45 protein-coding genes, 3 tRNA genes and 2 rRNA genes (1 of these 50 running past the window's edge) are annotated in these 56902 nt (G+C 68.2%); 23 read left to right on the top strand and 27 right to left on the bottom strand.

Going from position 1 to position 56902, the window contains the following annotated elements; translation table 11 throughout:
* Positions 1–309: 309 nt before the first annotated feature.
* From clpB to ASG59_RS12935, 3 genes are all read left to right on the top strand, one after another.
* Positions 310–2940, top strand: coding sequence for an ATP-dependent chaperone ClpB (gene clpB, locus ASG59_RS12945; protein WP_056409246.1), 2631 nt, complete (start codon positions 310–312; stop codon positions 2938–2940).
* 203 nt (positions 2941–3143) lie between these two features.
* Positions 3144–4589 (top strand): TIGR00366 family protein, encoded by a 1446-nt coding sequence (locus ASG59_RS12940; RefSeq protein WP_055887995.1) that lies wholly within the window; start codon positions 3144–3146, stop codon positions 4587–4589.
* Between the two features lie 63 nt (positions 4590–4652).
* Positions 4653–5264 (top strand): hypothetical protein, encoded by a 612-nt coding sequence (locus ASG59_RS12935; protein ID WP_055887997.1) that lies wholly within the window; start codon positions 4653–4655, stop codon positions 5262–5264.
* Between the two features lie 22 nt (positions 5265–5286).
* On the opposite strand, the gene ASG59_RS12930 is transcribed toward ASG59_RS12935, so the two are convergent.
* Genes ASG59_RS12930 through rpmH form a run of 5 tightly spaced genes read right to left on the bottom strand, consistent with a single transcriptional unit; the run spans position 5287 to position 8993 of the window.
* Positions 5287–5679: a DUF423 domain-containing protein gene (locus ASG59_RS12930; protein WP_055887999.1), complete on the bottom strand. Its 393-nt coding sequence runs from the start codon at positions 5677–5679 to the stop codon at positions 5287–5289.
* Positions 5676–6326, bottom strand: a complete 651-nt coding sequence (gene yihA / locus ASG59_RS12925; protein ID WP_055888002.1) for a ribosome biogenesis GTP-binding protein YihA/YsxC — start codon at positions 6324–6326, stop codon at positions 5676–5678. Before yihA ends, ASG59_RS12930 begins: the two co-directional genes overlap by 4 nt.
* A gap of 56 nt (positions 6327–6382) precedes the next feature.
* Positions 6383–8242 (bottom strand): membrane protein insertase YidC, encoded by a 1860-nt coding sequence (gene yidC / locus ASG59_RS12920; RefSeq protein ID WP_055888005.1) that lies wholly within the window; start codon positions 8240–8242, stop codon positions 6383–6385.
* Positions 8235–8819, bottom strand: coding sequence for a ribonuclease P protein component (rnpA, locus tag ASG59_RS12915; protein WP_244475702.1), 585 nt, complete (start codon positions 8817–8819; stop codon positions 8235–8237). Before rnpA ends, yidC begins: the two co-directional genes overlap by 8 nt.
* Before the next feature lie 39 nt (positions 8820–8858).
* Positions 8859–8993 carry a 50S ribosomal protein L34 gene (rpmH, locus tag ASG59_RS12910; RefSeq protein WP_055947927.1) on the bottom strand — a complete coding sequence of 45 codons (135 nt, stop codon included), beginning with the start codon at positions 8991–8993 and terminating at the stop codon, positions 8859–8861.
* A gap of 510 nt (positions 8994–9503) precedes the next feature.
* Between rpmH and ASG59_RS12905 the strand changes: the two genes are divergently transcribed.
* Positions 9504–10031, top strand: coding sequence for a DUF1465 family protein (locus ASG59_RS12905; RefSeq protein WP_055888008.1), 528 nt, complete (start codon positions 9504–9506; stop codon positions 10029–10031).
* 84 nt (positions 10032–10115) lie between these two features.
* On the opposite strand, the gene rpmE is transcribed toward ASG59_RS12905, so the two are convergent.
* Positions 10116–10370 carry a 50S ribosomal protein L31 gene (gene rpmE / locus ASG59_RS12900; RefSeq protein ID WP_055888117.1) on the bottom strand — a complete coding sequence of 85 codons (255 nt, stop codon included), beginning with the start codon at positions 10368–10370 and terminating at the stop codon, positions 10116–10118.
* A gap of 201 nt (positions 10371–10571) precedes the next feature.
* On the opposite strand from rpmE, the gene ASG59_RS12895 reads away from it, so the two are divergent.
* Positions 10572–12434: an ABC transporter transmembrane domain-containing protein gene (locus tag ASG59_RS12895; RefSeq protein ID WP_056409385.1), complete on the top strand. Its 1863-nt coding sequence runs from the start codon at positions 10572–10574 to the stop codon at positions 12432–12434.
* Positions 12435–12465: 31 nt separating this feature from the next.
* On the opposite strand, the gene ASG59_RS12890 is transcribed toward ASG59_RS12895, so the two are convergent.
* The 7 genes from ASG59_RS12890 to ASG59_RS12860 form a co-directional block, all read right to left on the bottom strand.
* Positions 12466–13473 (bottom strand): hypothetical protein, encoded by a 1008-nt coding sequence (locus tag ASG59_RS12890; protein WP_056409245.1) that lies wholly within the window; start codon positions 13471–13473, stop codon positions 12466–12468.
* A gap of 161 nt (positions 13474–13634) precedes the next feature.
* Entirely contained in the window at positions 13635–19547 is a 5913-nt protein-coding gene (locus tag ASG59_RS21450) for a M10 family metallopeptidase C-terminal domain-containing protein (RefSeq protein ID WP_056409243.1), read from the bottom strand.
* A gap of 204 nt (positions 19548–19751) precedes the next feature.
* Positions 19752–20915 (bottom strand): MFS transporter, encoded by a 1164-nt coding sequence (locus tag ASG59_RS12880; RefSeq protein ID WP_056409240.1) that lies wholly within the window; start codon positions 20913–20915, stop codon positions 19752–19754.
* Positions 20916–20925: 10 nt separating this feature from the next.
* Entirely contained in the window at positions 20926–22257 is a 1332-nt protein-coding gene (locus tag ASG59_RS12875) for an arsenic transporter (RefSeq protein WP_056282763.1), read from the bottom strand.
* A 36-nt stretch (positions 22258–22293) separates the two neighbouring features.
* A complete protein-coding gene (arsC, locus tag ASG59_RS12870; RefSeq protein WP_056409238.1) occupies positions 22294–22719 on the bottom strand; it encodes an arsenate reductase (glutaredoxin) in 426 nt (141 codons plus the stop codon).
* Positions 22719–23246, bottom strand: coding sequence for an arsenate reductase ArsC (locus ASG59_RS12865; protein ID WP_056409236.1), 528 nt, complete (start codon positions 23244–23246; stop codon positions 22719–22721). Before ASG59_RS12865 ends, arsC begins: the two co-directional genes overlap by 1 nt.
* Positions 23239–23601, bottom strand: coding sequence for a metalloregulator ArsR/SmtB family transcription factor (locus ASG59_RS12860; protein WP_055888031.1), 363 nt, complete (start codon positions 23599–23601; stop codon positions 23239–23241). Before ASG59_RS12860 ends, ASG59_RS12865 begins: the two co-directional genes overlap by 8 nt.
* Before the next feature lie 47 nt (positions 23602–23648).
* Here ASG59_RS12860 and arsH point away from each other — a divergent pair, with 47 nt between their 5' ends.
* From arsH to ASG59_RS12825, 8 genes are all read left to right on the top strand, one after another.
* Positions 23649–24410 (top strand): arsenical resistance protein ArsH, encoded by a 762-nt coding sequence (gene arsH, locus ASG59_RS12855; protein ID WP_056409234.1) that lies wholly within the window; start codon positions 23649–23651, stop codon positions 24408–24410.
* 306 nt (positions 24411–24716) lie between these two features.
* Positions 24717–24806: a K(+)-transporting ATPase subunit F gene (locus tag ASG59_RS12850; protein ID WP_036267122.1), complete on the top strand. Its 90-nt coding sequence runs from the start codon at positions 24717–24719 to the stop codon at positions 24804–24806.
* A gap of 27 nt (positions 24807–24833) precedes the next feature.
* The gene (gene kdpA / locus ASG59_RS12845; RefSeq protein WP_056409232.1) at positions 24834–26549 is read left to right on the top strand and encodes a potassium-transporting ATPase subunit KdpA; all 1716 of its coding nucleotides are present in this window, start codon (positions 24834–24836) and stop codon (positions 26547–26549) included.
* Position 26550: 1 nt separating this feature from the next.
* Positions 26551–26772 carry a hypothetical protein gene (locus tag ASG59_RS20605; RefSeq protein ID WP_156399233.1) on the top strand — a complete coding sequence of 74 codons (222 nt, stop codon included), beginning with the start codon at positions 26551–26553 and terminating at the stop codon, positions 26770–26772.
* Positions 26773–26894: 122 nt separating this feature from the next.
* Positions 26895–28988: a potassium-transporting ATPase subunit KdpB gene (kdpB, locus tag ASG59_RS12840; RefSeq protein WP_056409230.1), complete on the top strand. Its 2094-nt coding sequence runs from the start codon at positions 26895–26897 to the stop codon at positions 28986–28988.
* A gap of 35 nt (positions 28989–29023) precedes the next feature.
* Positions 29024–29629 (top strand): K(+)-transporting ATPase subunit C, encoded by a 606-nt coding sequence (locus ASG59_RS12835; protein ID WP_056282748.1) that lies wholly within the window; start codon positions 29024–29026, stop codon positions 29627–29629.
* A gap of 9 nt (positions 29630–29638) precedes the next feature.
* Entirely contained in the window at positions 29639–32371 is a 2733-nt protein-coding gene (locus ASG59_RS12830) for a sensor histidine kinase KdpD (protein ID WP_056409228.1), read from the top strand.
* Positions 32368–33063 carry a response regulator transcription factor gene (locus tag ASG59_RS12825; protein ID WP_055888043.1) on the top strand — a complete coding sequence of 232 codons (696 nt, stop codon included), beginning with the start codon at positions 32368–32370 and terminating at the stop codon, positions 33061–33063. The genes ASG59_RS12830 and ASG59_RS12825 overlap by 4 nt, the downstream gene beginning before the upstream one ends.
* Positions 33064–33296: 233 nt before the next feature.
* On the opposite strand, the gene ASG59_RS12820 is transcribed toward ASG59_RS12825, so the two are convergent.
* On the bottom strand, positions 33297–33824 hold the full coding sequence (locus ASG59_RS12820; RefSeq protein WP_055888045.1) for a cupin domain-containing protein: 528 nt from the start codon (positions 33822–33824) through the stop codon (positions 33297–33299).
* A 431-nt stretch (positions 33825–34255) separates the two neighbouring features.
* On the opposite strand from ASG59_RS12820, the gene ASG59_RS12815 reads away from it, so the two are divergent.
* Entirely contained in the window at positions 34256–34582 is a 327-nt protein-coding gene (locus ASG59_RS12815; protein ID WP_156399232.1) for a hypothetical protein, read from the top strand.
* A 143-nt stretch (positions 34583–34725) separates the two neighbouring features.
* Here ASG59_RS12815 and ASG59_RS12810 read toward each other — a convergent pair whose 3' ends face one another.
* Complete coding sequence (locus tag ASG59_RS12810; protein WP_055888047.1) at positions 34726–34998, bottom strand: YiaA/YiaB family inner membrane protein; 273 nt, start codon at positions 34996–34998, stop codon at positions 34726–34728.
* 54 nt (positions 34999–35052) lie between these two features.
* Complete coding sequence (locus tag ASG59_RS12805; RefSeq protein ID WP_055888049.1) at positions 35053–35739, bottom strand: PspA/IM30 family protein; 687 nt, start codon at positions 35737–35739, stop codon at positions 35053–35055.
* Between the two features lie 173 nt (positions 35740–35912).
* Here ASG59_RS12805 and ASG59_RS12800 point away from each other — a divergent pair.
* Positions 35913–35997 (top strand) — tRNA-Leu (locus ASG59_RS12800).
* Between the two features lie 82 nt (positions 35998–36079).
* Here ASG59_RS12800 and ASG59_RS12795 read toward each other — a convergent pair.
* Complete coding sequence (locus tag ASG59_RS12795; RefSeq protein WP_056409226.1) at positions 36080–36931, bottom strand: D-amino-acid transaminase; 852 nt, start codon at positions 36929–36931, stop codon at positions 36080–36082.
* 61 nt (positions 36932–36992) lie between these two features.
* Positions 36993–38300, bottom strand: a complete 1308-nt coding sequence (purB, locus tag ASG59_RS12790; protein WP_056409224.1) for an adenylosuccinate lyase — start codon at positions 38298–38300, stop codon at positions 36993–36995.
* Between the two features lie 274 nt (positions 38301–38574).
* On the opposite strand from purB, the gene ASG59_RS12785 reads away from it, so the two are divergent.
* Together ASG59_RS12785 and ASG59_RS12780 are read left to right on the top strand one after the other, a co-directional pair.
* On the top strand, positions 38575–38865 hold the full coding sequence (locus ASG59_RS12785; protein ID WP_055888055.1) for an acyl carrier protein: 291 nt from the start codon (positions 38575–38577) through the stop codon (positions 38863–38865).
* The gene (locus ASG59_RS12780; RefSeq protein WP_056409222.1) at positions 38862–40058 is read left to right on the top strand and encodes a beta-ketoacyl-[acyl-carrier-protein] synthase family protein; all 1197 of its coding nucleotides are present in this window, start codon (positions 38862–38864) and stop codon (positions 40056–40058) included. Before ASG59_RS12785 ends, ASG59_RS12780 begins: the two co-directional genes overlap by 4 nt.
* 6 nt (positions 40059–40064) lie before the next feature.
* Here the strand turns inward: ASG59_RS12780 and ASG59_RS12775 are convergent, their stop codons facing one another.
* On the bottom strand, positions 40065–40868 hold the full coding sequence (locus ASG59_RS12775) for an alpha/beta fold hydrolase (RefSeq protein ID WP_056409220.1): 804 nt from the start codon (positions 40866–40868) through the stop codon (positions 40065–40067).
* Between the two features lie 261 nt (positions 40869–41129).
* Here ASG59_RS12775 and ASG59_RS12770 point away from each other — a divergent pair, with 261 nt between their 5' ends.
* Positions 41130–42797: a TolC family protein gene (locus ASG59_RS12770; RefSeq protein ID WP_056409219.1), complete on the top strand. Its 1668-nt coding sequence runs from the start codon at positions 41130–41132 to the stop codon at positions 42795–42797.
* A 100-nt stretch (positions 42798–42897) separates the two neighbouring features.
* On the opposite strand, the gene ASG59_RS12765 is transcribed toward ASG59_RS12770, so the two are convergent.
* Positions 42898–43203 carry a hypothetical protein gene (locus ASG59_RS12765; RefSeq protein ID WP_056282721.1) on the bottom strand — a complete coding sequence of 102 codons (306 nt, stop codon included), beginning with the start codon at positions 43201–43203 and terminating at the stop codon, positions 42898–42900.
* A 138-nt stretch (positions 43204–43341) separates the two neighbouring features.
* On the opposite strand from ASG59_RS12765, the gene ASG59_RS12760 reads away from it, so the two are divergent.
* Positions 43342–44628: an ArgE/DapE family deacylase gene (locus ASG59_RS12760; protein WP_056409217.1), complete on the top strand. Its 1287-nt coding sequence runs from the start codon at positions 43342–43344 to the stop codon at positions 44626–44628.
* 293 nt (positions 44629–44921) lie between these two features.
* On the opposite strand, the gene ASG59_RS12755 is transcribed toward ASG59_RS12760, so the two are convergent.
* The 7 genes from ASG59_RS12755 to ASG59_RS12725 all read right to left on the bottom strand — a co-directional run bounded on the left by ASG59_RS12755 (position 44922) and on the right by ASG59_RS12725 (position 52632).
* Positions 44922–46613 (bottom strand): HAMP domain-containing methyl-accepting chemotaxis protein, encoded by a 1692-nt coding sequence (locus tag ASG59_RS12755; RefSeq protein ID WP_056409214.1) that lies wholly within the window; start codon positions 46611–46613, stop codon positions 44922–44924.
* Positions 46614–47758: 1145 nt separating this feature from the next.
* Complete coding sequence (locus ASG59_RS12750) at positions 47759–48835, bottom strand: HD domain-containing phosphohydrolase (RefSeq protein ID WP_244475701.1); 1077 nt, start codon at positions 48833–48835, stop codon at positions 47759–47761.
* Positions 48832–49017, bottom strand: a complete 186-nt coding sequence (locus tag ASG59_RS12745) for a hypothetical protein (protein WP_056409213.1) — start codon at positions 49015–49017, stop codon at positions 48832–48834. The genes ASG59_RS12750 and ASG59_RS12745 overlap by 4 nt, the downstream gene beginning before the upstream one ends.
* Before the next feature lie 423 nt (positions 49018–49440).
* A complete protein-coding gene (locus tag ASG59_RS12740) occupies positions 49441–50025 on the bottom strand; it encodes a GbsR/MarR family transcriptional regulator (RefSeq protein ID WP_055888122.1) in 585 nt (194 codons plus the stop codon).
* Between the two features lie 30 nt (positions 50026–50055).
* A complete protein-coding gene (locus ASG59_RS12735; RefSeq protein WP_055888071.1) occupies positions 50056–50187 on the bottom strand; it encodes a DUF2474 domain-containing protein in 132 nt (43 codons plus the stop codon).
* The gene (gene cydB, locus ASG59_RS12730; RefSeq protein ID WP_056409211.1) at positions 50187–51194 is read right to left on the bottom strand and encodes a cytochrome d ubiquinol oxidase subunit II; all 1008 of its coding nucleotides are present in this window, start codon (positions 51192–51194) and stop codon (positions 50187–50189) included. Before cydB ends, ASG59_RS12735 begins: the two co-directional genes overlap by 1 nt.
* 10 nt (positions 51195–51204) lie before the next feature.
* Positions 51205–52632, bottom strand: coding sequence for a cytochrome ubiquinol oxidase subunit I (locus tag ASG59_RS12725; protein WP_055888075.1), 1428 nt, complete (start codon positions 52630–52632; stop codon positions 51205–51207).
* A gap of 893 nt (positions 52633–53525) precedes the next feature.
* Between ASG59_RS12725 and ASG59_RS12720 the strand changes: the two genes are divergently transcribed.
* From ASG59_RS12720 to ASG59_RS12705, 4 genes are all read left to right on the top strand, one after another.
* Positions 53526–55010: ribosomal RNA gene (locus tag ASG59_RS12720) — 16S ribosomal RNA — on the top strand.
* A gap of 182 nt (positions 55011–55192) precedes the next feature.
* Positions 55193–55269: transfer RNA gene (locus ASG59_RS12715), tRNA-Ile, on the top strand.
* A gap of 37 nt (positions 55270–55306) precedes the next feature.
* A tRNA-Ala gene (locus ASG59_RS12710) sits at positions 55307–55382 on the top strand.
* A 308-nt stretch (positions 55383–55690) separates the two neighbouring features.
* Positions 55691–56902 (top strand): 23S ribosomal RNA (locus tag ASG59_RS12705) (it continues 1608 nt past the right edge of the window).
* Together the 16S and 23S rRNA genes with 2 tRNA genes alongside form the textbook arrangement of a ribosomal RNA operon.

Here is a 56902-nt window from a genome sequence, read left to right as displayed (position 1 = left end):
GGATCGGTGAGAAGGGCTGGCTGCTGTTGCACCATCGGTAGCAAGATCCGTGGCGATCCCCGCGGCCGTCGCTACGCCGGTTCGGCGGGCGTGCCCAGCGGTTTCGCGAGCCGACATCCGGCGCGATCCCGCCGCGCCTTTCCGCGCGGTCTCCTCTTGTGATGCGAATTTGCAACACCACATCCGGTGCACCGGCGGCCGATGGGGTGCCGGGGTCCCTCGCGGCGAAAAGCCGGAGGACGGGGTCGTGACGGGGCCGCGCTGCTGAGGCGGGCGAGCCTGACGTCCTTCATGACGGGGAACGATGGCATGAATGCCGAGATGTACACCGAACGCGCCCGCGGCTTCCTGCAGGCGGCGCAGACCATCGCCTTGCGCGAGGGCCACCCGCAGTTCCAGCCGGGCCACCTGCTCAAGGCGCTCCTCGACGATCCCGAGGGCCTGTGCGCGGGCCTGATCGACCGGGCCGGCGGCCAGTCCCGCGTCGCCCTGATGCAGACCGAGCAATGGCTCGCCAAGCAGCCGCAGGTGTCCGGCAACGCGTCCCAGCCGCAGGCGACGCGCGAGCTGATGCGCCTGTTCGACACCGCCGAGAAGGCGGCCCAGAAGGCCGGCGATTCCTATGTGACGGTGGAGCGCCTGCTCCTCGCCATCGCCGTCGAGAAGGACACCGAGGCCGGCCGCGCCCTGGCCGCCGCCGGCGTCACCGCCAATTCGCTCAACGCCGCCATCAATGCCCTGCGCAAGGGCCGCACCGCCGACAACGCCACCGCCGAGAACGCCTACGACGCGCTCAAGAAGTATACCCGGGACCTCACGGAAGCGGCGCGCGAGGGCAAGCTCGACCCGGTGATCGGCCGCGACGAGGAGATCCGCCGCACCATCCAGGTGCTGTCGCGGCGCACCAAGAACAACCCGGTGCTCATCGGCGAGCCGGGCGTCGGCAAGACCGCGATCATCGAGGGACTGGCGCTGCGCATCGTCAACGGCGACGTGCCCGAATCGCTCAAGGAGAAGAGCCTGCTCGCCCTCGACATGGGGTCGCTCATCGCCGGCGCGAAGTATCGCGGCGAGTTCGAGGAGCGTCTGAAGGCGGTCCTGGCCGAAGTCACCGCGGCGGCCGGCGGCATCATCCTGTTCATCGACGAGATGCACACCCTCGTGGGGGCCGGAAAGGCCGACGGGGCGATGGACGCCTCGAACCTGCTCAAGCCGGCGCTGGCGCGCGGCGAACTGCACTGCGTCGGCGCCACCACGCTGGACGAGTACCGCAAGCACGTCGAGAAGGACGCCGCCCTGGCGCGGCGTTTCCAGCCGGTGTTCGTCTCCGAGCCCACCGTCGAGGATACGGTCTCGATCCTGCGCGGCATCAAGGAGAAGTACGAGCAGCACCACGGCGTGCGCATCCAGGATGCGGCGCTGGTGGCGGCCGCGACCCTGTCGAACCGCTACATCACCGACCGCTTCCTGCCCGACAAGGCCATCGACCTGATGGACGAGGCCGGATCGCGCCTGCGCATGCAGGTGGATTCCAAGCCCGAGGAACTCGACAACGTCGACCGCGAGATCGTGCGCCGCAAGATCGAGGGCGAGGCGCTGAAGAAGGAGACGGATTCGGCCTCCCGCGACCGGCTCGCGCGGCTGGAGCGCGAACTCGCCGACCTCGAGGAGCAATCCTCCTCCATCACCGCCCGCTGGAAGGCGGAGAAGGACAAGCTCGGTGCCGCCGCCGACCTCAAGAAGCGCCTCGACGAGGCCCGCACCGAACTCGCCAGCGCCCAGCGCCAGGGCCAGTACCAGCGTGCGGGCGAGCTCGCCTACGGCGCGATTCCCGGGCTGGAGAAGCAGCTCGCCGAGATCGAGGCCAAGGCGGAGGCCGGCGCCGGCCGCGACGGCATGGTCGAGGAGGCGGTGACGCCGGCCCACATCGCGGGCGTCGTCTCGCGCTGGACCGGCGTGCCCGTCGACAAGATGCTGGAGGGCGAGCGCGAGAAGCTGCTGGCCATGGAAGAGGCCCTGGCCAAGCGCGTCGTCGGCCAGCGCGAGGCGGTGGAGGCGGTCTCCACGGCCGTGCGCCGGGCGCGCGCCGGCCTGCAGGACCCCAACCGGCCGACCGGCTCGTTCATGTTCCTCGGCCCGACCGGCGTCGGCAAGACCGAGCTGACCAAGGCGCTGGCCGGCTTCCTGTTCGACGACGAGACGGCGCTCCTGCGCATCGACATGTCGGAGTACATGGAGAAGCACTCGGTCGCCCGGCTCATCGGCGCGCCTCCCGGCTACGTCGGCTACGAGGAGGGCGGGGCACTGACGGAGGCGGTGCGCCGCCGGCCCTACCAGGTCGTGCTGTTCGACGAGATCGAGAAGGCGCATCCGGACGTGTTCAACGTCCTGCTGCAGGTCCTCGACGACGGTAGGCTCACGGACGGACAGGGGCGGACGGTGGACTTCCGCAACACGCTCCTCATCATGACCTCGAATCTCGGGGCCGAATACCTCGTGAACCATGCGGAGAACGAGGAGACGGAGGGCGTGCGCGAGGAGGTGATGGGGATGGTGCGCCGGCACTTCCGGCCGGAGTTCCTGAACCGGATCGACGAGATCATCCTGTTCCACCGCCTGCGCCGGTCGGAGATGGGGGCGATCGTCGAGATCCAGCTCGGCCGGCTGCAGACCCTGCTGGAGGATCGCAAGATCACCCTCACCGTGGCCCCGGACGCCCGCGACTGGCTCGCCGACAAGGGCTACGACCCCGCCTACGGCGCGCGGCCCCTGAAGCGCGTCATCCAGAAGGCGATCCAGGACCCGCTGGCGCAGCTGATCCTCGAAGGGGTCGTCCACGACGGCGAGGCCCTGACGATCGATCTGGGGCCGCTCGGCCTGATGATCGGCGACCGGGCCATCGGCGAGAAGAGGCGACCGGCCTCCGCGACGCTCAACTGAGGCTCGCTGGACCAAAAAGAGGCCGCCGACCCTGCACCGGGGTCGGCGGCCTTCTTTGTCCTGCGATCCATGTCCTGCGATCCATGACGATTGTGTCCGTTTGACGGGACCGATTCGCCAGCATGGGTTGAGCCCGCCCCTCGTTTTTGCGACACCGGCGCGTCGTCGGCAGCGTGTGACCGGCACGACACGAGGGGCCGCCCATGCCATCGCCAGACCCGAAGCGGACCGCCGCAGGTGCGGCCACCGACGGTGCCCTCGCCCAACTCGGCATCCGATTCACCGCCTGGGCCGAGCGCTGGTTTCCCGATGCCTTCGTCTTCGTGGCGATCGCGGTGGTGATCGTCGCGCTGGGAGCGGTGGCCAACGGCGCCCCGCCCATGGCGATCGCCAAGAGCTTCGGCGACGGCTTCTGGAGCCTGATCCCCTTCACCATGCAGATGGCCTTCGTGACCATCGGCGGCTACGTCGTGGCCACCGCGCCGCCGGTGCAGAGGTTGATCGACCGCCTCGCCCGCGTGCCCAACAGCGGTACCGCCGCCGTAGGCTTCGTGGCGGCTGCGACCATGCTGTCGTCGTTCCTGAGCTGGGGCCTGAGCCTGATCTTCGGCGGCCTGCTGGCCCGGGCGCTGGCCCGGCGCACCGAACTGCGGATGGACTACCGCGCCGCCGGGGCGGCGGCCTACCTCGGCCTCGGGGCGACCTGGGCCATGGGCCTCAGTTCGTCGGCCGCGCAGCTCCAGGCCAACCCGGCCAGCCTGCCGAAGTCCCTGCTGCCGATCACCGGCGTGATTCCCTTCAGCGAGACCATCTTCTTGTGGCAGTCGATGCTGGTGGCCGCGATCCTGTTCGTGATCTCGGTGGTGATCGCCATCGCCTCGGCGCCGGGCCGTGACACCGCCGTGACCGCGCAGGACCTGGGAATCGACGTCGCCCGCGAGGAAGAGACGATAGAGGCCCCCTCCCAGCCCGGCGAACGACTGGAGCATTGGCCGATCCTCAACATCCTGCTCGTGATCCTGGCGGCGGGCTGGATCTGGCAGGAGTTCGCGCGCCAATCCTGGATCACCGCGATCTCGAACCTGAACACCTACAACCTGATCTTCATCACCCTCGGCCTGCTGCTGCACTGGCGGCCGATCCGCTTCCTGCGTGCGGTCGCCAAATCGGTCCCGGCCACCGCCGGCATCCTGATCCAGTTCCCGCTCTACGCCGCCATCAGCGCCATGCTGACCGGGGCCAAGAACGCCGCCGGCACCTCGGTGTCGGACGTGATCACGCATGCCTTCGTGAGCCTGAACACCACCGGCAGCTTCCCGATCTCCATGGGCGTCTACTCGGCGGTGCTCGGCTTCTTCGTGCCGTCGGGCGGCGGCAAGTGGCTCTTGGAAGCGCCCTACGTGATGCAGGCGGCCAACGAGCTTCAGGTGCACCTCGGCTGGGCGGTGATGGTCTACAACGCGGCCGAAGCCCTGCCCAACCTCATCAACCCGTTCTGGATGCTGCCGCTTCTCGGCATCCTCGGCCTCAAGGCCCGCGATATCGTCGGCTTCAGCTTCCTGCAGCTCCTCGTCCACCTGCCGGTGGTGCTGTTCCTGCTCTGGGCGCTGGCCTTCACGCTGACCTATCACCCGCCGGTGATGCCGTAGCCCCCGATCGCCGCATCGAACCCCGTCAGCCACGCCGAAAGGTCACCGGACATGGTCTCCAGAATGCTGCTCGCGGGCGTCATGCTCCTGACCGGAGCGGGGGGCGTCATGGCTGAGGATCGCCTGCCCGAGATTCTGGCCGATCGACAGACGGAGGCGCAGAGGAAGGCGTCCGACGCCTTCCTGAGCGCGCGAAAGGTGCCGGTCTTCGGCCCGTTCGTACCGCTGCTGCGCAGCCCGGAGCTGATGACCAACGCCAGCAACATGGGCCTGCACCTGCGCTATCGCAGCGTCCTCCCGTTGCGCCTGAGCGAAATGGTGATCCTCATCACGGCGCGGGAGTGGACCCAGCAACTCGAATGGCACATTCACCAGCCGATTGCCCTCAAGGCCGGTCTCGACCCCGCCATCGTCACCGCGATCCAGGAAGGGCGCCGGCCCGACGCCATGGGCGAGGAGGAAGCGCTTACCTATGCCTTCTCGACGGAACTGCACCACAACAAGGCGGTGAGCGACGCTACCTACAAGCGCGTGGTCGCCGCGTTCGGGGAGCAGGGCGCGATCGAGATGGCCGGCATCAACGGCTATTACACCTTGCTCGCCATGACGATGAACACGGCGCAGACGGCCCTGCCGGACGGCGCGAGTCCGCAACTGCCACCGCTGATCAAGTAGAATGGCGGCCCGGGCAGTGTCCTCAGGGTCTTCCCGCCCGGGGGCCGGCGGGGACGAAAGCCGCCACGGCGGCGAGTCCCCAGCCGGCCATCAGGACGAGACCACCCGTCGGCGCCGCCATCGCAAACAGCGGGGTCCCGTAGAGCGCACGCAGGGCGAGATCGCCACAGAACAGCGCGAGCCCGAGCACGACGGCGACGGCCGCCGAGCGTGTGACGAGCCGATGGGTGGCCCCGCTCTGGCTCAGCGCCACGAGCCCGATCACGACGGGCGCATGGAACAGCAGGAACTGCGCCGCCGTCTTGAGGGATTCCGCGCCACCCGAATGGGCCGCCGCCGCGCTGGCGACGACCCCGAGCAGCCCCGCCAGCGCACCGAGTGCCAGCAGAATGCGGTCCGGCAGCGCGAGCCTCATGCGCCGCGCTCCGCGAGCAGGCGGGCCACGCTGGCGCGCAGCTCCGGCACGCCGCTGTCGTCGCGGCTCGAGGTGATCAGGATCTCGGGGTAGGCGGCCGGGCGCTTCGACAGCGCCTCTTGCACGCCCGCGATCCGTGCCGCGATCTCGGATTTCCTGAGGGCGTCGCCCTTGGTCAGGACGATCTGGTAGCTCACCGCGGCCTTGTCGAGGCCGTCGAGCACGTCGGTGTCGATGCTCTTCAGCCCGTGGCGCGAATCGATCAGCATGAAGACGCGGGCGAGGTTGGCCCGGCCCTTGAGGTAGTCGTGGATCAGGTCGGTCCAGGCCTCGACCTTGGCCTTCTCGACCTTGGCGTAGCCGTAGCCGGGCATGTCGACGAGGGTGAGCCGTCCGCCGATGTCGAAGAAGTTGAGCTGCTGGGTGCGGCCGGGCGTGTGCGAGGTCCGCGCCAGGGTGTTGCGGCCTGTCAGCGCATTGACGAGGCTCGACTTGCCGACGTTCGATCGCCCGGCGAAGGCGATCTCGACGCCCTTCATCGGCGGCAGCGCCGCGACGGTCGGCGCCGAGGACAGGAAGTCGGCCACGCCTGCGAACAGCAGGCGGCCCGATTCCAGGAGGGCCGCATCGTCGTTCTCTTGGGACATGGTGCGGCTCCGGCAGGTGGATGGATGAGGCTCGCCCCCTCCATCGACCGGAAAGGTCAGCTCTTGACGGTCGGGACCTTGTCGGCGGGCTTCTTCTTCACCATCCCGCTCAAGTTGTCCCACAGCTCCACCTTCACCCCGTTCTGGCGCATGATGACGTACTGCTGGATCACCGAGAGGGTGTTGTTCCAGGCCCAGTAGATCACCAGGCCGGCGGGGAAAGAGCCGAGCATGAAGGTGAACACGATCGGCATGAAGGTGAAGATCTGCGCCTGCACCGGGTCCGGCGGCGCGGGGTTCATCTTCATCTGGATGAACATCGTGATGCCCATGATGATGGGCCAGATGCCGAGGTGGACGAAGTCCGGTGCCGCGTAAGGCAGCAGGCCGAAGAGGTTGAGAAGGCTCGTCGGATCGGGCGCGGCCAGGTCCTGAATCCAGCCGAAGAACGGCGCGTGCCGCATCTCGATGGTGATGAACAAGACCTTGTAGAGCGCGAAGAACACCGGGATCTGGATCAGCACCGGCCAGCAGCCGGCGACCGGGTTGATCTTCTCCTTCTTGTACAGCTCCATCATCGCCTGTTGCTGCTTCATCTTGTCGTCGCCGTAGCGCTCGCGGATGGAGAGCATCTCGGGCTGCACGGCCTTCATCTTGGCCATGGACTTGTACGACTTGTTGGCGATGGGCAGGAACAGGATCTTGAGCAGGAGCGTCACGACCAGGATCGAGACGCCGAAGTTGCCGAACAGATGGAAGAAGAAGTCCAGAGCCCGGAACATCGGCTTGGTGATGAAGTGGAACCAGCCCCAGTCGATCATCAGATCGAACTGCTTGATGCCGAGATCCTTCTCGTAGGTGGTGATCGCGTTGACTTCCTTGGCGCCGGCGAACAGGCGCTGGGTCGCGCCCAGAGACGCGCCCGGTGCGATGGTGCGGCCGTCGCCGCGCACGCTGGCCTGGTAGACCTTGGTGGCTCCGTCGGTGCGCTCGGTGAAGGCGCCGGTGTAGGCCTCGGCCTGATCGGGGATGGCGGCGGCGGCCCAATACTTGTCGGTGATGCCGACGAAGCCGCCCGTCACGTTGGCCCAGGCCTTACCCTTGGTGCCGCCGTTGCCGTAGGGCGGCTCCTTGGCGACGTGGTCGTAGGTGTATTCCTGCAGTCCTTCGCCGCCGAGCACGCCGATCATGCCTTCGTGCAGGACGTAGAACCCCTGCGTCTGCGGCTTTCCCCAACGGGAGACGAGGCTGTAGGGGTAGAGCGTGACCGGGTTGGCGCTCTTGTTCTCGACCTCGTCGCGCACCGTGAACATGAACTTGTCGTCGACGGTCAGGACCCGCTTGAAGACGAGGCCGGCGCCGTTGTCGAAGGTCAGGGTCAGGGGCGTGCCGGGCGACAGCACGGTGCCGTCGGCGGTCCAGACGGTCTCGCCGGTGGGCAGAGGACCGGCATTCTGGCCGACCCAGCCGAACTCGGCGAAATAGGGGTTGGCGCTGCCGGTGGGCGACAGCAGCACGATGCGCGGGCTCTTGTCGTCGACGGTCTCGTGGTAGCCCTTGAGCAGGACGTCGTCGATGCGGCCGCCCTTGAGCGACACCGAGCCGGACAGGGCCGGCGTCTCGATGCGCACGCGCGGCGAGCGCGCCAGGGCGGCCTCGCGCGATTCGACCGTCTGTGTCGGGCTGCCGAGGGTGCCGGGGATCGGCGAAGAGGGCTGGCCCTCCTTGGGACTCGGAGTCGGGACACCGTCGACGCCGGCCTGTCCGGTCGCGGCCTGACCCTGGGCCGCCTTCTCGAGCAGCGCCGCCTGGCGCTGCTGCTCCACTCGCGGCGCGGCGATGAAGTAGTTCCAACCGAGCAGGACCGCCAGCGACAGGGCGATCGCGACGATCATGTTCGTCTTGTCATTACCCATCGGTCGATCCGTCACACAGGTTGGCGGGAGGGGAGGGCGGCAGCGGCGAGGAATCGACCGGCTTTGCCGAAAGATCGGATGGGGCGGTGCCCGTGGGCCGGCCGCGCGATCGGGATCCGCTCCGGGAAGGGCGGGCCGAGCCGGTGTCGGGCTGGATTGAGGACCGCGGTTTCGTCACGGCGCCTACAGCGCGGCGCAGTTCGTCGACGAGGACACCGAAGGGGGCGTGCAGGCTCGGACGGCGGGCCACGAGGACCACGTCGGCGGCAACGTCCGGCAGGTCGCGCGCAGCCTGCTCCACCACGCTGCGCAGGCGTCGCTTGATGCGATTGCGCTCGGTGGCGTGTCCGACCCGCTTGGTGACGGTGAAGCCGATTCTCAGACCGGCGGGATCGGGGTTGGGTCGCAGGATCCCCTTTGCCGTCATGCGGTCGGTATGAAACCTGCGCCCGCCGGCAGCGGAGAGAAAATCGGAGCGCTTCTTCAGGCGTTCGATCGTCGACACGGTTCGCTCGACCTCGGCCGCACACGCTCCGGCCCGGTCAAGCCCGAGCCGCCGATCCTGGACGCTGATCATCCTGCCGATGCGCCGTCGTCCAACGGCGCGACCGGTCGATCAGGCCGAAAGCTTCTTGCGGCCGTGAGCGCGGCGCGCGGCAATGACCTTGCGGCCGCCGGCGGTGGCCATGCGCGCACGAAAGCCGTGACGACGCTTCCGCACGAGCTTGCTGGGCTGGTAGGTTCTTTTCATCGCGCGATCTCCGACGGAACAGAGCCGGGACGGCGGACCCGGAAGGTCACGCGCGACATCCTGAGGCTCGCTCCAAGAATGTGTCTGCAAGCGCGAAGGGCGCCCACAAGGGGCGCGGCGTCGCGATGGCGCGGCTTATGGCGGAAGGGGGGGCTCAAGTCAATTCCGTTTCCCCGGCGGCGGACCCCTCGCAGGAACCTTCGGGCGAGCGCGCGGGCCGGGCCTTAACCCTCGGTTAACCATGCCGGTGGCAGGGTCAGGAGGTCCAGGGTTCTGGATGTGGAACGGGGTTTCCGGTCCGCTCGCGCGATGCCTCCTGACGACTCGACACATGCCGCCCACCCGAGGCGGCATTTTTTTGTCCGGCGCCCGCCCTGTCCCTTAACGTTAACACACGGTTAGCGACGCGCCGGGGCGCGTTCGGCGCTAGGTTTGCCACATGGGCTGCAGCGGCAGGGGTCGCGTTCCATTTCGGAACGGCAACGATCCGGCCTTGGCACAGGGGGCACCATGAACGGGTTCGACGTCACCTTCCGGGACGAGCGGGACTGGGTCGATTTCGGGACGACCTACCTGGCCTCCGAGGCGTTCAAGGGGCTGTTCCGCGAGGGCATGGCCATCGTCGAGGAAGCGGCGGCCTATCTCGACGGGCAGGGCCGCGAGGAATCGCGCCTGCTGTCGCGGGACGGCACCCTCGCCTACGCCAGCGAGAGCATGCGCCTCACCACCCGCCTGATGCAGATCGCCTCCTGGCTCCTCGTGCAGCGTGCCGTGGCCGAGGGCGAGATCAGCGCCTCCCAGGCGATGCAGGAAAAGACCCGCGTGCGGCTGACCACGCCCGACCTGCCGCGGGCCGATGCCGGGACGCTGCTGCCGACGCGCCTGCAGGACCTCATCGTGCGCACGCGCCGCCTGCATGCCCGCGTCCTGCACCTCGACGCGCTGATCTGCGACGACCGCCCGACGCCGGTCGCCCGCATCAGCCCGGTGGCGGCCCAGCACGACCTCCTGCGCACGACCTTCAACACCGCGCACTGACTTGGCGGCCGAACGAAAACAGGCGGTGCCCCGTGTCGGGCACCGCCTGTTTTCGCCGCCGGTCCCGCAGGAGCGGGAAAGGCCTTACTTCTTGCCGAACGAGAGGCTGCCGAAGCGCGAGTTGAAGCGCGAGACGCGACCGCCGCGATCGAGCATCTTCTGCTCGCCGCCGGTCCAGGCCGGGTGCGTGTTGGGATCGATGTCGAGGTTGAGGGTGTCGCCCTCCTTGCCGTAGGTCGACCGGGTCATGTAGTCCGACCCATCGGTCATCACGACCTTGATGAAGTGGTAGTCGGGATGCTCGGTACCCTTGGCCTTGTCGGCCGCACTCTTTGCCATGACGAAGTCCTTCAATAGCCACGCCGACCGGCCCGCCTGGCGGCCCGCGGCCATAGATCACGCGCAATCGGATGAAGCCGCGCCTATACCTCACCGCTCCGGAACGAACAAGCGGCCATCCGTGTCCGCTCGGCCGGGACGGCGGGATTTCGGTGTTCCGCGCCCGTCCCATGTCATATCCGTGGATCCTCCAGAGGCATGATGGCCCGTAAATCCGACCGCAGCTCCGGCCAGACCTCCGGCCAGGACAATCGTTCGAAGGCGCCCCTGGGGTCGTTGAAGCCGCTCGTTCCGTTCGCGGCGGTCTACCGCGGCCGGATCGTGGCGGCGTTCCTGGCGCTCCTCGTCGCCTCCGGTGCCACCCTGGTGGTGCCCATCGCCATGCGCCGGGTGATCGACCACGGCTTCTCGGCGGAGAACGCGCCCGTCATCGACGCCTATTTCGCCGGCCTCCTAGGCGTCGTGGCCGTGCTAGCGCTGTCGAGTGCCGCCCGCTACTACACGGTGGTGACGCTCGGGGAGCGTGTGGTGGCCGATCTGCGCAGCGCCGTCTTCCGCCGCCTGACGGTGCTGGACCCGGCCTTCTTCGACCGGTCGCAATCGGGCGAGATCATCTCGCGGCTGACCGCGGACGCGACGCAGGTCAAGTCGGTGTTCGGGATCTCGATCTCGATCCTCCTGCGCAACGCCTTCCTGTTCGTGGGCGCCGTCGTCATGATGGTGATCACCAGCCCGCGATTGTCGGTCCTCGTGCTCGTGGCGATCCCGCTCATCGTGTTTCCTCTGATCCTGTCGGGGCGCGGGGTGCGGCGCCGCTCGCGGGCCGCGCAGGACCGCCTCGCCGAGGCCTCGGCCTACGCCTCCGAGGCGGTGGGCTCGATCCGGACGATGCAGGCCTTCGGCATGGGCCGGACCACGGCCGGCCGCTTCGCGCAGGCCTCCGAGAACGCCTACGGGGCCGCCCGCGATTCGGTGCGGGCGCGCTCGCTCCTGACGGGGGTGGCGATCTTCCTCATCTCGTCGAGCGTCGTCGGGGTGATGTGGTACGGCGCGCAAGGGGTGCTGGCGGGCACCATGACCGCCGGCCAGCTCTCGCAGTTCGTGCTCTACGCCGTCTTCGGTGCCAGTGCCCTCGGCCAGCTCTCCGAGGTCTACGGGGAACTCGCCCAGGCGGCCGGTGCGGCCGAGCGGCTGGGCGAGATCCTGGCCGCCGAGCCGGTGATCCGCGCGCCCGACGCCCCCGTCGCGATGCCGTCGCCCTCGCGCGGCGAACTCGCCTTCGAGGCGGTGCGCTTCTCCTATCCGACCCGGCCCGAGCACGCGGCTCTCGACGGGATCGACTTTTCCGTGTCCCGCGGCGAGCGGGTCGCCCTCGTCGGCCCCTCGGGCGCCGGCAAGACCACGGTCCTGCAGCTCATCCTGCGGTTCTACGATCCGGTCTCGGGCTGCGTGCGCATCGACGGCGTCGACATCGCGAAGGCCGATCCGGACGCCCTGCGCCAGCGCCTGTCCCTGGTGCCGCAGGACCCGACGGTGTTCTCCGGCACGGTGTTCGAGAACATCGCCTACGGCCGGCCGAGCGCCACCGAGGCCGACGTCCGGCGGGCGGCCGAACTCGCCCATGCCGACGGCTTCGTCCAGGCCCTGCCGCAGGGCTACCACACCGTGGTGGGCGAGCGCGGCGTCACGCTCTCGGGCGGCCAGCGCCAGCGCGTCGCCATCGCCCGCGCGATCCTGAAGGATGCGCCGATCCTGCTCCTCGACGAGGCGACCTCGGCCCTGGACGCGGAAAGCGAGCGCGCGGTGCAGAGCGCCCTCGACACGCTGATGCGCGGGCGCACCACCATCGTCATCGCTCACCGCCTCGCCACGATCCGCTCGGCGGACCGCATCCTCGTCCTCGACGGCGGCCGCATCGTCGAATCGGGCACCCACGACAGCCTGCTGGCCGAGGGCGCCCTCTACGCACAGCTCGCCGCGCTCCAGTTCACCGATGCCCACGGCGACATCGCGCGAGGCCGGGCGGCGCAGGCTCTGCGCGCGGCGAGGCCGGCGGCGGAGTGAGGAGAGCCTAGCCGCGCAGTCGCGGGTCCCGTCAGTTCAGCCCGACCTGGCTCTTCGCGAAGACCACGTTGTTGAGGAACTGAACCGTGATGGCGCCGCTGGTACGGCGGTCGTCCCAGAGCATCACCTCGACCTTGCCGAGGTCGGCCGACATCGTGGTGGTGGTCAGCGTCCCCCGGCACCCGATCACCGCCTCGACGCGTTCGAGCGGCATCCCGCGCTGGACCTGGTCGAAGCCCTCCCGCGTCACCGCGCATTGGGTTCGGTCGACGATCGGCCGGGGCGCGAAGGCGAAGGCGTCGGCGGTCTTCTCCGGTGCGGATGCGATGGGACCAGCGGGCACGGGCCGGTCGGAGGGCGGGATCTGCGCGCGCAGGCGGTCGCGCTCCCGTTCGAGGGCGGTGCGGCGGGCATCCTGCAGGAGACCGGCCCGGATCTCGGACTGCCTCGTCCGTTCCGCCTCGCTGAGGTCGGTCGTCGGGTCCGGCAACCGTTCGCCCGGCTCGCCCTCGGCGGCGGCTGAGGGCCGGACCCCGTCGCGGTTCCAGCGATCGCCCGGAGGACCGTCGCGGTTCGGTCGGCGCTGGCCCGTCGCCTGGGCGCCGGTCTTGGCGGCCTCGCTGCGGCCGGCGGCGATGATCTCCCGCAGGCTCTCCTCGATCCGCGCCGCGCCGCGCGCGATCAGTACCTCGTAGTCCCTGCGCATCGATTCCCGATTCTTACGGTGCGTGGTCCCTTCGACATTGCGCAGGAAGAGTTGTTCCTCGCAGTAGCCGTAGGCCGCCAGGACCTCGCGGATGTCGGCCTCCGACCAGTCCGCCGCCGGCTTCCCGAACAGGTCGACGCTCGCACTGCGACCGGCCTTCTGGGACGAGGCGACGTCGAGCCGGAGTTCCTTCAGGCGCCCGTCGAGGATCTGCCGCTGGGCGTTGCAACCGCCGCGGTCGGACAGGTAGGTCGAGAACGAGTAACCGTCGGCGCCAAAGCAGGACAACGCCGACAAAAGGCAACCCAGGGTCGCCAGCATGACCTGTTTCATGACGCTTCGACCTTGCCGCCGGCCATGACGACATCATGCGTCGAAACGATCGATCGGGAAATACCGCCCGGTATCGGTTCGCCCATCTCCTGCATCGGGAGGCGATGACGCGCCCTCGCGTCGACCCCGCCGCCGCAGGGCGATCGGGGCGAGGCGGATCCTCATGCGAACAGGAGGTCCGACGCGGCGAGTTGCAGCGACGAGAGGCCGGCCAGCGTGATCGTGTCGTCGACCCCCGCGAACGAGATCAGGAGGTCGCCGCCGGAGGCCGCGAACGAGACATCCGCGACGGCATCGATGCCGGACCCGCGCAGGTCGATCCGGTCGGTCCCTGAGAGGAAGTCGAGGATGGTGTCGGCTCCGAAGTCGAAGGCGTCGTAGGTGAAGATGTCCCGGCCCAGCCCGCCGGTGAGACGGTCGTCTCCGCCGGCCCCCCGCAGGACGTCGTCGCCGGCCGCTCCCGACAGAGCGTTGACCGCGTCGTTGCCGAGGATCCGGTTGGCGAGGGCGTTGCCGGTGCCGTCGATGTCGGCGCTCCCGAGCAGGGTGAGGTTCTCGACGTTCGCCCCGAGGGTATGGGTGACGGCGCTGCGGACGCTATCGGTTCCGGCGCTGGCGCCTTCACTGACCACGTCCGACAGCGAATCGAGGACATAGGTGTCGTTGCCGGCTCCGCCGACCATCGTGTCGGCGCCCGCGCCGCCGTCGAGGACGTTGGCGGCGCCGTTGCCGGTGATGACATTGGCGAGCCCGTTGCCGGTGGCATCGGCCGCCAGGCTTCCGGTGAGCGTCAACGCCTCGACGTGGTCGGTCAGCGTGTAGCTGGACGCCGTCAGGACCGTATCGGTGCCCGATGCCGCCGCTTCGGTGACCACGTCCCCGGCGTTGTCGACCCGGTAGGTGTCGTTGCCGAGGCCGCCGGCCATCGAATCGGCTCCGAGGCCGCCGTCGAGGCTATTGGCGGCCCCATTGCCGAGGATGACGTTGGCCAGCGCGTTTCCGGTTCCGGCGATGGCGGCGGTGCCGACCAGGGTGAGGTTCTCCACGTTGAGGGCCAGGGTGACGCTGGCGGAGGACCGAACGGTGTCGGTTCCGCCGCCGGCCGCCTCGATCACCGCGTCGGCCGCCATGTCGACGAGATAGGTGTCGTCGCCGAGCCCACCGGCCATCCTGTCGCTGCCGGCGCCGCCGTCGAGGACGTTGGTGGCTGCGTTGCCGGTGATGATGTTGGCCAGCGCATTGCCGGTGCCGTCGATGGCGCCCAAGCCGGTGAGGGTGAGGTTTTCCACCTGCGCCGACAGCGTATGGCTCAGGCCGGTTTCGACGAGGTCGCTGCCGCCGCCGGCGAGTTCGACGACGACGTCGCCGCTGTCGTCGACCCGGTAGGTGTCGTTGCCCAGGCCGCCGGTCATGGTGTCCGCGCCCGCCCCTCCGTCGATGAGGTTGGCGCCGGCATTGCCGGTGAGGCGGTTGGCAAGGCCGTTGCCGGTGCCCGAGAGGGCCGTGACCCCGGTCAGGACCAGGTTCTCGACGAAGTCGGCCAGCACGAGGCTCAGTGCCGCCTCGACCGTGTCGATGCCACCTCCCGTCAGTTCCGTGACGACGTCGCCGCTATCGACGATGCGATAGGTGTCGTCGCCCAGCCCGCCCACCAGGGTGTCGGCACCGGCTCCGCCGTCGAGGGTATCGTTGCCGGCATCGCCCGCCAGGGTGTTGGCGGCTGCGTTGCCGGTGATGCGGTTCGAGAGCGCATTGCCGGTACCGTCGACGGCGCCGGTCCCGGTGAGGGTGAGGGTCTCGATCTCGCTCGCGAGGGTCCATGTGATGGCCGAGAGGACCGTATCGATGCCTCCGCCCGCCGCCTCGGTGATCACGTCGCCGGCACCGACGCGGTAACTGTCGTTGCCCAGCCCGCCGATCAGGGTGTCGGCCCCGGCGCCGCCCTCGAAGGTGTCGTCGCCGCCCGCGCCGTCGAGGACGTTGGCCGCATCGTTGCCGATGAGGAGGTTGGAGAGCGCGTTTCCGGTGCCGTCGATCGCAGCGCTGCCGGCGAGGGTCAGGGCCTCGACCTGTGCCGCGAGGGTCAGGCTGACCAGGGTCTCGACGGTGTCGGTGCCGCCCCCGGCGATTTCGGTGACCACGTCCCCGGCATCGTCGACCCGGTAGGTGTCGTTGCCGAGCCCGCCGGCCAGGGTATCGGCGCCCGCGCCGCCGTCGAGGAGGTTGGCGCCCGCGTTGCCGGTGACGAGGTTGGACAGGGCGTTGCCGGTGCCCGAGAGGGCGGCGGTGCCGCCGAGCGTCAGGTTCTCGACGTTGTCGCCCAGGGTGTATCCGGTCGACGCCAGGACCGTGTCGGTGCCCTCGCCGGCGAGTTCCGTGGTAACGTCGAGGGCGGAGTCGACCCGGTAGATGTCGTTGCCCGCCCCACCGACCATGGTGTCGGCGCCCGAGGCCCCGTCGAGGGTATTGGCGGCTCCGTTGCCGACGAGACGGTTGGCGAGGGTGTTGCCGGTTCCCGAAATCGCCAGGCTGCCGGTGAGCGTCAGGTTCTCGACGAAGGCGGAGAGGGTCGCGGAAATGCCGGCCTGCACCGTGTCGGTTCCGCCCGAGGCCGTCTCGGTGACGATGTCGCCGGCGTTGTCGACCCTGTAGACGTCGTCCCCGAGCCCTCCCGCCATGCGATCGGCGCCGGCGCCGCCGTCGATGAGGTTGGCCCCGGCGTTGCCGGTGATGGCGTTGGCAAGTGCGTTGCCGGTCCCGTTGACGGCGGCCGAGCCCAGAAGCTGCAGGTTCTCGAGGTTGGCCCCGAGCGTGACGTCGAAGGAGGCCTGTACGGTGTCGGTGCCCGCGGCCGCCGCCTCGATCACCACGTCCGCCACGGTGTCGATCCGGTAGGTGTCGTCGCCGAGCCCGCCCGCGAGGGTATCGCTGCCGGCGCCGCCGTCCAGGATGTTGGCGCCGATGTTGCCGGTGATGAGGTTGGCGAGCCCGTTGCCGGTGCCGTTGATCGCCGCCGACCCGGCCAGGGTCAGGGCTTCCACCTCGCCCGACAGGATGTATCCGACCGTCGCGATCACCGTGTCGGTGCCCTCGCCGGCGGCTTCGGTGACCACGTCGCCGGCCGCGTCGACCCTGAAGGTGTCGTCGCCGAGCCCGCCGACCAGCGTATCGGCGCCGGCGCCGCCGTCGAGGGTGTCGTTACCGGCGCCGCCGTCGATGCGATTGGCCGCCGTGTTACCGGCGATGGCGTTGGCCAGGACGTTGCCGGTGCCGGCGATGGCCGCGGCACCGACGAGGACGAGGCCCTCGATTGCGTCGCCGAGGGTGTAGGTCGCCGCCGCCTCGACCGTATCGGTGCCGCCACCGGCCGCCTCGGTGACAACGTCGCTCGCGCTGTCGATGCGATAGGTGTCGTTGCCCAGCCCCCCGACCAGGACGTCGTCGCCGGCGCCGCCGTCGAGGGTGTCGTCGCCGGCATCGCCCGTCAGCGTGTTGCCCGCACCGTTGCCGGTGATGCGATTGGCCAGCGCGTTTCCGGTCCCGCCGATGGCGGCGGAGCCCGTGAGCACGAGGTACTCGACCTGTGCGCCCAGGACGTAGCTGGCGGCGGCTTCGACGGTGTCGATCCCCCCCGCCGTGAGCTCGATGACGATGTCGCCGGCGCTGTCGACGCGGTAGGTGTCGTTGCCGAGGCCGCCGGCCATGGTGTCGTCGCCGGCCGCGCCGTCGACGAGGTTGGCGGCGCCGTTGCCGGTGATGAGGTTGGCGAGACCGTTGCCCGTGCCTGAGATGGCGCCGGTGCCGGTGAGCGTCAGGATCTCGACGTCGCCGCCGAGGGTGTGGCCGACGGATGCCTCGACCCGGTCGGTGCCGCCGTTGGACGCCTCCGTGACGACGTCGCCCAGGTTGTCGACCCGGTAGGTGTCGTCGCCGAGCCCGCCGGCCATGGTGTCGGCTCCGAGGCCGCCGTCGAGGCGGTTGGCCGCGGCGTTTCCGGTGAGGACGTTGGCCAGCATGTTGCCGGTGGCGTCGATGGCGGCGTTGCCGGTCAGGGTGAGGTTCTCGAGGTTGGCGAGCAGGACGTAGCCGACGGAGGCGGACACCGTATCGGTGCCGCCGTTGGCCAGTTCCGTCACCACGTCGCCGGTGGCGTCGACGCGATAGGTGTCGTCGCCCGCGCCTCCGGCCATGCGGTCGGCCCCGATGCCGCCGTCGAGGACGTTGGCGCCGGCGTTGCCGGTGAGCGTGTTGGCCAGGGCGTTGCCGGTGCCGTCGATGGCGGCGGTGCCGGTGAGCACCAGCACCTCGACCTCGCTGCCGAGGACGTGGCTTCCCGAGGACCGGACGGTGTCCGTCCCGCCGCTGGCGCCCTCGACGACGACGTCGTCGCCGTCGACGATGTAGGTGTCGTTGCCCGCGCCCCCCGCCAGGGTGTCGGCGCCGGTGATCCCGTCGAGGACGTTGGCGCCCGCGTTGCCGGTGAGCGCGTTGGCGAGCCCGTTGCCGGTCCCGGCGACGGAGGCGGTGCCGGTCAGCACCAGGTTTTCGAGGTTGAGGCCCAGCACGTAGGCGATACCGGCGCGCACGGTGTCCATGCCCGCCCCGGCCAGTTCCGTCACGGTGTCGCCCGTGGAATCGACGACGTAGACATCGTCGCCGAGCCCGCCGGTGAGCGCGTCGGCACCGGCGCCGCCGTCGAGGGTGTCGTTGCCCGCGCCGCCGTCGAGGACGTTGGCGGCGGCGTTTCCGGTGAGCAGGTTGGCCAGGGCGTTGCCGGTGGCGTTCACCGCCGCCGTGCCGGTGAGGGTGGCGTTCTCGATGTCGTCCGCGAGGGTGAGGCCGAAGGCGGCCAGCACCGTATCCGTGCCGCCGCCGGCTAGTTCCGTCACCACGTCACCGGCGTCGCCGAGCCGGTAGGTGTCGTCACCGGCGCCGCCGATCAGGGTGTCGTCGCCGATGCCGCCGTCGAGGGTGTCGTTGCCCGCGCCGCCTGACAGGGTGTTGGCCGCCTGGTTGCCGGTGATGAGGTCGTTGCCCGCGCCGCCGACGGCGTTCTCGATGAGGGACGCGACGTTCCCGGCGAACAGGAGGGCGTTGTAGAGGTTGGCGCGCGCGGACGGGCCGCCGAGATAGGCGATCTGGGCGGTCGACATCGTGCTGCCGGCCCCGGCGCCGAGGTCGATCGTCTGGTGGGTCGTGTAGTTGGAGAAGTCGTAGGTGTCGTTGCCGCCGCCGTCCCAGATGGTCCGGAACACGCGGTTGCCGGCCACCGCGTCCTGGGCGACCCCGTCGATGGACATGACGCCCGTGGTGGCGCTGAAGCTGTAGACCGTGTCGCCGGCCTGGGTGGTGTAGTCGGCGCCGTAGAGGGCCTGCAGGGCTGCGATGTCGAGCATCATCAGCGATTGGGCGTAGCCTATGGACTCGTTGCGATAGCCGGTGAGGGGCGCGCCGACGTAGGAGCGATAGGTCATCACCGAGTATTCCATCGCATCCATCGGGCGCGAGATCGCGCCGAACGAACCGGTGTCGTGGCCGTGCTTCAGGCCGAGGGCGTGCCCGATCTCGTGGAGGTAGGTGTGGTAGGCGTAGGTGCCCGCCACCGGCACGCTCCCGGCGATGTTGCCGAAGAAGACATCGCCCGACAGGCTCGACCCCGGCAGATAGGCGTAGGACGTCGAGGGCGCGCCCGAGTTCGCCAGCCGGATGTTGGCGTGGACGCTCGCGGTCTCGGCGATCTCCGTGAGGGCGAGATTGGAGACGGCGGCGACGTTGGCCAGCACCGCCCGCGCGGCCGTCTGTTGCGCGGCCGTCAGCACGGCCATGCGGCTCGCCGCGCCCTGATCGTAGTAGCCGGTCCCGTAATCGTCATAGACGTCGGGGAACGACACCGTGAGCGCGGTCCCGGCCCACTTCGTGCCGTACAGCAGGCCGTTGACGTCGACGTCGGCGGTGCGTGACACGGACGTGAACGTCGCCGTGCCGGACGCCTCCGACGCGGTGGCGGTGGTGCCGCTTCCCGATCCCAGGGCATAGGCGACCGTCGGGTGGGTCTGGCCGCAGAATACGCACATCGCAAGAAACCCGGAACCGTGGACGGTGCCGACGATGCGGATCGGGGTTTGACGAAGTGTTCCAAGCGGGCTTGCCGCCGCGAAAGGGTCGCGCCGGGCCCTCCTTAACGCGTCGTTACCCTATCGAAGTGTGAACCGCGCCAGCGCATCCTCGCGATCCGTTATCCACGAGCGGCCGACGGAGGCCGTGCCGGTCCTTCGGGGTCAGCGACACCGCCACAGGAGACCCACCAGCGCCACGTTCGCGACGGCCAGGGTCGTGAGCAGCACGAACACGCCTTCGGCGCCGCCGTGGGTCAGGACGAAGGCGCCGACGAGGGGGGCCGCCGCCTGGGCCATCAGCCCCGGCCGTGCCAGCAGCCCGATCAGGGGGGCGTAGCGCTCCGGGCCGAACAACACGAGCGGCACCGTTCCGCGGGCGATCGAATAGATGCCGTTGCCGGCGCCGTAGAGCACGAGGGCGAGGCCCACGAAGGGCACCTCCACCGCCAGCAGGGCGATGCCGACCGCGACGAGGCTCATGGCGGCGGTGAGCGTCCAGAGCGGATGGTGGCGGCCCCGGCCGGCCATCTCCATGAGCCGGGCACCGACCTGGGCCGGGCCGATCAGCGCGCCGAAAGCCACGGCCGAAGCCAGCGGCACCGCGCGCGCCTGGAGCAGGGTGAGGAGATGGACCGACACCATGGTCATCACCGTGCCGCCCAGGACCAGGATGCCGGCCATCACGACGAAGGCCCGGCGCTCGCGTTCCGCCAGGACCGGGACGGGCTTCTGCCGGACGTCGGGGCCCGGCGCCGGGGTGGCCGGCGGGGGGATCGTCCACAGGACCAGGGGCAGCGACACCGCCAGTTGCAGCCCGGCATAGGCGAGGCAGGTTCCCCGCCAGCCGATCGCCTCGACGAGGAGGGCGGATAGCGGCCAGCTCACCGTGCTGGCGAAGCCTCCCCACAGCGTGAGGGTCGCGATCGCGGGACGCGCCTGCGCACCGTAGAGGCGCCCGAGGGTGGCGAAGGCCGGGTCGTACAGGCCCATCCCCATGCCGAGGCCGAGGAACAGCCAGGCCAGGAGGAAGACGGTCAGGTTCGGGGCCAGCGCGAGCACGACGAGGCCGGTCGCCATCGCCACCGCCGCGGAGGCCAGCACCGGGCGCCCGCCATGGCGCGCGATGGTCCGGCCCACGGTCGGCGAAACCAGGCCGGCCACGAGCAGGCCCGCCGACAGGCCGCCCACGATCCAGGTCAGGGGCCAGCCGGTGTCGGCGGCGATCGGCGTCGCGAGCACCCCGAGGAGATAGAACGACGACCCCCAAGACAGGATCTGGACGATTCCGAGCGCGGAGATGACCGGCCAGCGTCGGCTACCGTCCATGAATGACCCGTTATTGCGGCCCCAGGATCGGCAGCCAGAGGGCGAGGGCCGCCAGGGTCACGAGCAGGACCGGCGGCGTGATGACGAGGCCGACCTTCATATACTGCCCCCAGGTGATGCGCTGCCCCTTGGTGGCCAGAACGTGCAGCCAGAGCAGGGTGGCGAGGCTCCCGATGGGGGTGAACTTCGGCCCGAGGTCGCAGCCGATGACGTTGGCATAGACCATCAGCTCTCGGGTGAGGGGCGCGAGGTCGGGGGCCTGCTGGATCGCCAGGGCGCCGACGAGGACGCTCGGCATGTTGTTCATCACCGAGGACAGGATCGCGGCGGCGAAACCGGTGCCGATGGTCGCCACCGTGTCGCCCTGGCCGGCGAGCCGCGCCAGGCCCTGGGCCAGGATGTCGGTGAGCCCGGCGTTCTTCAGCCCGTAGACGACGAGGTACATGCCGAGGCTGAACAGCACGATCTGCCAGGGGGCGCCGGACAGCACCTTGCCGATGGCGATGACGCCGCCGTTGCCCCCGGAGAACCAGCGCCCGGCCAGCGCCAGCATCAGGAGCGCCCCGGCTCCTGTGACGACGGAGACCGGTACTCCGAGCGGCGCCGTGACGACATAGGCCGCCAGCAGGACGGCCAGGAGCGGGAAGGCCGCCTTGAACACCAGCGGGTCGCGGATCGCCTCGCGCGGGGGCTCGAGGTCGGCGATCCGATAGGTGGCCGGCAGGTCGCGCCGGTAGAACAGCCACAGCACGACGAGGGTGGCCGCCAGGGAGACGAGGTTCACCGGCACCATCACCGCGGCGTAGCGGCTGAAGGAGATCGAGAAGAAGTTCGCGCTGACGATGTTGACGAGGTTCGAGATCACGAGGGGCAGGCTGGTGGAATCGGCCACGAACCCGCAGGCGACGATGAAGGCCAGCGCGGCGGCCGGCTTGAAGTCCAGCCGCAGCAGGATGGCCAGGACGATCGGGGTCAAGAGCAGGGCGGCCCCGTCGTTGGCGAAGACCGCCGCGATCGCCGCGCCGAGCAGGATGACGAGGGGGAACAGCAGCCGGCCGCGACCGCCGCCCCAGCGGGCGATGTGCAGCGCCGACCAGTGGAAGAACCCGGCCTCGTCGAGGAGCAGCGAGATCACGATCAACGCCACGAAGGTGAAGGTCGCGTCCCAGACGATGTCCCACACCACCGGCACGTCGGACAGGCCGATGACGCCGGTGGCCAGGGCGACGCCGGCCCCGGCCAGCGCGCTCCACCCGATGCCGAGACCGTTGGGCTGCCAGGCGAACCTGGGCTGCCAGATGACGAAGACGAGGGTCACGACGAAGATGGCGAGCGCGAGCATCGGGGCGGTTTCTTTGTCTTGTCCGGTCGTTGGCGATCAGGCGGTGGCGACGGTCCTGCCGTGCTCGTCGACGACGCGCTCGCCGTCCTCCTTGACGAACGCGCCCCGTTGCGGCGGCAGGAGGTCGAGGACCCGTTCGGAGGGGCGGCACAGGGCGACGCCCTTCGGGCTGACGACGAGGGGCCGATTCATCAGGATCGGGTGCTCGCCGATGGCATCCAGCAGCCGGTCGTCTCCGAGCCCCGGATCGGACAGGCCGAGCTCCGCAAAGGGCGTACCCTTCTCGCGCAGGAGATCGCGCACCGACATCCCGGCGCGATCGACGAGCTGGCGCAGCAGCGCCCGCGTCGGCGGGGTCTTCAGGTACTCGATCACATGCGGCTCGATACCGGCGTTGCGGATCATCGCCAGGGTGTTGCGCGAGGTGCCGCACGCCGGGTTGTGGTAGATGACGACGTCCATCACGCCACCTCCGGCCGGGTGGCGGTGGCGCCGGTCTGATGGCCGATCTCGCGGACCTTCGACGACAGGGCCACGGCGTCGAGGCTGGCGATCGGAAGGGCGAGGAAGGCGGAGATCCGGTTCTTGAGGTAGCGTTGGGCGGTGACGAAGGCGGCCTTCTTCTGGAGGTCGGTTCCCTCGGCGGCGGCGGGGTCCTCGATACCCCAATGGGCGGTCACCGGCTGGCCGGGCCAGACCGGGCAGGATTCGCCGGCGGCGCTGTCGCAGACCGTGAACACGAAATCCATCCTTGGCGCGTCGGGCGTCGCGAACACGTCCCAGGGCTTCGAGGCGAGCCCGTCGGTGGGATAATCGGTCTCGCGCAGCACCTGGAGGGCGATCGGGTTGACGACTCCCTTGGGCCGGCTGCCGGCTGAATAGGCCCTGAAGCGGCCCGCGCCGTCCTTGGCGAGCATGGCTTCCGCCAGGATCGAACGGGCGGTGTTGCCGGTGCAGAGGAACAGGACGTTGTAGACACGATCAGGCATGGACGATCTCCCCAGACGGTGTGCAGCAGGCGTCGAGTGCGGTGACGGCGGGCGCGCAGACCTCCGGCCGGCCCTGGCAGCAATCCCTCATCAGGAAGGCGATCAGGCCCGACAGGGCCGGATAGACGGCGCTGTAGATGATCGACCGGCCCTCGCGGCGGGATGCGATGAGGCCGGCGTGCTCCAGTTCCTTGAGGTGGAACGAGACGTTGGAGGAGGACACGCCGATCCCCTCGGCGATGAGGCCGGCCGCCAGCCCCTCCGGGCCGGCGGTGACCAGCGCCCGCACGATCCTCAGGCGGCTCTCCTGCGACAGGGCTGCGAAGGCGGTGAGGGCTTGCCGTTCCGCCATCATCGGTTCAATATCTCAATCATCATTGAACTATAAAAGAAAGCGACGCCGTGGACAAGCCCCGACCGACCTTCCCCCGACCGACCTCCGCCGACGGCCTGCCGAACCTCAGCGAGGCGCATTTCGCGGTGCCGACGCCCCAGACCCTTCGGGTCGATGCGCCCTTCACGCATGCGCCGCGGTTCCTGATCCTCTACGGCAGCCTGCGCGAGCGTTCGTTCAGCCGGTTCCTCGCCCACGAGGCGGCTCGCCTCCTCGAGCGGATGGGGGGCGAGGTGCGGATCTACGACGCGCACGGCCTGCCGCTGCCGGACGACGCGGCTGCCGACCATCCCAAGGTGCAGGAACTGCGTGCGCTCTCGATCTGGTCGGAGGGCCAGGTCTGGGTGAGCCCGGAGCGCCACGGAACCCTCACCGGCGTCATCAAGAGCCAGATCGACTGGCTGCCACTCAGCGAGGGCAGCGTGCGGCCGACGCAGGGGCGGACCCTGGCGGTGATGCAGGTCTCGGGCGGTTCGCAGAGCTTCAACGCGGTCAACGCCCTGCGCGTGCTCGGGCGCTGGATGCGGATGATCACCATCCCCAACCAATCCTCGGTGCCGATGGCCTACAAGGAGTTCGACGAGGCCGGTCGCATGAAGCCGGGCCCCCTCTACGAACGCGTCGTCGACGTCTGCGAGGAACTCATGAAGTTCACGCTGCTCACCCGCGAACGGGCCGACTACCTCGTCGACCGCTACAGCGAGCGCAAGGAACGCGAGCCCGAGCGACTGGCGGGGGTGGCGGCCGACGTCGGGTTCGTCAAACGATAGGGTGGACGATGCCCCGGCCGGGGCCCGGCGTCATGCCGGCGCCACCGTCGCGGTGGTGGTCCCCCCGCCCAGGACGACCGCCCCGCGATCCTGATGAGATCCTTATGGGATCGCCCTCGACTCCCTCTCGAACCCTCACGCGGTTCGCGTCCACATAGTCCGACGAGCGCGGCCGGTCATGGCACCGGCCCCCGACCGACAACGGACGCACCATGCCCGACATCGTCTTCATCGCCGCGGGGCTGGCCTTCTTCGGCCTGGCCGCCGCCTACGCGACCTTCTGCGAACGCCTGTGAGGGACGCGCCATGACGCTCGACCTGACGCTCGGCGCCCTCGTGACCCTGGGGCTGCTCGGATACCTCACCTACGCCCTCGTCCGCCCCGAGCGGTTCTGAAGGAACGGCTCCCAAGGAAGACTTGCCATGACAATCAACGGCTGGATCCAGATCGCGCTGTTCTGCGCGGTCGTGCTGGCGCTCGCCCGCCCCCTCGGCGGCTACATGACCCGCGTGTTCACGGGCGAGCGCACCTTCCTCTCGCCCGTGCTCGCCCCCGTCGAGCGCGGCCTCTACCGCGCCGCCGGCATCGACGCCGATCAGGAGCAGCACTGGCTGACCTACGCGCTGGCCATGCTCGCCTTCCACGCCCTCGGTTTCCTGAGCCTCTACGCGCTGCTGCGCGTCCAGGCGGCGCTGCCGTTCAACCCGGACGGGCAGTCGGCGGTCGCGCCCGACCTCGCCTTCAACACCGCGGCGAGCTTCGTCACCAACACCAACTGGCAGTCCTACGGCGGCGAGACGACGCTGTCGTACCTCGCGCAGATGCTGGGGCTGACCCACCAGAACTTCCTTTCGGCGGCCACCGGAATCGCGCTCGCCGTCGCCCTGGTCCGGGGCTTTTCGCGGGCGTCGGCCACGACGGTCGGGTCGTTCTGGGTCGATCTCACCCGCACCGTCCTCTACGTGCTGCTGCCGCTCTGCATTCTCTACACCCTGTTCCTCGTCTCCCAGGGCGTCCCGCAGACACTGGGCGGAGCCGTCGAGGTGACGACCCTCGAGGGCGCCAGGCAGACCATCGCGGTCGGGCCGGTGGCGAGCCAGGTCGCCATCAAGATGCTCGGCACCAACGGCGGCGGCTTCTTCAACGTCAATGCCGCCCATCCGTTCGAGAACCCGACGGCGCTTTCGAACTTCATCCAGATCGTGTCCATCTTCGCCATCGGCGCTGCGATGACGAACGTCTTCGGCCGCATGGTCGGCGACGAGCGCCAGGGCTGGGCGATCCTTGCCGCCATGGGTGTGCTGTTCCTGGCCGGTGTCAGCGTCGTCTACTGGGCCGAGAGCGCGGGCAGCCCCGTCCTCAACTCGTTCGGGCTCACCGGCGGCAACATGGAGGGCAAGGAGGTCCGTTTCGGCATCGTCGCCTCCGCCCTGTTCGCGGCGGTGACGACGGCGGCGTCCTGCGGCGCCGTCAACGCCATGCACGACTCGTTCACGGCGCTGGGCGGCATGATCCCTATGATCAACATGCAGCTCGGCGAGATCATCGTCGGCGGCGTCGGCGCCGGCCTCTACGGCATCCTGGTCTTCGTCGTCGTGACGATCTTCGTGGCCGGCCTGATGGTGGGGCGCACGCCGGAATACCTCGGCAAGAAGGTCGAGGGCCGCGAGGTCAAGATGGCCATGCTCGCCATCCTGTGCCTGCCCCTGATGATGCTCGGCTTCACCGCACTCGCCACCGTGGTCGCGGCCGGGCTCGCCGGCCCGGCCAATGCGGGTCCGCACGGCTTCTCGGAAATCCTCTACGCCTTCACCTCGGCGGCGGCCAACAACGGCTCGGCCTTCGGCGGGCTGAGCGCCAACACCACCTTCTACAACGCGACGCTCGGCCTCGGCATGCTGTTCGGACGGTTCTTCGTGATCGTGCCGGCGCTCGCCATGGCCGGGTCGCTCGCCGCCAAGACGACCGTGCCGGCCTCCGCGGGGACGTTCCCGACCCATGGCGGCCTGTTCGTCGGGCTGCTGGTCGGCGTGATCCTCATCGTCGGCGGGCTGACCTTCTTCCCGGCCCTGGCGCTCGGGCCCATCGTCGAGCACCTCGCCGGCGGCCTCGGCCAGACCTTCGCAGCCGGAGGCTGAGATGCGTCACGCCATGCCGCCTCGCCTCGTACAGCGGCGCGCAGCCCTGCGCAGGGGGCTCGGACCTCGCCGGCCGAGGACACCGATCGCGAGCCGGACCCCGCAGGACGGGGGCAAGACCCGGGTGTCCGACATCGTGTTCGGAATGCTCGCGGTGACCCTGCTCGGTGCGCTCGCCCTCCTGGCCTGCGCCGCCGTTGCCGGCCGCCTGCTGGCGCCCTGAACCCCAGGCCGCTTCGCGGTAGCGCCCCGACGCTCCCCGGGGGTGGCCGCTTTCGCCAGATCCGCTCGGGCCGGGCGCGTCGTGCGCCGGCTCCCCGCCGACCCTCATTCCGGACGTTCCCCATGGCCCGCCAGACTTCCACACGCCTGTTCAGCGCCGCCCTCGTCGGGCCGGCGCTCGTCGGCGCCCTCGCCAAGCTCGACCCGCGCATCATGATCGGCAACCCGGTCATGTTCGTGGTCGAGGTGGTGGCCGCGCTCACCACCGTCCTGTTTCTCCGCGACCTGCTGACCGGCGGCCCCGACCTCGCCTTCTCCGGCCAGATCGTCCTCTGGCTCTGGTTCACCGTGCTGTTCGCCAACTTCGCCGAGGCCATCGCCGAAGGGCGCGGCAAGGCCCAGGCCGACAGCCTGCGGCGCAGTCGCACCGAGACCATGGCCAAGCGCCTGAAGGGTGCCGGCCGGGAGTTCGAGACCGTCCCCGGCAACGACCTCAAGGTCGGCGACGTGGTTCTGGTCGAGGCCGGCGACATCATCCCGTCCGACGGCGAGGTGATCCAGGGCGTCGCTTCGGTCAACGAGGCCGCCATCACCGGCGAATCCGCCCCCGTCATCCGCGAGTCCGGCGGCGACCGCTCGGCGGTGACCGGCGGCACCCAGGTGCTCTCCGACGAGATCCGGGTGCGGATCACGGCGGCCGCCGGCTCGACCTTCGTCGACCGCATGATCGCGCTGGTCGAGGGCGCCTCGCGCCAGAAGACCCCGAACGAGATCGCCCTCAATATCCTGCTCGCCGGCCTCACCATCGTCTTCGTCTTCGCCGTGGCGTCGATCCCGAGCTTCGCTTCCTATGCCGGCGGCTCCATCCCGCTCATCGTGCTGGTGGCCCTGTTCGTCACCCTGATCCCCACCACCATCGGCGCGCTGCTGTCGGCCATCGGTATCGCCGGCATGGATCGGCTGGTGCGTTTCAACGTGCTCGCGATGTCGGGGCGCGCCGTCGAGGCGGCGGGCGACATCGACACCCTGCTGCTCGACAAGACCGGTACCATCACGCTGGGCAACCGCCAGGCCACCGAGTTCCGGCCCTTGAACGGCGTCTCCGAGCAGGATTTGGCCGACGCCGCCCAACTGGCCTCGCTGGCCGACGAGACCCCCGAGGGTCGCTCCATCGTCGTGCTGGCCAAGGACCGATACGGCATTCGCGCCCGCGACATGGCGAGCCTCAACGCCACCTTCGTGCCCTTCACCGCCCAGACCCGGATGAGCGGCGTCGACCTCGACGGTTCCTCCATCCGCAAGGGCGCGGTCGATTCGATCATCGCGTCCGTGAGCAAGCAGCCGATGGCCACGCGTGGATCGAGCGCGGCCCTGGCCTACAGCCCCGGTGTCGCCGATGAGACCGTGCGCGAGATCCAGGCCATTGCTGAGGATGTCGCCAAGGCCGGCGGCACGCCCCTGGCGGTCAGCCGCGACGGCCGTTTGCTCGGCGTCGTCTACCTCAAGGACATCGTGAAGGGCGGTATCCGCGAGCGCTTCGCCGAGCTCCGCCGGATGGGCATCCGCACCGTGATGATCACCGGCGACAACCCCATGACCGCAGCCGCCATCGCCGCCGAGGCCGGCGTCGACGATTTTCTGGCGCAAGCCACCCCGGAGGACAAGCTGGCGCTGATCCGCAAGGAGCAGGCGCAGGGCAAGCTCGTCGCCATGTGCGGCGACGGTACCAACGACGCGCCGGCGCTCGCCCAGGCGGATGTGGGAGTCGCCATGAACACCGGCACGGTGGCGGCCCGCGAGGCCGGCAACATGGTCGACCTCGATAGCGACCCGACCAAGCTCATCGAGATCGTGGGCATCGGCAAGCAGCTCCTGATGACCCGCGGCGCCCTGACGACGTTTTCCATCGCCAACGACGTGGCCAAGTATTTCGCCATCATCCCGGCGATGTTCCTGGGTCTCTATCCCCAGCTCCAGGCGCTCAACGTCATGGGGCTGGCCTCGTCGCAGAGTGCGATCCTCTCGGCCGTCGTCTTCAATGCGCTCATCATCGTCGTGCTGATCCCGCTGGCCCTGCGCGGCGTGGCCTACCGGGCGGTCGGGGCCGGGGCGCTGCTGCGCCGGAACCTCCTGATCTACGGGCTCGGCGGCATCCTGGTGCCCTTCATCGGCATCAAGGCCATCGATCTGGCCGTCACCGCCCTGCACCTCGTCTGATTCGCTTCGAACCGTCCCGCGAAAGAGTACCCGCCATGTCGAACCCGCTTCGCCCCGCCCTCGTCCTGCTGATCGCGCTGACCGCCATCACCGGGCTCGGCTATCCCCTCGCGATGACCGGCCTCGCCGGGGCCATCTTCCCGGCCGAGGCCGCGGGCAGCCTCGTCGAACGGGACGGCCGGTCCGTCGGCTCCGGCCTGATCGGCCAGTCCTTCACCAGCGACCGCTACTTCCAGGGCCGGCCCTCGGCCACCACCGCCGCCGACCCGTCCGATGCGACCAGAACCATACCCTCGCCCTACAACGCCGCGAGCTCCTCGGGCTCCAACCTCGGCCCCACCAGCGCCGCGCTCGCGGAGCGGGTGACGGGCGACCTCGCCGCGCGCCGATCCGAGAACCCGGGTCGTCCCGTCCCGGTCGACCTCGTCACGACGAGCGGGTCGGGCCTCGACCCCGACGTCTCGCCCGACGCCGCCCTGTTCCAGGTGCCCCGCGTCGCCAAGGCGCGTAACCTCGCCGAGGATCGGGTGCGCGGCCTCGTCGCGTCCCGGGTCCAGGGCCGGCTCCTGGGCGTCCTCGGCGAGCCACGGGTGAACGTCCTCGCCCTCAACCTCGCCCTCGACGAGCTGGAACGGAAGTAACCGCGCCGAATGAACCGCCCGCCGACCCCGCTCCCGCCGCGCGAGCCCGCCCGGCCGTCCCCCGACGCGCTGCTGGCGGCCGCGCGCCGGGAGGAGGGCGGGCGCGGCCGCCTCAAGATCTTCCTCGGGGCGGCCCCGGGGGTCGGCAAGACCTACGAGATGCTCACCATCGGTCGTGCCAGGCTCAAGGCGGGCACCGACGTCGTCGTCGGCGTGGTCGAGACCCATGGCCGGCCCGAGACCGCGGCCCTGGTCGACGGTTTCGAGATCGTGCCCCGCCGGGCGGTGCCGTATCACGCCGCGGTCCTCGAGGAGATGGATCTCGACGCGCTGCTCGCGCGCCGACCCGGCCTCGCCCTCGTCGACGAACTCGCCCACACCAACGCACCGGGCTCGCGCCATCCCAAGCGCTACCAGGACGTGGAGGAACTGCTCGACGCCGGCATCGACGTCTTCACCACCCTCAACATCCAGCACGTGGAAAGCCTCAACGACGTCGTCGCGCAGATCACCCGCATCCGGGTGCGCGAGACCGTTCCCGACGGCATCCTCGACCGGGCCGAGGACATCGAGGTGGTGGACCTCAACCCCGACGACCTGATCCAGCGCCTGCGCGACGGCAAGGTCTACGTGAAGGGCAACGCCGAGCGCGCCCTCAGGCACTACTTCTCGCGCGGCAACCTGACCGCCCTTCGTGAACTGGCGCTGCGCCGGACCGCCGACCGGGTCGACGACGAACTCCTGAGCCACATGCGGGCCAACGCCATCGCGGGCCCGTGGGGCGCCGGCGAACGGGTGCTGGTCTGCGTCAGCGAGGACCCGCGCTCGGCCGGCCTCGTGCGTCACGCCAAGCGCCTGGCCGACCGCCTGCACGCGCCCTGGACCGCCATCACCATCGAAGGCCCGCGAAGCCTCTCCCTCGACGAGGCCGCGCGCGACCGCATCGCCGACACCCTGCGCCTGGCCGACCGCCTCGGCGGCGACGCCGTGACCATTCCCGGCGGCCGGCGTATCGCCGACGACATCCTCGCCCATGCCCGCGCGACGAACGTCAACCACATCATCCTCGGCAAGGCCGAGCGCTCGGCCCTGTTCGAACTCGTCAACGGCTCGGTGGTGCACGACATCGTCCGGCGCTCGGGCGACATCAGCATCCACGTCATCGCCGGCGAGGCGGTGAGGGCCGATCCGATGCCGCCCAAGACGGTGGCCACCGCGCCCGCGCCGGCTTCCGTCGTGGCGCCCTACCTGTTCGGCCTCGCCGCGACGGCCGTGGCCCTCGCGCTCGCGCTGCTGACGCAGCCCGTCCTCGGCGTGGAGAACGCGGACCTGTTCCTCCTGACGGCGGTGGTCGCGGTCGCGGCGCGCCTCGGGCTGGGGCCTTCCCTCGTCGCGGTGGTCGCCGCCTCCCTGTCCTACAACTTCTTCTTCCTGCCTCCGGTCTATACCCTGACCATCGCGGACCCGACCAACGTGGCGGCGTTCCTGCTGTTCACCCTGGTGGCGGTCGTCGTCTCGAACCTCGCCTCGCGCTCCCGCCGCGAGGCCGTCGTCTCGCAGGGCAGGGCCCGCGCCACGGAACGGCTCTACGGCTTCAGCCGCACGCTCGCCGGCTGTGCCACCCTCGACGACGTGCTGTGGGCGACCTCGGCGCAGATCGCGGCCATGCTGAGGGTTCGCGTGGTCGTGCTGTTGCCCGAGGACGGAACGGTCTCGGTCAAGGCCGGCTTCCCGCCCGAGGACCGCCTCGAGGCGGCCGACCTCGGCGCGGCGACCTGGGCCTTCGACAACGAGAGGCCGGCCGGGCGCGGCGCCGACACCCTGCCCGGCGCCAGGCGCCTGTTCCTGCCGATGCGAACCGGCCGCGGCATCGTCGGTGTCGTCGGTCTCGACACGGACGGCACCGGCCCCATCCTCTCGCCCGAAAGCCGGCGCCTGTTCGATGCCCTGGCCGACATGGCGGCGCTCGCCATCGAGCGGGTCCGCCTGGTGGAAGAGCTCGACCGGGCCGAACGCGCCGCCGAAACCGACCGTTTGGCCCAGGCCCTGCTCACCTCGATCTCCCACGACCTGCGCACGCCGCTGGCCTCCGTGCTCGGGGCGGCCACCACCCTGCGCGACCTCGAAGGGGCCCTGTCCCCGGACGCCAAGGGCGAGCTCGTGACGACCATCGTCGCGGAGTCCGAGCGGTTGAACCGCTTCATCGCCAACCTCCTCGACATGACCCGGCTCGAAGCGGGCGCGGTGGCGGCGACCCTCACCCCGCAGGACGTGGCCGAGATCGTCGACACGGCCATCCGCCGGCTCGGTACGGTCCTGGCGCGCCATCGCGTCGTGGTCGCCGTGCCCGCGGCGCTGCCGGCCCTGCGCCTCGACCCGGTGCTGTTCGAGCAGGTGCTCGTCAACCTCCTCGACAACGCCGCCAAATACGCGCCGGACGGATCGGTCGTGACGGTCGAAGGGGCGGTTCATCGCGGTGCGGTCCGCCTGCGCGTCCTCGACGAGGGCGGTGGCCTGCCGCAAGCCGAGCTGGAACGGGTGTTCGACAAGTTCTATCGTGCCGCCAAGGGCGACAGCGTCCGGGCCGGGACGGGGCTCGGCCTCGCCATCGCGCGCGGTTTCGTCGAGGCGATGGGCGGAACGCTGACGGCCGGCAACCGCCGCGACCGCAGCGGCGCGGTCTTCACCATCCACCTGCCCATTCCCGCGGCGGGGAACGGTCGATCGGGGATCGCGGGATGAGCATAACCATCCTCGTCGTCGACGACGAGCCGCCGATCCGCAAGCTCCTGCGCATGGGCCTGGCCACGCAGGGCTACGCCGTCGTCGAGGCGCCCGACGCGCGCACCGCCCTCGCCATGCTGGCCAGGGAGGCGGTCGACCTGATCATCCTCGACCTCGGGCTGCCCGACATGCGCGGGCACGACCTGCTGCGCGTCGTCCGGGCGGATTTTCGCGACCTGCCGGTGGTGGTGCTCTCCAGCCGCGACGACGAGCCGGGCAAGGTCGAGGCCCTCGATCTCGGTGCCGACGACTACGTGACCAAGCCCTTCGGCATGGGCGAACTGCTGGCGCGCATTCGTGCCGCCCTGCGCCACCAGCTCGCCGTCCAGGGCGAGCGGGCCCTGTTCGAGGTCGACGGCCTGAGCGTCGACCTCGTGCGCCGCATCGTCCGGGTCCGCGGCGCCGAGGTGAAGCTGACGCCGCGCGAGTACGACTTCCTGCGCGTGCTGGTCCAGCATGCCGGCAAGGTGCTCACGCACGCCCAGCTCATGACCGCGGTCTCGACCTCGTCCGATCCGCAATACCTGCGGGTCTACATGCGCCAGCTCCGCCTCAAGCTGGAAGCCGATCCCGAGCGTCCGCGCATCCTCCTGACGGAGACCGGCGTCGGCTACCGGCTGCGCGCGCCGGACGACGAAGGGCGGCCATGACCGCCGCGATCTTCCTCGAAGACGGCCGTAGCCTCCCCGGTCGCGATCGACAGAACGCCGTTGCATCGCGGCCGTGCCGGCGCGCCACATCGCCGACGACACGGCGGCCGGCCGATCCCGTCGGCCGTTCGGGACGCCTCGTCGAGGCCGCCGCCCGGCGACAGGCTCGCGGCGACGGGGCACCGGACGCGGCATCGCAGGTGCCCGGGCTTCGGCGGGGGCGCCCGGTGTCCTCACGGGTGGGCGTGGATCGGGTCGACCCAATGGACGGTCTCTGGCCGTTCGACGGGTTCGACGTCGGTGATGTTGACCACCACCGCCTCGTTGTCGGAGCGCACCAGGACGCAGTGAAGCGGCTGGTCCGGGTCGGCGTTGATCTCCTGATGCGGCACGTAGGGCGGCACGAAGATGAAGTCGCCGGGTCCCGCCTCGGCGACGTATTCGAGCCTGTCGCCCCAGCGCATCCGGGCGCGGCCCGAAATGACGTAGATCACGCTCTCCAGCGCACCGTGGTGGTGGACGCCGGTCTTGGCGTCGGGAGCGATCGCCACTGTGCCGGCCCAGATCTTCTGGGCGCCGACGCGTGCGTGATTGATCGCGGCCTGGCGGAACATGCCCGGCGTCTGGGCGGTGTTGGAATCGAGGCTGTCGCCGGGAATGACGCGAACGCCGTCGTGCTTCCAGCGTTCGCGGGCCTCGCCGCCCGTCTCCGATCCGTGGTCGTGCGCATGGTCGTGGGGATGCGTCGTCTCGTCGTGCATCGGCGGCCTCCTGCGAGTGTCGGCTCATCGTAGCGCAGCGCCCGCTTCGACGCTCGTATCGTGAATGGCCCCGGTCCGCGGCATGCGCCTGCGGGACGTCGCGGGTCGGTCCCTTCGGGCATCGCCACCGGCGACGAGTGCTCGCGGAACGAGACCCGCTCGATGACGGAGATGGCTGCCCACCTGGGTCGGGACGGGCGACGTCGCGGTCTTCTCCGCATCGGGACCGCTTCGCGAGGTGCGATCTCCCAAGGGAGGGAACTTTGGAAGCACATTCCGACAAGGAAGAGGTAAATCTTTGACGTCGCCGAGCAACGGCGGTCCCGACCCGAGGTGAACGACAATGAAGGCGATACCGGACTCGTTCTTTCAGCGGCCAGAACCCTGTCGCCTTTCGAGGTGCGAGCAGGACGGATTTGGCACAGGATCGGATGGAGGCCACGGCCATGAGAGACGACGACAGGCGGAGTGACACGGCGCGCCCGCGACTCCTTGCGGCGGCGCTGCCGGGCCGGGAGAAGCACCGTATCCCGCGCCTCTACGGGCTTGCGGCCTCCGCCGCGGCCCTTGAGGACGGCTTTACGCCCGACGAAATCGGACAGGTCCTTGCCGGCCGCAGGATCGTCGATGCCTTTCCCGTCCTGGGCAACGAGAGCGTCGCCACCTACGCCCACCGCGCCGTCTGCGAGATGATGACGGCCTATGTCGCGCAGGACATCCCTGCCCGGAATATCCCTGTCCAGGGTATCGCGGCCTGAGATCCGGCGACCCGACACCGCGGTCGGGACATCGTGCGTCTCGATTGGGCGCCGTCGGGTCTGTCGCCGTCCGAGTACCCCACCGCGATCGCGGACACCCGTCGCGGAACACGCTCGGGTGGCCGCATCGCGGTCGAGCCGGATCAGTCCTTGCCCACCGACATGAGCAGCCGTTCCGTCTTGGCGTCCTCGATCCGGTTGACCATACGCCGGCCCTCGTGGACGTCGCGGATGGTCTTGGTGGCGGTGATGCAGGACTGGACCAGCATGACCACGCCCATGGTCAGGTAGCCCTTCACCCAGATGTCCATCGGCATGAACAGGATGCCGAGGGCGACCATGACGAGGGAGCCCAGGAACGAGGCGTAGGTGAAGGCGACCCAGGCGCCGGAATGCTGCGTGGTTTCGTTGTTCATGATCGATCTCCTGAAGCGTGACGAGGGAGGGGAATGGTGCCTGGGTGGGGTCGTTCAGGCGCCGGCCGGCTGCATGGTGGCCTTCTGGCGAAGGCGTTCGAGGACGTCTCCTGCCCGCGGCCGGCTCGCGGCTCCAAAGCCCTCGCGGGCGAGTTTTTCGGCGATGTCCTGGCCCGGTTCGACCTCGGCCCGCGCCTCGTCGAGGTCCGCGGCCTCGACCTGGTTGCGACGCAGGCGCTGGAGCGTCGCCTCCGCCTCGCGCAGGGTGGCGCGGTCGCTGCCGGCGGCGCTGGCGCCCAGGCGCCGGACGGCTTCGGCGGCAGCCGCGATGCGGCGCCCACGCTCCAGATCCGCCTGACGCCGGGTGGCGTCGGCCACGAGATGGCGCAGGCGACCGATCTCGGTGCCGAACCGCAACCGTGCCGCGGCAATGGCCGCGATCTCGCCTTCCAGGTCCGCGATGGTGTCGGCCGCTTCCGCCGCCAAATCTTCGCGACCGCCGCTCAGGGCCGCGACGGCCCGCGTCTCCAGGTCGTCGATCCTGGCGGCGACCTCCTCGCGCCGCCGTGCCTCGGCCCGGTCACCCGCCAGGGCTGTGGCCAACGCCAGCTTGCTGCGCTCGAGGGACACCCGCGTTTCCCGGATCTGCTGATCGAGGACCAGCAGGGCATGACGATCGAACAGATCCTCTTCGGCCTGGGCGGCGGCGCCGCGGGCGAGAATCCTGAAAAGCTTGAACATGGATGACCTCCGGACCCGTGAAGCGTGTTCACGGTTCTCATATGAGGTCTTTTGAACGGTGTGTAAGTGTGTTTCTGCACGCCGTTCAAAATAAAGACGCTCGTCGGCCCGACATGCCGGGACCTCGGCTCCCACTGGCAGAGCGCCGAAACTTGTGCCAAGAGGCGTGCGTTGCGGGCGTGGTGGAACTGGTAGACGCGCCGGACTCAAAATCCGGTTCCGCAAGGAGTGTCGGTTCGATTCCGACCGCCCGCACCATTTTTTCCCCGAGACGCCTTCTTCCCCGAGACGACGACACAGGCGGCCGGGCGAGCGTGGCCGTCCGGATATCGCCGTACCGCTAAGCGCGCGCCAGCTCCAGATAGAGGTCACGCAGGCGCCGCGCGCGGGGGCCGGGTTCGCCGGTGCCGACTGGCCGTCCGTCGATGGCGACGACCGGCATCACGAAGGCCGAGGCGCTGGTGTAGAACGCCTCGTCGGCGGCGACGGCCTCCTCGACGGTGAAGAGGCGCTCCTCGACGCGCAGGCCTTCGTCGCCGGCCAGCCGCATCACCGCGAGGCGGGTGATGCCGGGCAGCAGGGCCGTCGAAAGCGGACGCGTGACGATCGCGTTGCCGGCCACCATGAAGGCCGTGGAGGAGGAGCCTTCGGTCACGAAGCCGTCCTCCACCATCCAGGCCTCGGCGACGCCGGCCTTGGCCGCCTCCTGCTTGGCCAGCACCTGGGCGAGCAGGGCGACCGACTTGATGTCGCGCCGCTTCCAGCGGATGTCGGGCACGGTGACGACCTTGGCGCCGCGCTCGGCCAGCGGGTTGTTGGCCACGGTCTTGGCCTGCGTGAACATCATGACGGTGGGCGGCGTCTCGGCGGGCGGGAACGCGAAATCGCGCTCGAACGCCCCGCGCGTCACCTGCATGTAGACGAGGCCCTCCGTGAGCCCGTTGTGCCGTACCAGCTCCTCCTGGAGGCCGACCCAGCCCTCGATCGTGTGCGGATTGCGGATGCCGATCTCGCCGAGCGAAAGGTCGAGGCGGGCGAGATGGGCCGCGTTGTCGACGAGCCGGCCGTCCAGCACCGCCGAGACCTCGTAGATCCCGTCGGCGAACAGGAAGCCGCGATCCATCACCGAGACCTTGGCCTCGTCGAAGGGCAGGAACGCGCCGTTGAGATAGACGATGCGGGCTTCAGACACGTCGTGGTTCCTCGCGCGAACGGGTGCCGGTCATAGGGCCGAAAGCAGGATTCGTGCGCCCTCAGGGGGCGCCGAACACCCGCTCGAAGATCGTGTCCACATGCTTGAAATGGTAGCCGAGGTCGAAGCAATCCTCGATCTCGGCGGGGCCGAGGATGGCGGTCACCTCGGCGTCGGCCTTGAGCAGCGCCAGGAACTCGCCTTCGCCGCGCCAGACCGGCATCGCGTTGCGCTGGACGAGGCGGTAGGACTCCTCGCGCGAGAGGCCGCCCTGGGTCAGGGCCAGCAGCACGCGCTGCGAATGGACGAGGCCGCCGAGCTTGTCGAGGTTGCGCTGCATCTGCTCAGGATAGATCAGGAGCTTGTCGATCACGCCGGTCAGGCGGGCCAGGGCGAAGTCGAGGGTCACCGTCGCATCCGGCCCGATCATGCGCTCCACGGAGGAATGCGAGATGTCGCGCTCGTGCCAGAGCGCCACGTTCTCCATGGCCGGCAGGGCGAACGAGCGCACCATGCGGGCGAGCCCGGTCAGGTTCTCGGTGAGCACCGGGTTGCGCTTGTGCGGCATCGCCGAGGAGCCCTTCTGGCCCTCGGAGAAGAACTCCTCCGCCTCCAGCACCTCCGTGCGCTGCAGGTGGCGCACTTCGATCGACAGCCGCTCCACCGAACTCGCCACCACGCCCAGCGTCGCGAAGAACATCGCGTGGCGGTCGCGCGGGATCACCTGGGTCGAGACCGGCTCGGGGGTTAGCCCCATCGCCTGCGCCACATAGACTTCCACGCGCGGATCGATGTTGGCGAAGGTGCCGACGGCGCCCGAGATCGCGCAGGTGGCCACTTCCTCGCGTGCCGCCACGAGCCTGGCCCGGGCCCGCGCGAACTCGGCGTAGGCCTGGGCGAGCTTGAGGCCGAAGGTGACCGGCTCGGCGTGGATGCCGTGCGAGCGCCCGATGGTCGGGGTCAGCTTGTGCTCGTAGGCGCGGCGCTTGAGCGCCGCCAGCAGGGCGTCCACGTCGGCGATCAGGATGTCGGCGGCCCGCACGAGCTGCACGTTGAGGCAGGTGTCGAGCACGTCCGACGAGGTCATGCCCTGGTGGACGAAGCGCGCCTCCGGGCCGACGATCTCGGAGAGATGGGTGAGGAAGGCGATGACGTCGTGCTTGGTCACCGCCTCGATCGCGTCGATGCGCGCGACGTCGAACACCGCGTCGCGGCCCTTCTCCCAGATGACGTCCGCCGCCGCCTTGGGAACGACGCCGATCTCGGCCAGCGCCGAGGTCGCATGCGCCTCGATCTCGAACCAGATCCTGAAGCGGGTCTCGGGCGACCAGATCGCCGTCATCTCGGGGCGGCTGTAGCGGGGGATCATTGAAGACGGCTCCTGCGGACGGACCGCGATGGTCGCCGGATCGGCCTCCGGACTGATGACGGGATCGCTAGGTGATGAGGGTGCGGAAGGCAAGACGGGTCCGGCCTTGCAGAGGCCCTCTCCGGTTCCGAAGCGGGCGGTTTCGGTGGGCTGGTCATGGCCTGATCAGTGACGGCCCGATTAAGATTAATTTTGATCAGAAATTGCATGACTAACTTGAACGGATTAGCCTCTCTTCATCGGACATCGACAACTTATCGAGGGGGAGCGGACCATGAGCACACCGTCCAAGATCGAAGACGCCACGCACGATTCCGTCGTCGCGTTCCTCATCGAGACCCTGCAGCCCTACCGTACGGAAGCGGGCGAGCCGCTTTCCGCTGCCACCACGATCGAGGCGGTGGGCATCGATTCCTTCGACTTCGTCGAGATCCTGTTCAAGATCGAGGACCATTACGGCATCGACCTCGATTTCAACGCCAACCTGAAGTTCACCGACCTGAAGACCATCGGCGACCTGGCCGGTGAGATCGCCAGCTTCAAGACCCGGAAGATCGCCGCGTGACCACGGTCGTCGTCTCGGGCGTCGGGGTCGTCGCCCCCAACGGCCTTTGCGCCGAGACGTTCTGGGCGAGCCTCGTGGCCGCCGCGCCGGTGCTCGGCGACGCCGTCGGGCTGCCGGGATCGGGGGTGACGGTGGCGCAGATCACCGACGCCGCGATCCTGAAGGACCCCGGCATCGCGACTTCCGCCTGCGACCGCAGCGCCCTCTTCGCCCTGGCGGCCACCCGCCAGGCCATGGCCGACGCCGGGTTGGCGGACGGCCTGCCCGATCCGACGCGGGTCGCGGTCATCCTCGGCAACGGGGCCGGCGGTCAGTGCAGCATGGACGACCAATACGTCCGGCTCTACGGCCAGAACAACAAGCGGCTGCATCCGATGACCGTGGCGAAAGCCATGGTGAGTTCGTCGGCGAGCTGGGTCTCCATCGCCACGGGCGCGCGCGGTCCCTGCTTCGTCACGTCGAGCGCCTGCGCTTCGGCGACCCACGCCATCGGGCTCGCCCTGCAGTTCCTGCGCGGGGGGCTCGCCGACATCGTCATCACCGGCGGCTGCGAGGCGCCGTTGTCGGTGGGCACGATCCGGGCCTGGGAATCGATGCGGATCATGTCGAAGACCGCCTGCCGGCCGTTCGCGGCCGGGCGTGACGGTCTCATCCTCTCGGAGGGGGCCGGCATCCTGATTCTGGAGACGGCCGAACACGCCGCCCGCCGCGGCCACCGGTCCGGCATCGCGGTCGCGGGCTTCGGCTCCAACGCCGATGCGGCCGACATTGTGGCGCCCAACATCGAGGGCATGGCCGGGGCCATGCGCCTCGCCCTGGCCGACGCCGGCCTCTCGCCGTCGGACGTGGCCTACGTCAACGCCCACGGCACCGGCACCACCGCCAACGACCGCAGCGAGACCGCCGCCATGAAGGCGGTGTTCGGCGCGGCCACCTGCCCGCCGGCCTCCTCGACGAAGGGCGTGACCGGCCACGCCCTGGGCGCGGCCGGCGCCCTCGAGGCCATCGCCACGGTGCTGGCCATGCAGCACGGCATCGCTCCGCCGACCGCCAACTTCGACGGGGTCGATCCCGATTGCGACCTCGACTACATCCCCAACCAAGCCCGAACGATGCCGATCCCGGTGGCGATGTCGAACTCCTTCGCCTTCGGCGGGCTCAACGCCTCGCTAGTCTTCACCAGCCTGTCCTGACCGGCGTCAGGATCTGGCACGCATCGCGAACAGGCGCTCGGTGAGCCCGAGAAGACTGGCCGGTTCCACCGGGTGGGCGAGACCCGTCGCGATGTCGAGTTCACGGCGGGACTGCGCCCGTGTGCCGGCGAGACGGACCGCGTCGGAGGCGGGGACGACCTCGTCCGCCTCGCCGTGCGCGATGAGCCACGGCGCCGTGACGCGCGAGGCCGACGCCAGCGCGTCGAAGCGGTCGCGCAGGAACGGGCGGGCCAGGACCGGGACGAGGTCCGACAGCCGGGCGACGGCACCGATGGTCAGGAGCCCGGCGATCGGAGCGTCTTCCGCCACCAGGACGGCGAGCGCCCCTCCGAGGGAGTGGCCGATCAGCAGGAGCGGGCGCCCCTCGGCGATGACGTGGCCCCTGGCGAGGAACGCGTCCGCATCGGCGACGAGCCCGCTTTGGGAGGGCGAGCCGGGGTTGCCGCCGTAGCCCGCGTAATCGGCGATGACGAGATCGTAGCCGACGGTGGCCAGGATCGCCGCGTCGTGGGCGCCGGTGAGGGCACTGCCGCCGTTGCCGTGGAGATAGACCACCACGGCCTTGCCCGGCCGGGAGCCCGTCGCCTGCAGCCCCGTCACGGTGGTGCCGTCGGCCCGGGTCAGGGTGAGGGGCGAGAAGGCGACGCCGTCGCGGGTCACCGCCGTGATCGGGCCCGGATCGGGCTGGAACACCTGACTGCGCAGGTAGCGGACGGCACCTTCGTAGGCCAGGGCCACCGCGAAGGTGCCCGCCGCGAACAGGGCCGCGTAACCTGCCGGACGCATCATCGCTCGCCTCGCCTCGATCCGCTGTCCGCCCAGGCTATCGGCTGGATGTCTGGACATGCGGTGCGCCGTCTGGTCGACCATTGTCGACAGTCTATCGTCCGTCGAACCTCCGCAAACTACGCCTTAGTCGTAAACAAACCGGATGGGACGGCGCGCTCCACCAATGCTTAAGGGAATTTTAGCGGCACGCTAACCATAAGGGGGCGGCGGGGCCGAGGGGCGGTCGCCTTCGATCGCGTGAACCTGAGGAGTACGGGTCCGGTGCAGTGGCGCGCAGGCGAGAAACGCGGCACCGGCCGCCGGGCGAGAGGCGGCCTCGCCGCCCTGTCCGTCGCGTGGGCGCTCGCCCCGCTCGCGCCGGTCGCGGCCCAGCAGTTGGAAGCGGCGCAGAACTTCGCCTTCGACCAGAGCTACGTGCTGCGCTCCGACAAGGCGCGCCAGGACGGAGCCGAGGCCCGCCTGCGCGGCACCATCGACGCGTTCCTCCCCAGCATCGCGCTGGTCGGCTCCAAGCCCCTCGACAGCAAGATCAAGTACCATCCCGACCTGCCGATCTTCGATGCGGGGGTCGATTCGACGCCGCGCTACCGCCCCAACCAATATGGCATCACCGTCGACCTGCCGCTGTTCGACGGTTTCCAGCGCTGGAACTCGCTGCTGTCGGCGCGGACCCTGGCGGAGGCCGGGCGCCTGATCACCCACGACGTCCGCCAGCAACTGCTGTTCGAGACCGCGGCCGCCTATCTGGCGGTGATCCGCGACCGCAAGGTCCTCGGCCATCGCCAGCGCCAGCTCCAGAGCATCGAGACGATCCGGCGCGGGGTCGAGGCGCAGGTGGCGGTCAACGATGCCACCCTCACCGACAGTGCCCTGGCCGATTCCCGCGTCGCCGACGCCAGCGCCGGGGTCGAACTCGCCATCGCCGACCTCAAGGCGTCCGAGATCGATTTCACCCGCATCACCGGCATCCCCGCCACGCGGCTGTCGCCACCGCGCCTGCCGCCGCTGCCGCGCAGCGAGGCCGAGCTCGCCGACATCGTGCGCGCCGAGAGTCCGCGCCTGGCCGCAGCCCGCCTCGAGACCCAGGCGGCCGGCCAGCTCGCCGATGCGGCCAAGGGTGCGCTGCTGCCGCAGCTCTCCCTGCAATTCACCCACGGCCGGCAAACCGACATCACGCCGACCCTGCGCAGCATCCGCGAGACCACGACGCAGGTCCAGGCCAGGATCCCGCTCCACGAGCCCGGCGCCTATCCGCGGATCGCCGAGGCCTCCGCCTTCGCCCAGCAGAAGTTCTACGACACCGAGGACGCGATCCTCCGCACCGTGACCAGCGCCAGGACGGTGTTCCAGCGCCGCGCCGCCTACCAGGCGCAGGTCGCCACCCTCGCCCGGCGCGTCGCGGCCCTGCGCGGGGCGGTGCACGGTTACGAGATCGAGCGCGGCGCGGGTTTCCGGACCGTCATCGACGAGCTCAACAGCCGCTCCGAACTGGCGATCGCCGAGATCCTGCTCGCCACCGGCGAAGCCGAGCGCGACCGCCTCGCCTTCGCCCTGGCCGCCGCCATGGGGCGCCTCGGGTCGCCCGCTCCGGGACTGGTGGCGGGACCGATCGCGCTGCTCGCCCCGCCGCCCGGCGATCCGTTCACCACGGGAAGCCTCGCGCCCGCCATCACCGGCAAGCCGACGGCGCGGGACACGACGGGGAAAGGGGCCGCGCTGCCGCGACGGCCCTCGGGCGAACGCCCGGCGCTCTCGCTGCCCCCATCGATGGGTGGCCCCGTCCGCGCAGATGTCGGCAAGCCCGGTCCGGCCACGATGGCCACCGCCAAATCCGTTCCCGAAAAGCCGGCGCCCGCCAAATCCGGCGTCGTGCGTGGCGGCAGGGCAGAACCGATCGGGCTGCGCACCGACGCCCGCGACAAGGGGTAGGTCGGCCCGGCCCAGCCTCGGATCGTCGTTTCACATGAAAAAGGCCGGGCTTGAGCCCGGCCTTCCCGTTGTCGTGGATGCGTCGTGAGGAGCGCTGGCCTCAGCGGTTGATGCCGCCCGGACCGCCGGCGGTGCCGCCGGTGCCCGGGGGCATGCCGGTTCCTGCCGGGCCAGCGCCGGGAGGAACCATCGCCGGGTTCGTCCGGGTCGATCCGGTGGCGGTGTCGGGCAGTCCGGTGGCCGATCCGGTGCTGCGCTCCATCGCCTTCTCGCCGTTGCTCTTCACGCTGCCGGGGTTGTTGAGGTTACCCTCGGCGCTGCCGCCGCCGGCGGGCGTCTGGGCGAAGGCACCGCCGCCGAGGGCGAGGGCGAGCGAGGCGGCGAGGGCGAAAGTGGTGCTGCGCATGGTATGACTCCGAAGGATCCGAAAGCGATCTCTGCAGGGCCAACCGCGGCAGGCCGGGTTCTGTTCAATCGCGTCGGCCATGGCGGGCTCGGCACCCGATGGAGACCGTGATCGAACCCCCTTTCGAAAGGCGTTGCGATGACAGGAACCGCTCCCTCCGACGACGACATCGCCGCCGCGGTCGCCGAAGGATTCGCCGGGCAGATCGCGCACACCCGTGCCCTCGTCGGGTTCGCCTCGACGCGGGGACGCGAGCACGCGGTCCAGGCCTGGACGGCGCGGGCCTTCGCCGGGCGCGGCTACGAGGTGGCGGAACTCGCCCTCGACCCCGTGGCCATCGCCGCCCATCCCGGCGGCGCGCCCGTCATGGCTGAACATTCGGATGCGCCCATCGTGATCGGCCGGCATCGCCCGCGCCGAACGGCCGGCCGGTCCTTGATCCTCCAGGCCCATGTCGACGTGGTCCCGGCCGGGCCGGGCGATCTCTGGACGCATTCCCCGTTCGAGCCGGCGATCGTCGGCGACTGGCTCTACGGGCGCGGTGCGGCCGACATGAAGGCGGGCCACGCCGCCAACCTGTTCGCCCTCGACGCGCTGCGCCGCCTCGGCCACCAGCCGGCCGCGGAGGTGATCCTGCAATCGGTGGTCGAGGAGGAATCCACCGGCAACGGCGCCCTGATGACCCACCTGGCCGGCTACCGCGCCGAGGCGGTGCTCATCCCCGAACCCATGGACGAGCGGCTGGTGCGGGCCAACGTGGGCGTCCTCTGGTTCACGGTCGAGGTCCGGGGTCGGCCGGTCCATGTCCGCGAGATGGGGGAGGGCGCCAACGCCATCGACGCGGTCTACCGCGTGATCGCGGCCCTGCGCGGTCTCGAGGCGGCCTGGAACGCACAGAAGGACCGGCACCCGCATTTCGCGGCGCTCGCCCATCCCATCAACCTCAACCTCGGCCGGATCGAGGGGGGCGACTGGGCCTCGTCGGTCCCGGCCTGGTGCCGCGCCTCGTGCCGGATCGCCCTCTATCCGGGCATGGCGGCCGACGCGGCCGCTCGGGCGATCGAGGCGTGTGTCGCCGATGTCGCCGCCACCGATCCTTTCCTATGCCGCACGCCGCCGCGGGTGACCTTCGACGGCTTCTTCGCGCAAGGCTATGTCCTCGACGAAGGGTCGGACGCCGAAGCGGTCCTGGCCGACGCCCACCGGGCCGCCACGGGCGATGCCATGCGGAGCGTGACGATGCCCTGCTATCTCGATGCCCGCGTGCATGCCCTCTACGACCGGGTGCCGGCCCTCTGCTACGGCCCGGTCGGCGAGAACATCCACGGCTTCGACGAGCGCGTGAGCCTGTCGTCGCTGCAGCGGGTCACTACGGCGATGGCTCTGTTCATCGCGCGCTGGTGCGGGACCGAGCCGGTCGCCTGATACGGGGCCCGGCTGATTGACCCCGGCGGGATTCCCGCTGACCTGACGCGGGATTCGCCTTCGCATCTCCTCGCGAAGGGGATCATGGCTTCCATCGCCTGCCATCTGAGCGTCGAGGAACTGGGCCGGCGGGCGGGCACGAGAGAGGGCGCGGGCGCGGCGCGGCCAGTCCTCAGGTACAGGACATGGTTATGAGAAGGCCGTCGCCCCATCGTCTGGTCGTTGTCGCCCCGATCGGGAACGACGAGGGCGGCCTCCGGACCTGAAGGCCGCCATGCTTGTCCTATGCTGAATCAGGCCGCCTTCACGCCTGACAGGAAGCGTTTCACCTCTTCACCGAGGCTTTCGGAGTAGCGCGACAGCTCCCGTGCCGCGCCGAGCACCTGGGTGGCGGCCGCACTGGTGGTTCCGGCGCCGATGCGAATGTGCTCGATGTTGCTCGTCACGTTCTGGGTGCCCTGGGCGGCTTCCTGCACGTTGCGGGCGATCTCCTGGGTCGCGGCGCCCTGCTGCTCCATCGCCGCGGCGATGCCGGACGAGAAGCCGGACATGTCGGCGATGGTCTTGCCGATGCGGGCGATGTCGCTCACCACCTCGCCCGTCGCGCCCTGGATCTCGCCGATCTTCACGCGGATGTCTTCGGTGGCCCGTGCCGTCTGCCCCGCGAGTTCCTTCACCTCCGTCGCGACCACGGCGAATCCCCGTCCGGCCTCGCCGGCGCGCGCCGCCTCGATGGTGGCGTTGAGCGCCAGCAGGTTGGTTTGGCCCGCGATGGTCTGGATCATGGCGACCACGTCGGTGATGCTGTCGGCGACGACGGCGAGCCGCTGCACGGTGGCCTCCGTCCGGCGCGTATCCGCCACGGCCTGGTCCGCGTAAGTCGAGGATTGGCTCACCTGACCGACGATCTCCTGGATCGAGGCCGACATCTCCTCGCTGGCCGCGGCCACGGTCTGCACGTTGGCGGAGGTCTGCTCGGCCGCACCCGCCACCGATACCGCCTGCTGGATCGCCTGCTCGGCGGTGGCGGACATCGACTGAGCGGTGGCCTCCATCTCCGTGGCCGCACCCGCCAGGCCATCGGTCAGGACCGAGATGTCGGATTCGAAGCGCTTGGTCAGACCCTCCAGGATCTCGGCGCGGCGCATCTTGCCGGCGTTCTCGACCTCCTGCTCGGCCGCGAGGCGCCGGGCCGTCACGGCGTTGTCCTTGAACACGGCGAGGGAGCGCGCCAGCAGGCCGATCTCGTCCTTCCGTTCCACGCCCTCGACGGCAATGTCCAGATCGCCCCGGGCGAGCTGGCCCATGGCGGTGGTCATGCGGCCGATGGGGCGCGACACGCCCAGCACGACGATGGCGGCGGCGAGCCCCAGGGCGGCCGAGAGGCCGAGGCCGGCCGATACCATCAGCAGGGTGGTCGACGAGGCCGCGAGGCGCTCCGCGTCGCCGGACGCGACCTTGAGTTCCTGCTCCAGGAGCGCGGTGCGAGCTCCGATTTCCTCCCGAATCTTCGCGCGCCGCGGTGCCGCCTCTTCCTGGGCAAGCTGCATTCCGGAGCTGGCGTCACCCTTCATGCCGAGGGCGGTCGAGCGTTGGAGAACCTCGGTGTAGGATTCCAGTCTCGCCCGCAGGGTTTGGTTCGCCGTCTTTCGCTGCTCGGTGTCCGCGAGCTGGACGAGGCGATCCATGGCGTCGTAGCCCGTCTTGATGGAGGCGAGCTGCCGGGTGTAATAGCCTTGCCGCTTCGCGGAATCCGTCTCGATCAGGATGTTCCGGTTCTGGATCGTCGCTTCCGTGACTGCGATCTGGACGGTCAGGATCTGAGCCTGCCGCGCCGCCTGGACCTGCGCGATCTGGTTGGTCTGCTCCGCGAGGGTGACGAGGGCCGATCGGGCATAGGCGACGAGGCCCGCCGCCAAGAGCGCTGTGATCGCCAGGGGAAGGTCGATCTTCGTCAGCAGGCTGAGGTTACCGAAAAATTTCATTGGTCGGGCCTTCTGGAAAATCATCTGGTTCAGTTATAACAATGGCAAGTCTACCGTTAAAAATTGATTAAATCGTCTGTCTATTCAGTAAGCAGCCGTAGTTATATTATCCTTATTACAAAATTTGAATTCAATATTATTACATGTAAAAGATCGATGCAAAGGACTATTATTTTTTAATTGATAATATAAGAATATTTATGTGAATGCAAAAATCAACATCCATATTTTTATGGATAACATAAATATGAATATAATTATATTGATTCAAGATTGAATTATAAACTTTGGTCAGAAAGAAAGGCATATACGCGGGTCGAGGTTCCGCAAAAGAAACATCGCTCGGCGTTCGAGATTGAAGGGCGGGTCGTTTTAATAAAATTCGTTATCAAATCTTCATTTAGGTTTCTTACAAAATTAAATAATCAGTTTATTTAATTGGCAATATTAAATAACGTCTTTTATTCGAAAGTATCAGAAGCAATGGCCGCTGTTGGGGTCGAGGCCTGACCCATTTGTACGAGCCACGCTTCGGTCCGCCGCGGCGATAGGCCGGGGTTCGCGTTTGCATATGCTCACCCGCTCCACTGCCGACCCGACGACGCAGGTCGCCACTCGATGCGAGGGACAACCGATCGCCGTGATCGAGTTCCTGGGATCGAAATCCGTGGCATCAGCGTAGCCGCTGGCACATCGTGCAAAGGCGATAAAACCTTGAGGGGCATCGCTTTTATAGATCGTCATGACACCGCCGACCTGCATCGGCTCACACGAGCGCGCATCGATGTTTGCAAAAGCGCGAAGGCCTGTCGCAGATTCTTCTCTGTGACGCGATCGGGGTGACGTCGCAACGAATCCGATAGGACCGGAAAAGCAGACGGGGGGTCCGCTCGCTTCAAGCGGGCCCCGCATCATCGAGCCCGCGCGGCGCCCGAGCATGACCGCAATCGGCCTGCGAGGGCATCGGATCGACCTCGCCCCAGCCGTCCGCGCACATGAAGGAGCCTCCGTGGTGATCGCGAACCGGGAGGCCACGGACCATGCATCGCGCGCCGCGATGCGGACGGCGGTCCTACTGGTGCGGCCGGAGGGGACGTTGAGAAAACCCTGCCGGCCTCATGGCGGGAGCGGGGAGAGCCGCGGGGTCAGGGGGAGAAGGCGTCGGCGATGGGCGCGAACGCCCGCACCAGCACGGGGTCCAGGCGCTCCTCCATTGCCGTCAGGATCGCGTAGGCCTGCGCCGACGGCATCGGCGGCTTGTAGGAACGCCGTTCGATCAGCGCCCCGTAGATGTCGCAGACCGTGACGAGGCGCACCAGATCCGGAATCTCCGCCTCCTTCAGCCCATCCGGGTAGCCCGAACCGTCCAACATCTCGTGGTGCGAGCGCACCACGGTCAGCAGCTCGGTCGAAAAGCCCTGGTCGGCGAGCATGGCATGTCCCCGCGCCGGGTGGAGTCGCATCACCGCCATCTCGGCGTCGTCGAGGCGCCCTGGCTTGTTGAGGATCGCGGTTGGGACGTGGATCTTGCCGACATCGTGCACGAGCGCGGCCTTGGTCAGGCGGTGCCGGTCGAGGGCGCCGAGCCCGAGATGCGTGGCGAACGCCGCCGCGATGCCGGCGACGAGCAAGCAGTGTTGATGCGTGGCATCGTCGAAGCGGTGTATCGCCCCGATCCAGTCCCGGATGCCGGTTTCCCGGATCGCGCGCTCGATCAGCTCCGTCCCGTTGTCGATCACGGTCGGCGTGATCGGGCGATCGGCCACGAACACGTCGGTATAGAAGGCACTGACCCGTGCCGCCTGTGCGGCGACATGCGGGGCGAGCGGCCGTGGCGGTGCATCTTCCTGTACCCCGAGGGCGGACCGGATGCGCTGCACGTCGACGGGGCCCGACAGGATGTGCGTCGCGCCAAGCTTGATGGCCTGGAGGCGGGTGCGGCGGCTTTCCCGCGCCTGGATGACGATCAGCGGCCCCTTGATCCGCGACGACTCGCGTAAGGCGTGCAGGCGGACCATGGCGCCGTCGTCGAGATGAGCGACGTCGCAGATCACCGTCGCACACGGTTCCGCCGGGGCGGTATCGCCGGACAAATCGTGCATCCGGCAGTCCACCGCCGGGGCGACCTGAAGGATCAGCGCCGCGTTGCGGCCCGGATCGTCCGTGACCCAGAGGACGCGCTTCGCACGAGCGCGCGGCGCCGTGCCCTCGCCCGCAATCACGACGACGACCAGGCCGGGTTCCCGGCGATTGATGGGGCGTCCGCGAGGCTTGCGGCGCGCCCGGCCCGGTCGACCGAGCAGACGTCGTCCATGCGGATGATCTTCGATGTGAGCCCGTCGGGACGTTCGCTGTAGGCAGGCATGCCGATGCTGGCGCCCGTCTCGAAGACGTCTTGCGCCATGCTGTGCGTCTCGGCCCCATTCGGGATCCGGATCAGGACGATCCAATTCGTCTTGTTCCGAGGCGCTCGCTTTTGCCTCGTCGAGGCGTCGATATCTTCAAACAATGATTCGGTTCTGATTTATAAAAAGGGAATTGGAGAGCCTTCGAGAAAGAGGCATAGCCATCAATCGCGGCGCAATATTTATGGAGGGAGGGCCTTTATCAAATCAATGGTCAAAAGCGTCACATCCCGATCGGGATGCGGCTGGACTGTCCATGCCCCGGTGCCGAGGCCATCGGCCGGCTCGTCGCAATCGTCGAGGGTCTACGGCCCGCGAGGTCGAAAGCCCGCCCAGGTTGCGCACATCGCCGTCAGGCCTTTCCAGGCCGCAGACGCGTGTCCACACAGCCTCGGCCCGTCGGGGACGGGCCGAGGATCCGGTCATACTTCGGTGTCCTGCGCTTTCGATCTCCGCAGGCGCGCGGGCAGTCCCATCACCCGGTCCTTGGCCTCGAGGACCTTCTGGACCTTCGAGCCGAGGGTCAGGAGTTGCAGGAGGCGCTCGGTCTCGAGTTTCTGGACATCGGAGTACCATCCCGTGAGGAGTTCCAGCAGGTCGTGCATCTCCCGCAGACGCCCCTGGGCATAGCCGTCCTCGCCGGTCTGGGCGTCCTGCATCAGGTTCTCGCGCAGCATCGTCAGCGTCGGGTCGATCTCGCGCTTCTTGCGCTCCTCCGCGAGGGTGCGAACGATCTGCCAGATGTCGTCTGGGGTCGAGAAGTGGTCGCGACGGTCGCCGGGGCGGTGCTGCAGGCGCACGAGGTTCCAGGCCTGCAGTTCCTTGAGGCCCATGCTGACGTTCGAACGCGACAGCCCGAGACGGTCGACGATCTCGTCGGCGGTCAGCGGGCGCTCCGAGACGAACAACAGGGCGTAGATCTGCCCGACGGTGCGGTTGATGCCCCAGCGCGACCCCATCTCGCCGAAATGCAGCACGAAGGTCTGGACGAGGGGCGAGAGCGGCAGGGCGACTTTACGGTCTGGCACGAGACGTTCTCACGCGGCCTTGAGCCAGGTCTTGAGGATGAAACCGACGACACCGAGGGCGAGGATGCTGGCGGCCCAGATGACGGCGAACCAGGCGAGGCGCCGCCAGAGCGGCCCCGGCCCGACCGATGGCCCTGCCATCAATGGTACCCCGAGGAATCGACCTTCCCCCGGAACACCCAATAGGAATACGCGGTGTAGGTGAGGATGAGGGGAATCAGCACCGCGGCGCCCACCAGGATGAAGACCTGGCTGGCATGGGGGGCTGCCGCCTGCCAGATCGTGACCCGACCCGGCACGATGTCGGGGAAGATGCTGATGCCCAGGCCGATGAAGGACAGGAGGAACAGGCCGAGGGCGATCAGGAACGGGGCGCGGTCGGCGCCGCGTGTCAGGGTCCGGAAGAACAGGAACCCGGCCACGCCCACGAGCAGCGGCACCTGCGTGGTGAGGAGGACGTTGGGCATCGAGAACCAGCGTTCCCAATACTGACCCTCGAGGAAGGGCGTCGCCGCGCTGACGCCGCCGATCGCGACCAGGGTGGCGCCTCCGAGCCAGAGCGAAAGCGACCGGGCCCTGTCGCGCAAGGGCCCCTCGGTCCGCATCACGAGCCAGGTGGCGCCGAGCAGTGCGTAGCCGAACAGCAGCCCGATGCCGACGAGCGCGGTGAACGGCGAGAGCCAGTCCCACCAGCCGCCGGCATAGGCCCGGCCCTCGACCTTGATGCCCTGGAGGAGGGCGCCGAGCGCGATGCCCTGGGACAGGGTCGCCACCACCGAGCCGCCGGTGAAGGCGATATCCCAGAACGCCCGGTGGTCGGGATCGCGCCAGCGGAACTCGAAGGCGACGCCTCGGAACACCAGCCCCAGCAGCATCGCGATGATCGGCGCGTAGAGGGCGGGCATGATGATGGCGTAGGCGAGCGGGAAAACCGCGAACAGGCCGCCACCGCCCAGGACCAGCCAGGTCTCGTTGCCGTCCCAGACGGGGGCGACGGAGTTCATGGCGGTGTCGCGCTCCGCCCCCGGCCGGAAGGCCGGGAACAGGATGCCGATGCCCAGGTCGAAGCCGTCCATCACGATGTAGGCGAACACCGCGAAGGCGATGATGAAGGCCCAGATCACCGTCAGGTCGAGGGTATCGATCATGGTGGCGTCCTCACTCGGCCGGTTGCGGGTAAGCGTGGGCGGGGGCCGGGGTGATGCCGGCGGTGCGGGTCGGGACGTTGGCCTCGACGCCGTGCTCTCCGGGCATCGGCGGCTTGGCCATCAGGCGCAGGATGTAGAGGACGCCCATTGAGAACACCGCGAAGTAGATGACGACGAAGGCGGTGAGCGAGGCCGCGACCGCGGGCGCCGAGAGCGGAGAGGCGGAATCCGCCGTGCGCAGCAGGCCGTAGACCGTGAAGGGCTGGCGCCCGACCTCGGTGGTGATCCAGCCGGCGAGGACCGCGACGAAGCCGGCCGGGCCCATGGCCAATGCGAAGCGATGCAGGGGCGTCCACTCGTAGAGCCGACCCTTGAACCGCGCCCACAGGCTGAGCACGCCCAGGAGCAGCATCAGCATGCCCATCGCCACCATCACGCGGAACGACCAGAACACCACCGGCACCGGCGGCCAGTTCTTGCGGTCGACGGTGTCGAGGCCGGCCAGCGGCGCGTCGAGGCTGTGCTTGAGCACGAGGGAGGAGAGCTTCGGGATCTGGACGGCATAATCGACCCGCCCGGCGTCCTGGTTGGGAAGGCCGAACAGGATCAGGGGTGCGCCGTCGGGATGGCTCTGGAAATGCCCCTCCATCGCCATGACTTTGGCCGGCTGGTGTTCGAGGGTGTTGATGCCGTGAAGGTCGCCGGCGAAGATCTGGATCGGCGCGACGACGGCCGCCATCCACATCGCCATCGAGAACATCACCTTGGCGCCCTCGCTCGTCCGGCTCAGGGTCGCCCTGCGGTCCTTGATGAGATGCCAGGCCCCGACGGCACCGACCACCAGGGCGGTAGTGAGGTAGGCGGCCAGCACCATGTGGACGAGGCGGTAGGGGAACGAGGGATTGAAGACGATCGCCCACCAGTCGAGGGGGATGAACTGCCCGGCTTCGTTGACCCCGTGGCCCTGCGGCGTCTGCATCCACGAGTTCACGGATAGGATCCAGAAGGCGGAGAAGAAGGTCCCGGCCGCCACCATCAGGGTCGCCAGGAAATGCAGGCGTGGCCCGACCTTCGTCATGCCGAACAGCATCACGCCGAGGAACCCCGCCTCCAGAAAGAAAGCCGAGAGCACCTCGTAGGCCATCAGGGGGCCTAGCACCGGACCGGTCTTGTCGGAGAATACCGACCAGTTCGTGCCGAACTGGTAGGACATCACGAGGCCGGAGACGACGCCCATGGCGAAGGCGACGGCGAAGATTTTGATCCAGTATTTGAACAGGTCCATGAAGACCTGACGCTTGGTGACGAGCCAAAGGCCTTCGAGGACGGCGAGATAGCTCGCCAGCCCGATCGAGAAGGCCGGGAAGATGATGTGGAAGGCGACGGTGAACCCGAACTGGATCCGGGCGAGCAGCAGGGCATCGAACGTCGAGAGCATGGGAACCTCGTGAGCGATCCTCGGGAGAGCGCTGGGCCGGTTCCTTATCGTCCTTTCAGGAATGTCTGAAAAGACCAAACATTCTGAACTGCAGCGATGTCGCGCCTCGCAGCGCCAGCGTTGACCGGGAAAGCTCGCCGTCCTCGTCACATGCCGGGATATCGCGGCATTGGCCGAGGCAGGGGACCCGACGCCGTTCACCGATCCTGTGGTGGGCCTGTCATTTTTCTGTTGTGTGGGTGTTGACGTGTGGGGATTGGTTCGTCATAAGGCTGTCCATCGGCGGCGGCGCCGGGGNCACCGATCCTGTGGTGGGCCTGTCATTTTTCTGTTGTGTGGGTGTTGACGTGTGGGGATTGGTTCGTCATAAGGCTGTCCATCGGCGGCGGCGCCGGGGTGCGGTTTCGCTTCCTGGCGGTGTTGTTGTTTTCACCTTTTGGATTGGCTGGCTGGTGCTGAGCTGTAATGGCTTGGCGGTGGCTGTGTTTTTGTCTTTTGGGTGTGTGTGTTGGTTTTGGCGATCTGGTTTGGTCTGGATTTGCTGGGGTTGACACGGAGTTTCGGGGGTTTTAGACGGCTCCCACCGCTGAGGCGGACCTTCTGACGGAAGGTTCGGTATCACGGTTCTCCGAGAGCTTCAAGTTGGTTGTACCCTGGAAACGGGGTCTCCGGTTGGTTTTCGGGTGTCTTTTCTGGTTGTGAGACCGGGCGCTCTTTGACAAGTGAATCTGAGAAAGAGAAGCGTGGGCGGCGTCTTGTCCTTGCGGACCTCCTGTAGCGGGAGGTCATGTGAGACGATAGGCCGACACGTTTCGTAAGCTCACACCGGAACGACGGAAACGTCTTTCGGTTTGTGTGCTTCCGTTATGATGTGATCGGCTAGATCAACTCTTCAACTTGAGAGTTTGATCCTGGCTCAGAGCGAACGCTGGCGGCAGGCTTAACACATGCAAGTCGAGCGGGCACCTTCGGGTGTCAGCGGCAGACGGGTGAGTAACACGTGGGAACGTACCCTTCGGTTCGGAATAACTCTGGGAAACTAGAGCTAATACCGGATACGCCCTTTTGGGGAAAGGTTTACTGCCGAAGGATCGGCCCGCGTCTGATTAGCTAGTTGGTGGGGTAATGGCCTACCAAGGCGACGATCAGTAGCTGGTCTGAGAGGATGATCAGCCACATTGGGACTGAGACACGGCCCAAACTCCTACGGGAGGCAGCAGTGGGGAATATTGGACAATGGGCGCAAGCCTGATCCAGCCATGCCGCGTGAGTGATGAAGGCCTTAGGGTTGTAAAGCTCTTTTGTCCGGGACGATAATGACGGTACCGGAAGAATAAGCCCCGGCTAACTTCGTGCCAGCAGCCGCGGTAATACGAAGGGGGCTAGCGTTGCTCGGAATCACTGGGCGTAAAGGGCGCGTAGGCGGCCATTCAAGTCGGGGGTGAAAGCCTGTGGCTCAACCACAGAATTGCCTTCGATACTGTTTGGCTTGAGTATGGTAGAGGTCAGTGGAACTGCGAGTGTAGAGGTGAAATTCGTAGATATTCGCAAGAACACCAGTGGCGAAGGCGGCTGACTGGACCATTACTGACGCTGAGGCGCGAAAGCGTGGGGAGCAAACAGGATTAGATACCCTGGTAGTCCACGCCGTAAACGATGAATGCTAGCTGTTGGGGTGCTTGCACCTCAGTAGCGCAGCTAACGCTTTAAGCATTCCGCCTGGGGAGTACGGTCGCAAGATTAAAACTCAAAGGAATTGACGGGGGCCCGCACAAGCGGTGGAGCATGTGGTTTAATTCGAAGCAACGCGCAGAACCTTACCATCCCTTGACATGTCGTGCCAGCCGGAGAGATCCGGGGTTCCCTTCGGGGACGCGAACACAGGTGCTGCATGGCTGTCGTCAGCTCGTGTCGTGAGATGTTGGGTTAAGTCCCGCAACGAGCGCAACCCACGTCCTTAGTTGCCATCATTCAGTTGGGCACTCTAGGGAGACTGCCGGTGATAAGCCGCGAGGAAGGTGTGGATGACGTCAAGTCCTCATGGCCCTTACGGGATGGGCTACACACGTGCTACAATGGCGGTGACAGTGGGACGCGAAGGAGCGATCTGGAGCAAATCCCCAAAAACCGTCTCAGTTCAGATTGCACTCTGCAACTCGAGTGCATGAAGGCGGAATCGCTAGTAATCGTGGATCAGCATGCCACGGTGAATACGTTCCCGGGCCTTGTACACACCGCCCGTCACACCATGGGAGTTGGTCTTACCCGACGGCGCTGCGCCAACCGCAAGGGGGCAGGCGACCACGGTAGGGTCAGCGACTGGGGTGAAGTCGTAACAAGGTAGCCGTAGGGGAACCTGCGGCTGGATCACCTCCTTTCTAAGGATGCTTCTTTAGTGACGCTCATCGTGATGGTGAGCCGCTCCTCTCGAGGCGTCATTGGATACACATGGGGCCAGTCAGGCCCCGATTGGCGGGGCAGGGCGCCGTCCTCGTTTCTCTTTCTCATTTCCGGATAGCGTGATCGGTGCACCGTTCAGTCGGCGCGCCTCGATCTGCTTGGGCCTGTAGCTCAGGTGGTTAGAGCGCACCCCTGATAAGGGTGAGGTCGGACGTTCGAGTCGTCCCAGGCCCACCATTCTCTTTGCACCACGATCTCTTCGCAATCGCAGTCAGGGGCCATAGCTCAGCTGGGAGAGCGGTTGCTTTGCAAGCATCAGGTCGTCGGTTCGATCCCGACTGGCTCCACCATTCCTCTCCCCGCAGGGGTCGAGGGTCGAATGGCTTCGAGCTGGTTTTGTCCTATCCGGAAGCACACAGAGTTTTGCTGCCTGGTCGATCCCTTCGAGGATCGCCGGGAAAGCGAAAATCGACATCGTTTAGAGGGAATGTAGCCGGATTGGCAGCGAGAGCTGGTCCTGTCCGGTTATGTTCGGCAAGCATAAGATTTTCTGGTCCGAAAGGGTCAGGAAATCGGTCTTTTTGTTTTTTTGACCGAGACGCTTTTGGGTCCTGGCGCAACGCCAAGTCTCAAGAAGGCGGACATCGATCATGAGAGCGATCAAGTGCCTTAAGAGCATTCGGTGGATGCCTTGGCGCTGAGAGGCGATGAAGGACGTGGTACGCTGCGATAAGCCTTGGGGAGCTGCGAACGAGCTTTGATCCAGGGATTTCCGAATGGGGAAACCCACCTTCGATCTTTTGTATTGTGGGTTCAGACAGGTGGAAACGCTTGTTTGGGTCTTCACTACAATTGATCATATGAAGGTATCATGCCCTGAATACATAGGGGTTTGAAGCGAACCCGGGGAACTGAAACATCTAAGTACCCGGAGGAAAGGACATCAACGAGACTCCGTCAGTAGTGGCGAGCGAACGCGGATCAGGCCAGTGCCTGTTGTGATTTTACCGGAACGGTCTGGAATGGCCGGCGAGATGGGTGACAGCCCCGTACGGGACGGAAGAACGACAGGACTCGAGTAGGGCGGGACACGTGAAATCCTGTCTGAACATGGGGGGACCACCCTCCAAGCCTAAGTACTCCTCAGCGACCGATAGCGAACAAGTACCGTGAGGGAAAGGTGAAAAGCACCCCGACGAGGGGAGTGAAACAGTTCCTGAAACCGGATGCTTACAAACAGTGGGAGCTCAAGGTTCGTCCTGAGTGACCGCGTACCTTTTGTATAATGGGTCAGCGACTTAAAGTTACGAGCAAGCTTAAGCCGGTAGGTGTAGGCGCAGCGAAAGCGAGTCTGAACAGGGCGTTCAGTTCGTGGCTTTAGACCCGAAACCGAGTGATCTAGCCATGTGCAGGATGAAGGTGGGGTAACACCCACTGGAGGTCCGAACCAGTGCCCGTTGAAAAGGTCTTGGATGACGTGTGGCTAGGGGTGAAAGGCCAATCAAACTCGGAAATAGCTGGTTCTCCGCGAAAGCTATTTAGGTAGCGCCTCGTGTGAATACCTTGCGGGGTAGAGCACTGGATGGGCTAGGGCCGCCCACAGCGGTACCGCACTCAACCAAACTCCGAATACGCAAGAGTACTGCACGGGAGACACACGGCGGGTGCTAACGTCCGTCGTGGAGAGGGAAACAACCCTGACCGACAGCTAAGGCCCCCAATTCGTGGCTAAGTGGGAAAGGATGTGGGACTCCCAAAACAACCAGGAGGTTGGCTTAGAAGCAGCCATCCTTTAAAGAAAGCGTAACAGCTCACTGGTCTAAATAAGGGGTCCTGCGCCGAAAATGTAACGGGGCTCAAGCCACGAGCC

Origin of the sequence: Methylobacterium sp. Leaf466 (genome assembly GCF_001425565.1) — a bacterium.
Lineage (GTDB): Bacteria > Pseudomonadota > Alphaproteobacteria > Rhizobiales > Beijerinckiaceae > Methylobacterium.
This window is presented reverse-complemented; position numbering and strand designations above follow the sequence as displayed.

What these genes read in the sequence shown, in the direction of transcription:
- yihA (WP_055888002.1), bottom strand. Translation starts at nt 6,326, where the DNA reads ATGTCCCAAGAGAACGACGATGCGGCCCTCCTGGAATCGGGCCGCCTG.
- ASG59_RS12765 (WP_056282721.1), bottom strand. Translation starts at nt 43,203, where the DNA reads ATGCGCAGCACCACTTTCGCCCTCGCCGCCTCGCTCGCCCTCGCCCTC.
- ASG59_RS12835 (WP_056282748.1), top strand. Translation starts at nt 29,024, where the DNA reads ATGTCGAACCCGCTTCGCCCCGCCCTCGTCCTGCTGATCGCGCTGACC.
- ASG59_RS12850 (WP_036267122.1), top strand. Translation starts at nt 24,717, where the DNA reads ATGACGCTCGACCTGACGCTCGGCGCCCTCGTGACCCTGGGGCTGCTC.
- rpmH (WP_055947927.1), bottom strand. Translation starts at nt 8,993, where the DNA reads ATGAAAAGAACCTACCAGCCCAGCAAGCTCGTGCGGAAGCGTCGTCAC.
- clpB (WP_056409246.1), top strand. Translation starts at nt 310, where the DNA reads ATGAATGCCGAGATGTACACCGAACGCGCCCGCGGCTTCCTGCAGGCG.
- rpmE (WP_055888117.1), bottom strand. Translation starts at nt 10,370, where the DNA reads ATGGCAAAGAGTGCGGCCGACAAGGCCAAGGGTACCGAGCATCCCGAC.
- ASG59_RS12805 (WP_055888049.1), bottom strand. Translation starts at nt 35,739, where the DNA reads ATGTTCAAGCTTTTCAGGATTCTCGCCCGCGGCGCCGCCGCCCAGGCC.
- ASG59_RS12875 (WP_056282763.1), bottom strand. Translation starts at nt 22,257, where the DNA reads ATGCTCGCGCTCGCCATCTTCGTCGTGACCCTCGTCTTCGTCATCTGG.
- ASG59_RS20605 (WP_156399233.1), top strand. Translation starts at nt 26,551, where the DNA reads ATGCGTCACGCCATGCCGCCTCGCCTCGTACAGCGGCGCGCAGCCCTG.
- ASG59_RS12930 (WP_055887999.1), bottom strand. Translation starts at nt 5,679, where the DNA reads ATGAGGCTCGCGCTGCCGGACCGCATTCTGCTGGCACTCGGTGCGCTG.
- ASG59_RS12890 (WP_056409245.1), bottom strand. Translation starts at nt 13,473, where the DNA reads ATGAAACAGGTCATGCTGGCGACCCTGGGTTGCCTTTTGTCGGCGTTG.
- ASG59_RS12745 (WP_056409213.1), bottom strand. Translation starts at nt 49,017, where the DNA reads ATGGCGCAAGACGTCTTCGAGACGGGCGCCAGCATCGGCATGCCTGCC.
- purB (WP_056409224.1), bottom strand. Translation starts at nt 38,300, where the DNA reads ATGATCCCCCGCTACAGCCGCCCCGAGATGACGGCGATCTGGTCGCCC.
- rnpA (WP_244475702.1), bottom strand. Translation starts at nt 8,819, where the DNA reads ATGATCAGCGTCCAGGATCGGCGGCTCGGGCTTGACCGGGCCGGAGCG.
- ASG59_RS12810 (WP_055888047.1), bottom strand. Translation starts at nt 34,998, where the DNA reads ATGAACAACGAAACCACGCAGCATTCCGGCGCCTGGGTCGCCTTCACC.
- ASG59_RS12905 (WP_055888008.1), top strand. Translation starts at nt 9,504, where the DNA reads ATGAACGGGTTCGACGTCACCTTCCGGGACGAGCGGGACTGGGTCGAT.
- ASG59_RS12895 (WP_056409385.1), top strand. Translation starts at nt 10,572, where the DNA reads ATGGCCCGTAAATCCGACCGCAGCTCCGGCCAGACCTCCGGCCAGGAC.
- ASG59_RS12760 (WP_056409217.1), top strand. Translation starts at nt 43,342, where the DNA reads ATGACAGGAACCGCTCCCTCCGACGACGACATCGCCGCCGCGGTCGCC.
- ASG59_RS21450 (WP_056409243.1), bottom strand. Translation starts at nt 19,547, where the DNA reads ATGTGCGTATTCTGCGGCCAGACCCACCCGACGGTCGCCTATGCCCTG.
- ASG59_RS12825 (WP_055888043.1), top strand. Translation starts at nt 32,368, where the DNA reads ATGAGCATAACCATCCTCGTCGTCGACGACGAGCCGCCGATCCGCAAG.
- ASG59_RS12735 (WP_055888071.1), bottom strand. Translation starts at nt 50,187, where the DNA reads ATGGCAGGGCCATCGGTCGGGCCGGGGCCGCTCTGGCGGCGCCTCGCC.
- ASG59_RS12785 (WP_055888055.1), top strand. Translation starts at nt 38,575, where the DNA reads ATGAGCACACCGTCCAAGATCGAAGACGCCACGCACGATTCCGTCGTC.
- ASG59_RS12880 (WP_056409240.1), bottom strand. Translation starts at nt 20,915, where the DNA reads ATGGACGGTAGCCGACGCTGGCCGGTCATCTCCGCGCTCGGAATCGTC.
- ASG59_RS12755 (WP_056409214.1), bottom strand. Translation starts at nt 46,613, where the DNA reads ATGAAATTTTTCGGTAACCTCAGCCTGCTGACGAAGATCGACCTTCCC.
- cydB (WP_056409211.1), bottom strand. Translation starts at nt 51,194, where the DNA reads ATGATCGATACCCTCGACCTGACGGTGATCTGGGCCTTCATCATCGCC.
- ASG59_RS12820 (WP_055888045.1), bottom strand. Translation starts at nt 33,824, where the DNA reads ATGCACGACGAGACGACGCATCCCCACGACCATGCGCACGACCACGGA.
- ASG59_RS12940 (WP_055887995.1), top strand. Translation starts at nt 3,144, where the DNA reads ATGCCATCGCCAGACCCGAAGCGGACCGCCGCAGGTGCGGCCACCGAC.
- ASG59_RS12815 (WP_156399232.1), top strand. Translation starts at nt 34,256, where the DNA reads ATGGAGGCCACGGCCATGAGAGACGACGACAGGCGGAGTGACACGGCG.
- arsC (WP_056409238.1), bottom strand. Translation starts at nt 22,719, where the DNA reads ATGGACGTCGTCATCTACCACAACCCGGCGTGCGGCACCTCGCGCAAC.
- ASG59_RS12775 (WP_056409220.1), bottom strand. Translation starts at nt 40,868, where the DNA reads ATGATGCGTCCGGCAGGTTACGCGGCCCTGTTCGCGGCGGGCACCTTC.
- kdpB (WP_056409230.1), top strand. Translation starts at nt 26,895, where the DNA reads ATGGCCCGCCAGACTTCCACACGCCTGTTCAGCGCCGCCCTCGTCGGG.
- ASG59_RS12860 (WP_055888031.1), bottom strand. Translation starts at nt 23,601, where the DNA reads ATGATGGCGGAACGGCAAGCCCTCACCGCCTTCGCAGCCCTGTCGCAG.
- ASG59_RS12935 (WP_055887997.1), top strand. Translation starts at nt 4,653, where the DNA reads ATGCTGCTCGCGGGCGTCATGCTCCTGACCGGAGCGGGGGGCGTCATG.
- ASG59_RS12725 (WP_055888075.1), bottom strand. Translation starts at nt 52,632, where the DNA reads ATGCTCTCGACGTTCGATGCCCTGCTGCTCGCCCGGATCCAGTTCGGG.
- ASG59_RS12830 (WP_056409228.1), top strand. Translation starts at nt 29,639, where the DNA reads ATGAACCGCCCGCCGACCCCGCTCCCGCCGCGCGAGCCCGCCCGGCCG.
- ASG59_RS12865 (WP_056409236.1), bottom strand. Translation starts at nt 23,246, where the DNA reads ATGCCTGATCGTGTCTACAACGTCCTGTTCCTCTGCACCGGCAACACC.
- yidC (WP_055888005.1), bottom strand. Translation starts at nt 8,242, where the DNA reads ATGGGTAATGACAAGACGAACATGATCGTCGCGATCGCCCTGTCGCTG.
- kdpA (WP_056409232.1), top strand. Translation starts at nt 24,834, where the DNA reads ATGACAATCAACGGCTGGATCCAGATCGCGCTGTTCTGCGCGGTCGTG.